Source organism: Simplicispira metamorpha, from assembly GCF_004341365.1.
GTDB classification, from domain to species: domain Bacteria; phylum Pseudomonadota; class Gammaproteobacteria; order Burkholderiales; family Burkholderiaceae_C; genus Simplicispira; species Simplicispira metamorpha.
Genome location: NZ_SLXH01000014.1, coordinates 57532 through 98928, shown reverse-complemented (window position 1 = coordinate 98928; position 41397 = coordinate 57532). Strand labels below are relative to the sequence as shown.

Annotated in this window: 39 protein-coding genes (1 of these 39 only partly in view); 11 read left to right on the top strand and 28 right to left on the bottom strand. The window is 65.1% G+C overall.

Annotation, left to right across the window (positions count from 1 at the left end; all coding sequences use genetic code 11):
* Positions 1 to 115: 115 nt before the first annotated feature.
* From gshB to EV674_RS09230, 13 genes are all read right to left on the bottom strand, one after another.
* Positions 116 to 1072, bottom strand: coding sequence for a glutathione synthase (gene gshB / locus EV674_RS09290; protein WP_119014523.1), 957 nt, complete (start codon positions 1070 to 1072; stop codon positions 116 to 118).
* Positions 1073 to 1213: 141 nt separating this feature from the next.
* Positions 1214 to 3049 carry a potassium transporter Kup gene (locus tag EV674_RS09285; protein ID WP_119014524.1) on the bottom strand — a complete coding sequence of 612 codons (1836 nt, stop codon included), beginning with the start codon at positions 3047 to 3049 and terminating at the stop codon, positions 1214 to 1216.
* Positions 3050 to 3244: 195 nt separating this feature from the next.
* Positions 3245 to 4540 carry a glutamate--cysteine ligase gene (gene gshA / locus EV674_RS09280; protein ID WP_119014525.1) on the bottom strand — a complete coding sequence of 432 codons (1296 nt, stop codon included), beginning with the start codon at positions 4538 to 4540 and terminating at the stop codon, positions 3245 to 3247.
* A gap of 43 nt (positions 4541 to 4583) precedes the next feature.
* Positions 4584 to 6050, bottom strand: a complete 1467-nt coding sequence (locus tag EV674_RS09275; protein ID WP_119014526.1) for a TrkH family potassium uptake protein — start codon at positions 6048 to 6050, stop codon at positions 4584 to 4586.
* A gap of 25 nt (positions 6051 to 6075) precedes the next feature.
* The gene (trkA, locus tag EV674_RS09270) at positions 6076 to 7536 is read right to left on the bottom strand and encodes a Trk system potassium transporter TrkA (protein ID WP_119014527.1); all 1461 of its coding nucleotides are present in this window, start codon (positions 7534 to 7536) and stop codon (positions 6076 to 6078) included.
* Positions 7537 to 7624: 88 nt separating this feature from the next.
* A complete protein-coding gene (locus EV674_RS09265; protein ID WP_119014528.1) occupies positions 7625 to 8962 on the bottom strand; it encodes a glutamate-5-semialdehyde dehydrogenase in 1338 nt (445 codons plus the stop codon).
* Positions 8963 to 8999: 37 nt separating this feature from the next.
* Positions 9000 to 10055 carry a DNA polymerase III subunit delta gene (gene holA, locus EV674_RS09260; RefSeq protein ID WP_119014529.1) on the bottom strand — a complete coding sequence of 352 codons (1056 nt, stop codon included), beginning with the start codon at positions 10053 to 10055 and terminating at the stop codon, positions 9000 to 9002.
* A 9-nt stretch (positions 10056 to 10064) separates the two neighbouring features.
* Entirely contained in the window at positions 10065 to 10571 is a 507-nt protein-coding gene (locus EV674_RS09255) for an LPS-assembly lipoprotein LptE (protein ID WP_119014548.1), read from the bottom strand.
* A gap of 149 nt (positions 10572 to 10720) precedes the next feature.
* Positions 10721 to 13414 (bottom strand): leucine--tRNA ligase, encoded by a 2694-nt coding sequence (gene leuS / locus EV674_RS09250; RefSeq protein WP_119014530.1) that lies wholly within the window; start codon positions 13412 to 13414, stop codon positions 10721 to 10723.
* Between the two features lie 83 nt (positions 13415 to 13497).
* Positions 13498 to 13938: an ExbD/TolR family protein gene (locus EV674_RS09245; protein ID WP_119014531.1), complete on the bottom strand. Its 441-nt coding sequence runs from the start codon at positions 13936 to 13938 to the stop codon at positions 13498 to 13500.
* Positions 13939 to 13953: 15 nt separating this feature from the next.
* On the bottom strand, positions 13954 to 14655 hold the full coding sequence (locus EV674_RS09240) for a MotA/TolQ/ExbB proton channel family protein (RefSeq protein ID WP_119014532.1): 702 nt from the start codon (positions 14653 to 14655) through the stop codon (positions 13954 to 13956).
* Between the two features lie 12 nt (positions 14656 to 14667).
* Positions 14668 to 15504, bottom strand: coding sequence for a 4-hydroxy-tetrahydrodipicolinate reductase (gene dapB / locus EV674_RS09235; RefSeq protein WP_119014533.1), 837 nt, complete (start codon positions 15502 to 15504; stop codon positions 14668 to 14670).
* A 56-nt stretch (positions 15505 to 15560) separates the two neighbouring features.
* Positions 15561 to 16124 carry an outer membrane protein assembly factor BamE gene (locus EV674_RS09230; protein ID WP_119014534.1) on the bottom strand — a complete coding sequence of 188 codons (564 nt, stop codon included), beginning with the start codon at positions 16122 to 16124 and terminating at the stop codon, positions 15561 to 15563.
* Between the two features lie 79 nt (positions 16125 to 16203).
* On the opposite strand from EV674_RS09230, the gene fur reads away from it, so the two are divergent.
* Positions 16204 to 16629 (top strand): ferric iron uptake transcriptional regulator, encoded by a 426-nt coding sequence (gene fur, locus EV674_RS09225; protein ID WP_119014535.1) that lies wholly within the window; start codon positions 16204 to 16206, stop codon positions 16627 to 16629.
* 14 nt (positions 16630 to 16643) lie between these two features.
* Here fur and hprK read toward each other — a convergent pair whose 3' ends face one another.
* From hprK to hpf, 3 genes are all read right to left on the bottom strand, one after another.
* Positions 16644 to 17594 (bottom strand): HPr(Ser) kinase/phosphatase, encoded by a 951-nt coding sequence (gene hprK / locus EV674_RS09220; protein WP_119014536.1) that lies wholly within the window; start codon positions 17592 to 17594, stop codon positions 16644 to 16646.
* 21 nt (positions 17595 to 17615) lie between these two features.
* Positions 17616 to 18083: a PTS sugar transporter subunit IIA gene (locus EV674_RS09215; protein WP_119014537.1), complete on the bottom strand. Its 468-nt coding sequence runs from the start codon at positions 18081 to 18083 to the stop codon at positions 17616 to 17618.
* 111 nt (positions 18084 to 18194) lie between these two features.
* The gene (gene hpf, locus EV674_RS09210; protein WP_119014538.1) at positions 18195 to 18527 is read right to left on the bottom strand and encodes a ribosome hibernation-promoting factor, HPF/YfiA family; all 333 of its coding nucleotides are present in this window, start codon (positions 18525 to 18527) and stop codon (positions 18195 to 18197) included.
* 290 nt (positions 18528 to 18817) lie between these two features.
* Between hpf and EV674_RS09205 the strand changes: the two genes are divergently transcribed.
* Positions 18818 to 19738 carry a phosphoribosylaminoimidazolesuccinocarboxamide synthase gene (locus tag EV674_RS09205; RefSeq protein ID WP_119014539.1) on the top strand — a complete coding sequence of 307 codons (921 nt, stop codon included), beginning with the start codon at positions 18818 to 18820 and terminating at the stop codon, positions 19736 to 19738.
* Between the two features lie 43 nt (positions 19739 to 19781).
* Here EV674_RS09205 and EV674_RS09200 read toward each other — a convergent pair whose 3' ends face one another.
* Positions 19782 to 21041, bottom strand: a complete 1260-nt coding sequence (locus EV674_RS09200; RefSeq protein ID WP_119014549.1) for an IS4 family transposase — start codon at positions 21039 to 21041, stop codon at positions 19782 to 19784.
* 181 nt (positions 21042 to 21222) lie between these two features.
* Positions 21223 to 22143, bottom strand: coding sequence for a tetratricopeptide repeat protein (locus EV674_RS09195; RefSeq protein WP_119014540.1), 921 nt, complete (start codon positions 22141 to 22143; stop codon positions 21223 to 21225).
* Positions 22144 to 22264: 121 nt separating this feature from the next.
* Here EV674_RS09195 and purE point away from each other — a divergent pair, with 121 nt between their 5' ends.
* From purE to EV674_RS09175, 4 genes are all read left to right on the top strand, one after another.
* The gene (gene purE / locus EV674_RS09190) at positions 22265 to 22759 is read left to right on the top strand and encodes a 5-(carboxyamino)imidazole ribonucleotide mutase (RefSeq protein ID WP_119014541.1); all 495 of its coding nucleotides are present in this window, start codon (positions 22265 to 22267) and stop codon (positions 22757 to 22759) included.
* 24 nt (positions 22760 to 22783) lie between these two features.
* Complete coding sequence (locus EV674_RS09185) at positions 22784 to 24022, top strand: 5-(carboxyamino)imidazole ribonucleotide synthase (protein WP_119014542.1); 1239 nt, start codon at positions 22784 to 22786, stop codon at positions 24020 to 24022.
* A 7-nt stretch (positions 24023 to 24029) separates the two neighbouring features.
* The gene (locus EV674_RS09180; RefSeq protein WP_119014543.1) at positions 24030 to 25037 is read left to right on the top strand and encodes an L-threonylcarbamoyladenylate synthase; all 1008 of its coding nucleotides are present in this window, start codon (positions 24030 to 24032) and stop codon (positions 25035 to 25037) included.
* A 65-nt stretch (positions 25038 to 25102) separates the two neighbouring features.
* On the top strand, positions 25103 to 26047 hold the full coding sequence (locus tag EV674_RS09175) for an SGNH/GDSL hydrolase family protein (RefSeq protein ID WP_119014544.1): 945 nt from the start codon (positions 25103 to 25105) through the stop codon (positions 26045 to 26047).
* Positions 26048 to 26128: 81 nt separating this feature from the next.
* Here the strand turns inward: EV674_RS09175 and EV674_RS09170 are convergent, their stop codons facing one another.
* Together EV674_RS09170 and dacB are read right to left on the bottom strand one after the other, a co-directional pair.
* Positions 26129 to 27286: an SGNH/GDSL hydrolase family protein gene (locus tag EV674_RS09170; RefSeq protein ID WP_119014545.1), complete on the bottom strand. Its 1158-nt coding sequence runs from the start codon at positions 27284 to 27286 to the stop codon at positions 26129 to 26131.
* 245 nt (positions 27287 to 27531) lie between these two features.
* The gene (gene dacB, locus EV674_RS09165) at positions 27532 to 29106 is read right to left on the bottom strand and encodes a D-alanyl-D-alanine carboxypeptidase/D-alanyl-D-alanine endopeptidase (protein WP_119014550.1); all 1575 of its coding nucleotides are present in this window, start codon (positions 29104 to 29106) and stop codon (positions 27532 to 27534) included.
* 78 nt (positions 29107 to 29184) lie between these two features.
* Here dacB and EV674_RS09160 point away from each other — a divergent pair, with 78 nt between their 5' ends.
* The 5 genes from EV674_RS09160 (at position 29185) to corA (ending at position 33492) form a co-directional block, all read left to right on the top strand.
* Positions 29185 to 30183, top strand: coding sequence for a DMT family transporter (locus tag EV674_RS09160; RefSeq protein WP_193552718.1), 999 nt, complete (start codon positions 29185 to 29187; stop codon positions 30181 to 30183).
* 15 nt (positions 30184 to 30198) lie between these two features.
* Complete coding sequence (gene tsaB, locus EV674_RS09155) at positions 30199 to 30942, top strand: tRNA (adenosine(37)-N6)-threonylcarbamoyltransferase complex dimerization subunit type 1 TsaB (protein WP_119014546.1); 744 nt, start codon at positions 30199 to 30201, stop codon at positions 30940 to 30942.
* Entirely contained in the window at positions 30939 to 31424 is a 486-nt protein-coding gene (rimI, locus tag EV674_RS09150) for a ribosomal protein S18-alanine N-acetyltransferase (RefSeq protein WP_119014547.1), read from the top strand. The genes tsaB and rimI overlap by 4 nt, the downstream gene beginning before the upstream one ends.
* Positions 31421 to 32308, top strand: a complete 888-nt coding sequence (locus EV674_RS09145; protein ID WP_132750408.1) for a uracil-DNA glycosylase family protein — start codon at positions 31421 to 31423, stop codon at positions 32306 to 32308. Before rimI ends, EV674_RS09145 begins: the two co-directional genes overlap by 4 nt.
* A 197-nt stretch (positions 32309 to 32505) precedes the next feature.
* Positions 32506 to 33492: a magnesium/cobalt transporter CorA gene (gene corA, locus EV674_RS09140; RefSeq protein WP_119013983.1), complete on the top strand. Its 987-nt coding sequence runs from the start codon at positions 32506 to 32508 to the stop codon at positions 33490 to 33492.
* 174 nt (positions 33493 to 33666) lie between these two features.
* On the opposite strand, the gene EV674_RS09135 is transcribed toward corA, so the two are convergent.
* The 8 genes from EV674_RS09135 to EV674_RS09100 all read right to left on the bottom strand — a co-directional run.
* On the bottom strand, positions 33667 to 34416 hold the full coding sequence (locus EV674_RS09135; RefSeq protein ID WP_119013982.1) for a 5'-methylthioadenosine/adenosylhomocysteine nucleosidase: 750 nt from the start codon (positions 34414 to 34416) through the stop codon (positions 33667 to 33669).
* A gap of 9 nt (positions 34417 to 34425) precedes the next feature.
* On the bottom strand, positions 34426 to 36105 hold the full coding sequence (locus tag EV674_RS09130; RefSeq protein ID WP_119013981.1) for a long-chain-fatty-acid--CoA ligase: 1680 nt from the start codon (positions 36103 to 36105) through the stop codon (positions 34426 to 34428).
* A 71-nt stretch (positions 36106 to 36176) separates the two neighbouring features.
* Positions 36177 to 37619 carry an NAD(P)(+) transhydrogenase (Re/Si-specific) subunit beta gene (locus EV674_RS09125; RefSeq protein WP_119013980.1) on the bottom strand — a complete coding sequence of 481 codons (1443 nt, stop codon included), beginning with the start codon at positions 37617 to 37619 and terminating at the stop codon, positions 36177 to 36179.
* Positions 37620 to 37652: 33 nt separating this feature from the next.
* Positions 37653 to 37970, bottom strand: a complete 318-nt coding sequence (locus EV674_RS09120) for an NAD(P) transhydrogenase subunit alpha part 2 (protein ID WP_119013979.1) — start codon at positions 37968 to 37970, stop codon at positions 37653 to 37655.
* Positions 37971 to 37982: 12 nt separating this feature from the next.
* Complete coding sequence (locus EV674_RS09115) at positions 37983 to 38708, bottom strand: hypothetical protein (RefSeq protein ID WP_119013978.1); 726 nt, start codon at positions 38706 to 38708, stop codon at positions 37983 to 37985.
* Entirely contained in the window at positions 38705 to 39820 is a 1116-nt protein-coding gene (locus EV674_RS09110; protein WP_119013977.1) for a Re/Si-specific NAD(P)(+) transhydrogenase subunit alpha, read from the bottom strand. The genes EV674_RS09115 and EV674_RS09110 overlap by 4 nt, the downstream gene beginning before the upstream one ends.
* A gap of 167 nt (positions 39821 to 39987) precedes the next feature.
* On the bottom strand, positions 39988 to 41052 hold the full coding sequence (gene fba, locus EV674_RS09105) for a class II fructose-bisphosphate aldolase (protein ID WP_119013976.1): 1065 nt from the start codon (positions 41050 to 41052) through the stop codon (positions 39988 to 39990).
* Positions 41053 to 41132: 80 nt separating this feature from the next.
* Positions 41133 to 41397: the 3' portion of a histidine kinase dimerization/phospho-acceptor domain-containing protein gene (locus tag EV674_RS09100; protein WP_119013975.1), read on the bottom strand. It continues 1136 nt past the right edge of the window; 265 of the gene's 1401 nt are visible here — the last part of the coding sequence; its start codon lies off the right edge, out of view; it ends in the stop codon at positions 41133 to 41135.

Here is a 41397-nt window from a genome sequence, read left to right as displayed (position 1 = left end):
AAAACCCAGAAAACTTTTTCAACCACCTTCGCCACCCAAACAACACCGGAAAAACCAAAGCACCGGGTAGCGAAGCCCTCTACTGTAACACAGAACTGAGGGCAAAAAGAGAAACTTATGCAGATTCCACTTCTGTAGCCAATTCCAGTGCGTCCATGAACAACGCAGCCACATCACAACCAGTCTGCTGCTGGATTTCCTGAAAACATGTAGGACTGGTGACATTGATCTCAGTGACGCAATCGCCAATCACATCGACCCCCGCCAGCAACAGCCCCCTGCTTTGCAGTACCGGCCCCAGGGCATGGGCGATTTCGAGGTCACGTGCATTCAGGGGACGCGCCACGCCTTTGCCGCCAGCGGCCAGGTTGCCTCGCACCTCACTGCCTTGTGGAATGCGCGCCAAACAATAGGGCACGGGCTTGCCGCCAATGATCAGCACACGCTTGTCGCCGTCAGCGATTTCCGGCAAAAACTTCTGCACCATCAGGCTTTGTGCGCCACCCCGGTTCAGCGTTTCCGTGATGCTGCCCAGGTTCAACCCATCAGGGCCGACGCGAAAGATGCCCATGCCCCCCATTCCATCCAGAGGCTTGAGGATGATGTCCTGGTGCTCGGCATGAAAGCGCTGGATGTCGCGGGCATCGCGCGTGACCAGTGTCGGGCCGATGAACTCGGGAAACTCCATGATGGCCAATTTTTCCGGATGGTCACGCAGCGCGCGGGGTTTGTTGAAAACCCGCGCGCCTTCGCGCTCGGCTTGTTCCAACAGGTGCGTGGCATAGAAATACTCGCTGTCAAACGGCGGGTCTTTGCGCATCAAGACCGCATCGAAAGTTGCCAATACAGCGGCGCGCGCGTTCTCGGCGCGAAACCACTCCTTCGGCTGCCCTGTCAGAACAATGTCGCGGACATGGGCGGTAACGCAGTGGCCACGCTCCCACATCACGTCCTGCGGCTGGCAAGCAGCGATGCTGTGCCCCCGGCGTTGGGCCTCGCGCATCATGGCAAAGGTGGTGTCTTTGTAGGTGGCAAAACCTTCCAGCGGATCGGCGATGAACAGCAGTTTCATGGTGTGTACGGTGTGAAATCAAACAAAAGACCAGGACATACCCCTGGCACAGGCCCACAATTGCTATTAATTTTATAGCTACTAGCGCTTTCTACACGTGGCCTAGAAGGCAAAAACACTGTATTTTTAAATCCACAAGCATCAAATCTCTATTTTTGAACCCAGCTCCACCACTGCGTTATTGGGCAGGTGCAAGAAGTCGGCGGCACCGCTGGCGTTGTGGTGCATCTGCGCGAACAGTTTTTCGCGCCAGGGCGCCATGCCCTTACCCACGGTGGGAATGACGGTGTCGCGCGACAAGAAATAACTGGTCGTCATGGGCTCGACTTCGCAACCACGCCCGCGCAGCAGAGACAGCGCACGCGGCACGTCGGGGTCGTTCATGAAGCCGTAGTGGATGACCACCTGCCAGCAATCATGGCCCAGCGCCAGCATCTCGATGCGCCGCTCCTCTTCGACCCAGGGCACCTCGTGGTTGCGCACCGTGACAAACAGGTTCTGTGCGTGCAGCACCTTGTTGTGCTTGAGGTTGTGCAGCAAGGCGTTGGGCACGGTGCCCGGCTCAGCGGTGAGAAATACCGCCGTACCCTCGACACGCACGGGCGGACTGACAAACACCGCCGCCAGAAAATCAGGCAATGCCAGTGCATCGCTGGTCAACACATCGCGCATCAGGCGGCGACCATCTTTCCAGGTTTTCATCAGAATGAAGATGGCACTGGCAATGACCAGCGGGAACCAGCCACCGTCAAACAACTTGAGCAGGTTGGAGGCCCAGAAGGCAAAGTCCACGGCAAAGAAAAAGGCGGTGGCGCCCAGGCTCAGCGCCAATGGCAGGCGCCAGGCATTGCGGATGACGAAGAAAGTCAGCACCGTGGTGATCAGCATGTCGGTGGTCACGGCGATGCCGTAAGCAGAGGCCAGCGCACTGGACGACTTGAACATGCCCACCGCCAGCACGATCATGGCGAACAGGCTCCAGTTGATGAACGGCAGGTAGATTTGACCGGTTTCCAAGGCACTGGTGTGCAGCACGCGCAGACGCGGCAGATAGCCCAGCTGGATCACCTGCTTGGTGACGCTGAAGGCGCCTGAGATCAGTGCCTGCGAGGCAATCACCGCCGCCATCGTGGCCAGCAGCACCATGGGCACCAGCGCCCAGTCGGGGGCCATCATGAAAAAAGGGTTCTTCACCGCCTCTGGGTGCTTGAGCAACAGTGCGCCTTGGCCAAAGTAGTTCAGCGTCAGCGCTGGCATGACGATGGTGAACCAAGTCACACGGATGGGGCGGCGCCCGAAGTGCCCCATGTCGGCGTACAGCGCCTCCGCCCCCGTTACGCAGAGCACGACCGCGCCGAGAATGATGAAGGTGATTCCGGGCTGCTCAAGTATGAAGGCCAGCGCATAGTGCGGACTGATGGCGCGCAAGATGCCGGGGTTGTCCGCAATGTTCAGCACCCCCAGGGCCGAGATGGCGGCAAACCAGGCCACCATGATGGGCCCAAAAAAACGCCCGATGCTGGCACTGCCGCGCTTTTGCACCATGAACAGCAGCAGCAGGATGACCAGAGTGAGGGGCACCACGTATTTCTTGAACGTGGGTGAGATGACCTCCAGCCCCTCGACAGCACCCAGCACCGTGATAGCAGGCGTAATGACGCCATCGCCATAAAACAGACAGGTGCCGAAGATGCCCACCAGCAGCAGCCATTTGCGCAGACGCGGCTGGTGCTTGACGGTCTGGGATGCCAGGGCCAGCATGGCCACCAGCCCGCCCTCGCCATGGTTGTCTGCTCGCAGCACCAGCGTGACGTACTTGAGCGACACGATGACCGTGAGCGTCCAGAAGAAGATGGAGAGGATGCCGTGAACGTTGTCCGGTGTGAACGGCACGTGGCCGGAGCCAAACACCTCCTTGACCGAATACAGCACGCTGGTGCCGATATCGCCATAAACGACACCGATAGCCCCCAGCATTAACACACCGAGGGAGGACTTGGGGGTTTCCGCTGCTACGGCCACAGTGCTTGGCCCGACCGCTCAACGGGCGGGGCTTGGTTGATTGAAGAACGCCATTGTGCGCTGCACCACAGGTGCGGTGCGCACCTGACTGCCAGGTTGTTGCAAGGCCGCCACTGCCAGCACCAGGCGCTGGCCGGTGGCGTGCCGGTATCAGTCGTACACCTCGGCGTCAGGGTCGGTGGCTTCCAGCTCGTAGCTGGCCGCCAGCATGGCCAAGCGAGCCACCACGCCATACATATAGAAGCGGTTGGGCGCACTGGCGCCAGGGCGGGCACCTGGCTGGGGCAGCTGGGTGCTGTGGTCAAAGGCCAGGGGCACAAAACCAGCACCCGGCGCATTGAGGTTCTCGTCCACGCCCCGGTCTGCATGGATGCGATAGAAACCGCCCACCACGTAGCGATCCATCATGTAAACCACTGGTTCGGCCACGGCTTCATGCACACGCTCCTGGGTGAGCACGCCTTCCTGGATGATGACGTCACGCACCGTCTGCCCGTCCTTGATGACAGCCATCTTGTTCTTGGTCTTGCGGTTGAGCGCCTGCAAGTCTTTGGCATCGCGCACCGTCATGATGCCCATGCCGTAGGTGCCGTTGTCGGCCTTGACGACCACAAACGGCTTTTCATTGATGCCGTACTCTTTGTATTTGCGCCGGATCTTTCCCAGCAGCGCATCGACCTGGGTTTGCAGGCTATCGAGGCTCGCATCAGCGGCAAAGTCCACGTCGGCGCATTTGCCGAACATCGGATTGATGAGCCACGGGTCTATGCCCAGCACTTTGCCAAACCGCTTGGCCACTTCTTCGTAGCTGCGAAAGTGGTTGCTCTTGCGGCGCACGCTCCAGCCAGCGTGCAGCGGCGGCAGCAGGTACTGCTCGTGGATATCTTCCAGAATGCCCGGCGCACCCGCCGACAGGTCGTTGTTGAGCAAGATGGTGCAGGGGTCAAAATTCTTCAGACCCAGTCGCCCCCGGGTACGCACCACGGGCTCCAGCGTGACGGTATCGCCGTTGGCCAGCTCGACAACGGTGGTCTTCTTGACCTCGGGGCTGATGGAGCCCACACGCACATTGAGCCCTGCCATGTTGAAGATGCGCTGCAACTGCACCACGTTGCTCAGGTAAAAACTGTTGCGCGTGTGGTTCTCGGGAATGATGAGCAGGTTGCGCGCCTCGGGGCAAATCTTTTCGATGGCCGCCATGGCCGCCTGCACTGCCAGCGGCAGCATCTCGGGGGTGAGGTTGTTCCAGCCACCTGGAAACAGGTTGGTATCCACGGGCGCGAGCTTGAAACCCGCGTTGCGGATGTCCACCGAGCTGTAAAACGGCGGTGTGTGCTCCATCCACTCCAGCCGGAACCAGCGCTCGGTGGCGGGCATGGAGTCGATGATGCGCTGTTCTAGCTCGTTGATGGGCCCGGTGAGGGCGGTGATGAGGTGCGGAACCATGGAGTGCCCTTGAAAGACGGTTGCGCGCCATTGTAGGAGTGCCTCAGCGGCGCCAGAAGGCCGGCGTCAACAATGCCATGAAGCTCAGAATTTCCAGGCGCCCCAGCAGCATGCCCAAAGTACACACCCAGAGCTGAAAATCGGTCAGCACCCCGTAATTGGAGGCTGGCCCCACGCTGCCCAGCCCTGGCCCCATGCAGTTGACACTGGCAATGACGGCACTGAACGCCGTCAGTGGCTCCATGTCAGTGAGCAGCAACAGCATGCTCAAAACAATCACCGTGCCGCCGTACACCAGCATGAAGGCCATCACCGAAAAGATCATGCGGTTTTCCACCACCGCGCCGCCCAGGCGCACGGGCTGCACCACGTTCGGGTGTACTAGCCGCGTCAGCTCGCGCCGCGCCTGCTTAACCAGAATCAGCATGCGCACCATCTTGATACCGCCCCCTGTGGAGCCAGCGCTGGTGGCCACCCCCGAGAGCATCAGCATCAGCACCGGGGCAAACACCGGCCAGGCCAGGTAGTCCACCGTAGCGTACCCCGTGGTGGTGGCCACCGAAACCATATGGAACACGCCGTGGCGCAGCGCTTGCAGCGGCTCGTAAATACCTTTGGCCCAGAGCAGCACGGCCACGCACAGCCCACCGCCCAGCAAGGCGACCAGGGTGGCACGCATCTCTGGGTCGCGCCAAAAACCCTGCCAATGGCCTTTGCGCATGGCCACGAAATAAAGGGCGAAATTGCAGCTCGCCAGCAGCATGAAAAACAATGCAATGCCCTCCAGCAGGGGCGACGCAAAGTAGCCAAAACTGGCATCGTGCGACGACAACCCGCCCAGGCTGACCGTAGAGAACATGTGCATCAGCGCGTCCAAGGGCGACATGCCGCCCAGCCAATAGGCCAAAGCGCAGCCTGCCGAAAACAGCGCGTAGACCCCCCACAAGCCCTTGGCCGTTTCGGTCATGCGCGGCGTCAGTTTGGTGTCCTTGACGGGGCCAGCGGCTTCGGCCTTGAAGAGCTGGCTGCCGCCCACGCCCAGCATGGGCAGCACCGCCACCGCCAAAATCAAAATCCCCATGCCGCCAATCCACTGCATGAAGGTGCGCCACACATTCACCGACACCGGCAGCGTGTCCAGGTTCGCCAACACCGTCGAGCCCGTGGTGGTCAGGCCCGAGACGGCTTCGAAATACGCGTGGGTGAACGACATTGGCCGCCCTACCTGGTAGCAGGCCAACATCAGCGGCAGCGTGGCAAACAGCGGCAGCAAAGCCCACACCAGCGACACCAGCATGACCCCGTGGCGCGGCTGCAACTCACGCCTGTAGTTGCGCAGCCCCAGCACCAAAGCAGCCCCCACCAGCAGCGTCACCGCCATCGACAACGGATACACCTGCCAGACGCCATCCTGGCTGTACCACGACACGGCCAGCGGCACGCCCATGGCCAGCGCAAACAGCATCACCAGCATGCCCAGCACGCGCAAAACGGGAAAAACGTCGGTCATGGAGGGGGGGCGCAGGCGCGCGGTATCAGAAGAACGTGGCGCTGACACGGAACAGCTTTTCCACGTCACGCACCAGGCGTTTGTTGGGCAGGAAAAACACCACATGGTCGTTGCTCTCGATCACCGTATCGCTGCGCGGAATGATGACCTGGGGCGGCAGTGCCTGCGCCGGTGCGGCCAGTGGCGCAGCACCCGGCTCGGGCAAGCCACGCACGATCAGGCCCATGTGGACGCTCTCGGGAAGGCGCAAATCGGTCACTTTGCGCCCAATCACGCGCGAGCTTTTGCGGTCGCCCCGGGCCACGATCTCCAGCGCCTCGGCCACGCCCCGGCGCAGGCTGTGCACGGCCTGCACATCGCCCTGGCGCACATGGGCCAGCAGCTCGCCCAGCATGGCCTGCGCGGGCGAGAGCGCAATGTCGATCTGCGTGCCATGCATCAGATCGGCGTAGCTGCGCCGGTTGATCAGTGCCAGCACGCGCCGCGCGCCCATGCGCTTGGCCAGCAGGCTGGACATGATGTTGTTCTCATCGTCATCGGTGAGGGCCAGAAAGAAGTCCACCTCCTCAATGCTCTCTCCCTCCAGCATGTTCTCGTCGGTGGCATCGCCTTGCAATACCAGCACATCGGCGGGCAGCGCCGATGCCAACACGATGCAGCGCGCCGGGTCATCCTCAATCAGTTTGACGTGAAAACGCCCGGGCTCACTGCCCAATTGCTTGGCCAAACGCAGACCAACATCGCCACCGCCGGCAATCATGATGCTGCGCACCGGGCGTGCGGGCTGGTCTGCGCGGCGGTGCAGGGCTGCCAGCAGCAGAGAAATGTTCTCGCGCGCGGCCAGTGTGAACACCTCATCGCCAGGCTCAATGCGCGTGGTGGCACTGCACGGTACAAAGCGGTCGGGCTCCTCGGGAAAACGCCGGTAAATGGCCACCAGGCGCAAGGCCACATCGGGCATGCTGACACGCACCTGGCCAATGGTCTGGCCCACCATGGGCGCTCCCACCATGGCGCGCGTGGACACCAGGCAGGCGCGCCCGCCCGCAAACTCGCGCACCTGCATGGCTTCGGGGTACTCGATGAGTTTGACGATGTAGCGCGTCAGCGAAGCTTCGGGACAGATGATGCTGACAGCAAACCCTTCCGGCCCAGCCAGCGCACTGCCTTGCTCAAAGCCCGACGAGCGCACCCGCGCAATGCGCGCCGGCACGTTGAACATGAGCTGCGCCACCTTGCAGCACACCAGGTTGGTTTCGTCCTGGGCGGCGCAGGCGATGAGCAAGTCGGTGTCCTGGGCGCCCGCCTCGGCCAGCACCGCCGGATCAATGCCGTTGCCCACCACACCGCGCAGGTCAAAGCGCGACTCCAGCTCGCGCAGGCGCTGCGCATCGGTGTCGATAACGGTGATGTCGTTGCGCTCCGACACCAGGCTGTCGGCCACGCTTTGGCCCACACGGCCCGCCCCAAGAATGATGATTTTCACGGCGCGATGATGGGCAGGCGCGCGCAGTGCGTCAAGGTGTTACAGCGCGACTGTGGCGGCAAACCCTCAGATGCGCGCCCGGGTGCGGCTAGCCGCGCACTTCGCCCTCGCCCAGCACCACGTACTTGAGCGAGGTCAGGCCCTCGATGCCCACCGGGCCGCGCGCATGGAACTTGTCGGTGCTGATGCCGATTTCCGCGCCCAGGCCGTACTCAAAGCCATCGGCAAAGCGCGTGCTGGTGTTGACCATGACGCTGCTGGAATCGACCTCGCGCAAAAAGCGCTGCGCGTGGACGTGGTGGGTGGTGAGGATGGCCTCGGTGTGGTGGCTCGAATAATGGTTGATGTGCGCAATCGCCTCATCCAGCCCGGCCACCACCTTGATGCTGATCACGGGCGCCAGGTACTCCTCCGACCAGTCGGATTCGGTGGCATTGACAATGCGCAGCGCCGCCACAATCGCTCCTGATTCGATAGCTACTGGCGCTTGACCAGCGGGCGTTAGAGGCTGATTTGACCGCAAAATCTGTGCCGCCTCGGCATCGCAGCGCATCTCCACGCCCTTGGCGGCAAAAATGGCGCCAATCTGCGGCAAAAATTCGGCAGCCACGCCGCGCGCCACCAGCAGGCTCTCGGTGGCGTTGCAGGGGCTGTACTTGCTGGTCTTGGCGTTGTCGGTCACGCGCACGGCCAGGGCGATGTCGCAGGGGTCGTCCACATAGGTGTGGCAGTTGCCGTCCAGGTGCTTGATGACGGGCACCTTGGCATCGCGGCTGATGCGCTCGATCAGGCCCTTGCCGCCGCGCGGAATGATCACATCGACAAACGCGGGCATGGCGATGAGCTGGCCCACGGCCTCGCGGTCGGTGGTCTGCACCAGTTGCACCGCCTCTTGCGGCAGGCCCGCTTCGGCCAGCGCCTGCTGCACCAGCTTGGCCAGCGCCTTGTTGGAGTCAATCGCCTCGGAGCCGCCACGCAAAATGCAGGCGTTGCCGCTCTTGATGCTCAAGGAGGCGGCCTCGATGGTGACGTTGGGGCGGCTCTCGTAAATCATGCCGAACACGCCAATCGGCACGCGCATCTGGCCCACGCGGATGCCGCTGGGCTGCTGTTTCATGCCGATGATTTCGCCAATCACGTCGGGCATGGCGGCCAGTTGCTCGCAGCCCTGGGCGCAGGTTTCCAGCACCTTGGGCGTCAGGCGCAGGCGATCCACCATGGGCGCTTCCAGCCCGGCAGCGATGGCGCGCTCCAGATCGCGGGCATTGTCGGTTTGCAGCGCATCGGTCTGCTCACGCAGCAGCCGGGCCAGCGCCTTCAATGCTTTGTTTTTGATAGCTGCTGGCGCACGCGCCATCAGGGCCGAAGCCATTTTTGCCTGCAAACCGAGGGTCTGCATGTAGTCGGTGACGTTGAGGGCGTTCATGGGCGCAATTCTGGCAGAACGGCGCAGGTTGGGCAGGTCAGCGCCCGGCCATGGCCACTTTGCCCAATTGCAGCGCCAGCCGTTGCAGTGCCTGCCAGGGCTCCTGGGGCCAATCGGGCACCTTCAGCCCTTTGACGATGCCGTCCACCAGGTGCGCCGATTGCAGCAGGCGTGCCAATTGGGCATCGCTGGCGCGGGGCAGGATGCGCTCGAACAAGCGCTCTTTGGCGCCCCAGACGCGGTTTTCGCGCAGGGCCATGGGCAGCGGTTTGCCCGCAACCATGGCGTCTTTCACGCGCTTCAAGGCGCGGATGTCTTCGGCCAGCGCCCAATGCACCAGCACGGCGGCCTCGCCCTCGGCCTGCAAGCCGTCGAGCATGCGCTGCACACGCAGCACCTGGCCCGCCAGCACCGCCTCGGACAGTTTGAACACGTCGTAGCGCGCCACGTTGAGCACCGCCGCCTCGACCTGCGCCCAGCCCAGTTCGCCCGGTGGGTAGAGCAGCGCCAGCTTTTGAATCTCTTGGTGCGCGGCCAGCAGGTTGCCTTCCACGCGGTCGGCAAAAAAGGTGAGTGTGCGCTGGCCTTCCTCGCCCGCCACCACGCGCTGGCCCTGCGCGGCCAGGCGCTGGGCAATCCAGGCCGGGAGCTGGGCGCGCTCGATGGGGTCGATCTGCACCGTGGCGCCGTTGTTTTCCAGTGCGGCAAACCAGGCGCCGGTTTTGGTGGCCTTGTCCAGGCGCGGCAGCAGCACCAGCGTGAGCGTGCTGTCGTTGCCCGCCGCCGCCTGCGCGATGTGCTGCAACGCAGCGCTGCCGTCTTTGCCCGGCTTGCCCGAGGGAACGCGGATTTCGACGATCTGCTTGTCGGCAAACAGGCTCAAGGAGCCCCCGGCGGCCAGCACCGCGCTCCAGTCAAAGTGCGCGCCCGCCACCACAAACGTGGTGCGCTCGGTATAGCCCTGGGCGCGGGCGGCGACGCGGATGGCATCGGCCGCCTCTTGCTGCAACAAAGGCTCGTCGCCGTGCAGGGTGTAGAGCGGGCGCAGGCCTTTGGCCAGGTGCGCGGTGAGCTGGTTCAGGGCGATGTGCATGGCGCAGGGCTAGGGCGCCGGGCGCACCGCCGCCAGGCGGCGCATGAGCTGCTGCACCAGGTCGGTCTGCATGCTGCGGTAAAGCAGCGCTTCTTCGGCCTCTTTGGCCAGGGCGATGGTTTCGCTGTAGCTGATGTCGCGCGTTTGCAGCAGCTCGGTTTCGGGCAACAACTCTTGGCCGTTGGGGCCGCGCAGCCGGAATTTGATGCGCAGGCGCAATTGCAATTCACGCACCTGGCCTGAGGCGTTCAGGCCGACCACGCTGCGCTCGTGCTGCTCGGCCAGCAAATCCAGCACCGCCTCGGCCTGGGGCAACTGGGCGGCATCGCGCAGCACCACCAGTTCGCCGCCAGAGCTCTCCAGGGTGCGTTGCAGCTCGCGTGCCAGCGGGGAGCCGCCCGCCGCTGCAATGTAGAGCGAGCGAAAAGCAAACTCCGGCGCCCCCCGCAGCCGAAAACCACAGCCTGCCAACACCAGCGGCGCTGGCCACAGTGCCAGCCAAGCGCGCCGGCGCAGGCCAGCGCCCGCACCTGCCGTGGCGACAGCCGCACCAGCGGTGGCCCCCACGTCCGCCGCGCCACGGCCCACCGGCGCGGGCACAGCAGAGGCTGCGGGGCCAGCGCTATCGCCAGCAGCAAAAAAGGTTGCGGGGCGGCGGGCCATGCTCAGACCACCACGTTGACGAGGCGGCCAGGCACCACGATCACCTTCTTGGGCGCGGCACCCGCAGCCTGCTTGGTGAAGGCTTCGCTGGCCAGCGCCAGCGCCTCGATCTGCGCCTTGTCGGCCTGGGCGGGCACCAGAATCGAGCCACGCAGCTTGCCGTTGACTTGCAGCATCAGCTCGATCTCGTCCTGCACCAGCGCCTGCGGATCGACCTGCGGCCAGGGCGCATCCAGCAAATCGCCCAGGTGCGTGGCGTAGCCCAACTGGCTCCAGAGTTGGTGCGTGATGTGCGGCGTGGCCGGGTACAGGCAGCGCAGCAAGATGCCAAAGCCTTCGATCAGTGCCACGGCGCCACCAGGGCAGTCCATGGCCTTGAAGTCTTCGAGGGCGTTGATCATCTTCATCGCACCCGACACCACGGTGTTGTACTGCATGCGCTGGTAGTCGTAATCCACCTGCTTGAGCACGGTGTGGATCTCCAGCCGCAGGGCCTTGGCCTCTTTGCCAAATTCAACGTCTTTCAGGCCGCTAGCGCCCGCCACACTTGCGCTGGCAGCTACGCTATCGATAGCAGACAGCTTGACGCCGAAGTTCCATACCCGGCGCAGAAAGCGGTAGCTGCCTTCGACGGCCGCGTCGTTCCACTCCAGCGTGGCCTCGGGCGGCGCGGTGAACATGGTGTACAGGCGCGCGGTGTCGGCGCCGTATTTTTCGATCAGCTCTTGCGGGTCGATGCCGTTGTTTTTCGACTTGGACATGGTGCCCACGCCCTCGTAGTCGATGGGCGTGCCCACGGGCAGCATCACACCACCGCTGTCCACGGCGTTTTTCAGCTTGGCACCGATGACTTTGCCCGCGTCGTCCAGCACGTGCTCCACGTCATGTGGCCAGAAATACTCTTTGCCGCCCTTGTCGGTGCGGCGCGAGTAGATGTGGTTGAGCACCATGCCTTGGGTGAGCAGCTTGGTGAAGGGCTCGTCCACCTTGACCAGGCCCAGGTCGCGCATCACCTTCGTCCAGAAACGCGCGTACAGCAAGTGCAGGATGGCGTGCTCGATACCGCCGATGTACTGGTCCATGGGCATCCAGTAGTCGGCGCCCGCGCCCACCATGGCCTCGGCGTTCTTCGGGTCGCAATAGCGCATGAAGTACCACGAGCTATCGACAAAGGTGTCCATGGTGTCGGTTTCGCGCCGGGCAGGCTTGCCGCACACCGGGCAGGTCACGCCCGCATGGAAGCCTTCGTGCTTGTGCAGCGGGTTGCCCGAGCCGTCGGGGATGCAGTCTTGCGGCAGCACCACGGGCAGGTCTTTTTCCGGCACAGGCACGGCGCCGTGTTCATCGCAGTGGATGATGGGGATGGGCGTGCCCCAGTAGCGCTGGCGCGAAACGCCCCAGTCGCGCAGGCGCCAGGTGGTCTTTTTCTCGCCCAGGCCGAGTTTTTCCAGGGCATGGGTGACGGCGTTGACGGCCTCTTGGTAGCCCAGGCCGCTGAAGCTGTCGGAGTTGATGGTGACGCCGTTTTCCTTGTCGGCGTACCAGTCCTGCCATTGCAGGTAGTCAAAGGTCTGGCCATCGACATGCACCACCTGTTTGATTTCCAGGCCGTATTGCAGGGCAAAGGCAAAGTCGCGCTCGTCGTGCGCGGGCACGCCCATGACGGCGCCGTCGCCGTAGCCCATCAGCACGTAGTTGCCCACCCACACTTCCACCGGGTCGCCGGTGATGGGGTGGTTGACGAACAGGTCGGCGGACATGCCTTTCTTTTCTTGCGTGGCCAGTTCGGCCTCGGTGGTGCCGCCGTGCTGGCACTCGGCAATGAACTCGGCCAGGCGGTGGTTGGTGCGCGCGGCGTGCGCGGCCAGCGGGTGCTCGGGGGCCACAGCGCAGAAGGTGGCGCCCATGAGGGTGTCGGCGCGGGTGGTGAACACGTACAGCTTGCCGCCGCCGATGAGCTGGCCATCATCGCCCAGGATGTCGTGCGGGAAAGCAAAGCGCACGCCCTCGCTCTTGCCGATCCAGTTTTCCTGCATCAACTTCACGCGCTCGGGCCAACCGGGCATTTTGTCGCCAGCAACGTTGGCCAGCAGCTCTTCGGCGTAGTCGGTGATCTTCAGGTAGTAGCCGGGGATTTCGCGCTTTTCCACGGTGGCGCCGGTACGCCAGCCCTTGCCGTCGATGACCTGCTCATTGGCCAGCACGGTTTGATCGACCGGGTCCCAGTTGACGGTCTGGGTCTTGCGGTAGGCGATGCCTTTTTCCAGCATCTTCAAAAACAGCCACTGGTTCCAGCGGTAGTAATCGGGGTCGCAGGTGGTGATCTCGCGGCTCCAGTCCACGGCCAGCCCCATCGCCTGCATCTGCTTTTTCATGTAGGCGATGTTGTCGTACGTCCACTGCGCGGGTGGCACGCCGTTTTTCATGGCGGCGTTTTCAGCGGGCAGGCCAAAGGCATCCCAGCCCATGGGCATGAGCACGTTGTAGCCGTTCATGCGCAGCTGGCGCGTGAGCATGTCGTTGATGGTGTAGTTGCGCACATGGCCCATGTGCAGCTTGCCGCTGGGGTAGGGCAGCATGGAGCAGGCGTAGAACTTCTTCTTGTTCTGGTCTTCCGTCACGCGGTAGGCGTCGTTGGCCGTCCAGTGGTCTTGCGCGGCGCGCTCGACCTCGGTGTGTTGGTATTTGTCTTGCATGGGAGCCCGGAGAAAAGGTGAGATGCAGCCGCAAACCGCTGCGCTGGCGGGGATTTTAGGCGCTGGCACCGCAGCGCCTGCGTTCAGGGCGCTGGCGAGCCGGTGGCTGGCGACGAGGGTTCGGCCACAAAGCCGATGCGCATCAGCCCGGCCTGGTGGGCAGCGCCCATGATCTCGACCACGCGGCCATACGGCACGGCAGCATCGGCGCGCAGTTGCACCTCGGTGCCAGGCTGTGCGGCAGCGATGCCTTGCAGGTGCTGGGCCAGGGCATCCTGCGTGAGCGGCACACCATCCACAAACACCTGTCCGGCCTTGTCCAGCACGACGGTGACGGACTGCGCCGCACTGCCCGGCGCGGCGCCTGCCGTGCGCGGCAGCTCCAGCCGGATGGCACTGGCCAGCAGCGGCGCGGTGAGAATGAAGATGACCACCAGCACCAACATCACATCAATGAGCGGCGTCATGTTGATGTCGCTCAGGGGCTGCGGCGCGGTGGTGCGCTCCAGGCGGCCAAAAGCCATGGCAGGTGTGCTCTCTCAGGGCGCAGACGCTGCTGCTGTTGCGGCGGCGTCCAGCACCAGTTCGCGCAGGTCACGGGCAAAGCCTTCGAGGTCGGCCTCGATGCGCCCGAGCAGGCGGCCAAATACGTTGTAGGCCAGCACCGCCGGAATGGCCACGGCCAGGCCGGCGGCGGTCATGATGAGGGCCTCGCCCACGGGGCCAGCCACTTTATCGATGGTGATCTGACCCGCACTGGCAATGGCCGTGAGCGCGTGGTAGATGCCCCACACGGTGCCCAGCAGCCCCACAAACGGCGCCGTGGAGCCCACGGTGGCCAGCATCACCTGGCCCCATTGCAGCTTGCCCAGCACCGCGTGCAGAGCATCGCGCAGCACCCGCGTGAGTTGCTGGCCAACGCTGCCCGCCTGCGCCAAGGTGGCCGTAGAGGGTGCCGATACCGCAGGGCCGGGCAGTGCCTGCGCTACCCCGTGGGCCGCTGCCACCAGCGGCAGCACCAGGGTTTCGCGGTCAAAAACGGCCACCTGCCGACGGGCCTCCTCCAGATGGGGCGCCTGCCAGAACGCCGCCATGCAGCGGGCCACGTCCGCGTGAGCGCGGCGCATGAGCAGCGCCTTCCAGGCAATCACCACCCAGCTGGCCACCGACATGGCCAGCAGCAACAGCGCCGTGGCCTGTGCCACCACATCGCCTTGGCGCAGCCAGTGCAGCAAGCCCATGGGGGTGCCAGATCAGTTCAGGCCGAGCACGTCGAACATGTCGAACATGCCGGTTTTCTGGGCGTGCAAAAAGCGCACGGCGCGCAGGCTGCCCTGGGCGTAGGTAGCGCGGCTGGAGGACTTGTGCGTGATCTCGATGCGCTCGCCGGTGCCGGCAAACAGCACGGTGTGGTCGCCCACGATATCGCCGCCGCGGACAGTGGCAAAACCGATGGTGGAAGGATCGCGCTCGCCCGTCACACCCTCGCGCCCGTACACGGCGCACTCTTTCAGGTCGCGCCCCAGGGCATCGGCAATGACTTCACCCATTTTCAGGGCGGTGCCCGAGGGGGCATCGACCTTGTGGCGGTGGTGCGCCTCGATGATTTCAATGTCGTAGCCGGTGGACAGCGCCTTGGCCGCCATCTCCAGCAGTTTCAGCGTGACGTTGACGCCCACGCTCATGTTGGGCGCCATGACCAAAGCGGTGCGCTGCGCCAGCGCAGTGATTTCGGTTTTTTGCGCTGGCGTAAATCCTGTCGTGCCGATGACGGCCTTGACGCCCAGCTCGGCACACACCTGCAAATGCGCCAGCGTGCCCTCGGGGCGGGTGAAGTCGATCAGCACATCGGCGTTGGCCAGGCCAGCGCGCAGGTCGCTGGTGATGGTGACGCCGCTGGTGTGGCCCAGAAAAGCCGTGGCATCGGTGCCGATGGCGGGGCTATCAGGGATGTCCAGCGCGCCGCTGAGCACACAATCGTCGCTGGCACGCAGTGCCTCAATGAGCATGCGGCCCATGCGACCGCTGGCACCGGCAACAGCCACACGGTAAGGTGCCACACAGGGGGCAGAAGAGGTCGTAGCGGTCATGTCGTTTTTGTACGGAAAAATGCGCCGCAGCAGTAGCGGCAGGAAAAAATCAGGACTCAGCGCCCTGGGGATTCCAGCGGTGGGTAGCTGGTAGCGGGCGCTGACTGGGGCAGCGCGGGCGCAGCTTCAGGCTTCGGGGACGGTGCAGGAAAGCGCGCCAGCTGGGCCTCGGTGGCCTCCAGCACGGGCACGGCACGCTGGGGTTTGTTTTTCTCCAGGGTGGCCACGAATTCGCTTTCAGAGGGCATTTCATCGCCCTCGAAGCGCTCGAACGTATCGCCCTGGAAGTACACCGTGAGCTTGCGTGTCTGCACTGGCGTGCCCGGGCGCTTAAGCGTAAAAACATACTCCCAGCGGTCGGCGTGGAACAAGCTGGTGATCAAGGGGGTGCCCAGAATGTCGCGCACTTGCTGGCGCCCCATGCCCGGTTGCAGCGCCTGCACTTGCTCGCGCGAGACAAAGTTGCCCTGCACCACGTCAATCTTGTAGGGCGTGACGACGCTAGCCAAGCGGTCTGTGGCGCCATCAAGGCTGCCACAGGCCGCCAAACTGGCACCCAACAACACGAAAAGCCCCAAACGGGCGCTGCAATGGACTTGGGCGAACATGGGCAAAGGCATAGGGCTATGATCGTTTCATTGTAGTAGCGGCTGACCCACAGGCCCCTGGCGCACTGGTTGACGCACGAAAAAACATGCCATGACGAACATTGATGAACTGAAGAACACCGGCCTGAAGGCCACGTTGCCACGCCTGAAGATTCTTGAAATTTTCCAGAAGGGCGGACAGCGCCACATGACGGCCGAAGATGTGTTCCGCGTGCTGCTGGAAGAGCGATCCGACGTCGGCCTGGCCACGGTGTACCGCGTACTGACGCAGTTTGAGCAGGCCGGCTTGCTGATGCGCAGCAATTTTGAAAGCGGCAAGGCGGTGTACGAGCTGGATCAGGGTAGCCACCACGACCACTTTGTCTGCACTTCTTGCGGCAAGGTCGAAGAGTTTTACGACGCCGAGATCGAAAAGCGCCAGCAGCTGGTGGCTAAAAACAAAGGCTGGGTCGTGCATGACCACGCCATGGCGCTGTATGGGCAGTGCGCTACCTGCGCTGCGCGCCCACCTCGCTAGGCGCTGCCAATGACTCAGCCGCTCTGCTCCATGGCACGGCGGTGGCGCTCGACAAACTCCTGGTAGGTATCAATACCGCGCAGTTGCAAAATGGTGTTGCGCACCGCCGCCTCGACCAACACAGCAATGTTGCGCCCTGCCACCACCTGGATCACCGCCTTCAGCACGGGTACGCCCAGTACATCCTGGGTGAGCGGCTCATAGGGCATGCGCTCGTACTCGCGCTCCATGGTTTCTTTGCGCACCAGGTGCACGATGAGCTTGAGGCGCATCTTGCGCCGCACGGCGGTCTCACCAAAAATGGCACGGATGTCCAGCAGGCCGATCCCGCGCACTTCAAGCAGGTTTTGCAACAAATCGGGGCATTTGCCCTCAATGGTGGTCTGGTTGATGCGGTACAAATCCACCGCATCATCGGCTACCAGTCCGTTGCCGCGCGAAATCAGCTCCAGCCCCAGCTCGCTCTTGCCCAGGCCCGACTCGCCAGTGATCAGCACGCCCAAGCCCAGAATGTCCATGAACACACCGTGCATGGTGGTGCGATCGGCAAAATGCTTGGACAGGTAAGCGCGCAGCACATCAATCACAAAAGCTGACGACTCGCGCGTGGCAAACATGGGGATTTGCGCGCGCTCGCACATTTGCAGCAACGCCTCGGGGGCGCCCTGGCCATCGGCCAGCACCAGCACCGGTGGCTCCAGCGTGACGATGCGCGCAATGCGGCGCTGGCAATCCTCAGTAGTAGCGTTGGTGAGGTAGGCCACCTCGCGCTCGCCCAGAATCTGGACGCGGTAGGGGTGGATGTAATTCAAATACCCGACCAGATCGGCCCCGGAGCGTGCAGAACGCACCGCGACCTCGTCAAAACGGCGCTCGGAAGCGCCCAGCCCTGCCACCCACTCCCATTTCAGGTGGATGCGAAACTCTTCAAACAGGGCATCGGCGCTGACAACGTTGGGTTTCACGGCGCTGCGATGGTCAAAGGGTCAGATGGTCTGGGTAGATTGCCAACGGGCAATCAGACCGTGCAACGCCACGGCGTCAGGGCAGGTCTTGATCGTTTCGCGCAGCACCGCATCACTGAGCAGCTCGGCGATTTCCGAGAGGATTTCCAGGTGTTTTTGCGTTGCGGCCTCGGGCACCAGCAAAAAGATCAGCAAACCCACGGGCTGCTCATCGGGTGCATCAAAGCCAATCGGGCGCTCCAGCTGGAACACCGCCGCCATGGGCGACTTGAGCCCCTTGATGCGGCCATGCGGAATGGCCACGCCATGGCCCAACCCGGTGGAGCCAAGGCGCTCGCGCGCAAAAAGGCTGTCGGTGATCAAGGCGCGCGACAAGCCATGCAGGCTCTCAAACAACAGCCCGGCCTCTTCAAAGGCGCGCTTTTTGCTGGTGGCGTCTACGCCCACGAGGACTTGCGCCGCAGGCAGGATGGAAGAAAGGCGATTCATGGTTTGGCGCTGATTATGCACCGCCTTGCCAAGGCTTTTTGCGCTGCGCGTGGCAGGAAAAAACCGCCCGTGGGCGGTTTGCTGGGATGGTGGATGAAGCACAAGGCACACTCAGTCATTGAGCCGACGGCGGGCCTCAGCGTGGTGGTCTTGCAAACGGTTCTTGTGGCGCACCACTTGCCGATCAAGTTTATCGACCAGCTCATCGACTGCGGCGTACAAATCCTCATGGGCCGACTCGGCAAACAGGTCACTTCCTTTGACGCGCACACTGCACTCGGCGTGCTGGCGCTTTTCCTTTTCTTTCTGGTTTTCAACCGACAACAACACCTTGACGCCCACCACCTGATCAAAGTGGCGGGTGATCCGATCGAGCTTGGTGGTGACGTAGTTGCGCAAGGCAGGCGTCACGTCCAGATGGTGGCCGCTGATCGTCAAATTCATAGGAAAGTCTCCTGTCGTTCACGGTGAGAAAAAAGCCGCCTTTACTTCTGAAGGCAACCCGCGAGAACCCGAAAAAAACGCGTTGACGCGCTTTCACTATGCGCCTGCCTGCGGCGAAAAGCAACGCCATAACGCCATGGCGCCACGGGGTAAAAATACCCCCTCGCGCGCACCTGAAAAAGTGCGCACAATGGCGGGCTTTGCCGTGCGGCGGCCCCGGCCTTCGTGCGCTTTGCACCTTCGTCCATTTCGCGCCCCCGGGCGCCACCTGATTTCCCACCTGCCAGACCATGACCCAGCCCAGCTCCCCTGCCCTGCACACCTCTGCCCTGACCTCGCTGCCGCTGCTGGCGCGCGGCAAGGTGCGCGACAACTACGCCGTGGGCACTGACCGCATCCTGATGGTGGCCAGCGACCGGCTCTCGGCGTTTGACGTGATCATGGGCGAGCCCATCCCCGGCAAGGGCGAGTTGCTGACGCAGATGGCGCTGTTCTGGTTCGACAAGCTGGGCCACATCTGCCCCAATCACCTCACCGGCGAGGCCCCCGAGAGCGTGGTCAGCCCCGCCGAGGCCGCGCAGGTGCGTGGCCGCTCCATGCTGGTGCAGCGCCTGCAACCCATTCCCGTCGAGGCGGTGGTGCGCGGCTACCTGGCAGGCAGCGGCTGGAAGGAGTACCAAGAATCGCGTGCGGTGTGCGGCGTACCCCTGCCCGAAGGGCTGACCAACGCGGCCAAGCTGCCCGAGCCCATCTACACCCCCGCCGCCAAGGCCGCTGCGGGCGAGCACGACGAGAACATCACCTTCGAGCGCACGGTCGAAATGATCGGCCTGGAACTGGCCACAAAGATCCGCGACCTGAGCATCGCCATCTACAAGGCCGCCGCTGAAATCGCCCTGACCAAGGGCATGATCATTGCCGACACCAAGTTCGAGTTCGGCCTGGCGCCTGATGGCACGCTGGTGCTGATGGATGAAGTGCTCACCCCCGACAGCTCGCGCTACTGGCCTGTGGAAGGCTACGCCGACGCCCTGGCCCAAGGCGAGAACCCGCCCAGCTACGACAAGCAGTTTGTGCGCGACTGGCTGGAGCAAGCCAAGGTGGGCGGCAAGCCCTGGGACAAAACCGCCCCCGCACCGCGCCTGCCGCAGGACGTGATCGAAAAGACCGCCGCCAAGTACCGCGAGGCGCTGGAACGGCTGACGGGCTGAACGCCACCCGCCCAAAGCAAAAGGCCCCTCGGGGCAATGCCAGTCAGTTAACCGCTGACTGGCATTTTTTCGGAGGGTACTTGCTGCGTGTGGATCGTTTGACCTCGCGCGGGAAGGAGCGCCCGGTTCGACGAGGCGGGAGCACGAAGTGCTGGGCCTGCGCAAGCAGTCGCAGCAGCAGCTCTGGCACAGCTCCCGCGCGCGCCAGATGCACCGTGTTGATCGCCCCCACGATGGCATGGCGCGCCGTGTGGAAGCTGATGCGGGCAGGCTCGACACCCGCGTGCTGGGCCATCAGGCGCATCCATCGGCGCAGCAGCGTGTAGGCGATAAGCACGCCCCAAACCTCTTGCTTGACCAACTCGGGCTGCTTGCTGCGCAGCACCGCTTGGCCTTGCTGCAATGACTGCTTGATATCCCGAAACCCCAGTTCAATCTCCCAGCGCTGGCGGTACAACTGCGCCAGCTCCATTGCGGCAAACCGGTGAGGCTCGAGCATCGAAGTGATGAAACGCCTGATCTTGCCGCCAGCGTGTACCTGAACCAGCCGGGCCTGCCAATGGCTGGACAGTTCGGGGCGCAGTTGCCGGGCACGGGGCGAGACGGGCATGCGGATCAGCCAATCGCCTTCCCCCAAGGTTTGCACGACCTCGTAGCGCAGCTTGTCCCTGGCGCGCATGAGCCAATGGCGCTGCTGACCAGCCTGCTGCCAGTCCAGCAGGAATGCAGCACTGAAGTAGGCGCGGTCGAACAAGGTGATCGAGTGATCCAGGCCTTGCAGGCCAGCGGCCAGCGTCAACTCGCCATGGCCGTAGTCCCCCAGTTGGGCGTCGAGCAACTCATGGCTATCGGTGTCGAGCAAGCACACGGCGCGCACCATGGGCCAAGGCTGGGGGCCGTATTGCGTCTGGCCGCTGCCCAGTTCCTGGCGGTTGTGCGTGCTATCGGGGGCCGACCACACCACGCCATCGACCGCCAGCACGCGCATTTGCCCTGCTTGCACCTCATGGGCACGGCCCCAGGCCTTGGTGAGCAAGGTAAACAAATGCGCCATGGACTCAGGCCCCAGCCGTTGGCGGGCCTGCACGCTGGCGCTGGGAGCGGGTATGTCCTTGCCGTCAAGCGTCAGTGCCATTTGCTGCACCACCTGCCACAGGGGCATGCGGCGAAACAGCGCCAGGCCAATCACCAGCCACACGGCATGCTCGGCAGGCAGCTTGCGTCGGCGTATGGAGGCCTTGCCCGTCGCCTCAAGGGCTTGCTCTATCCAGACCGGATCGAGTAGTGCGCTCAATTCGGCCATTCCGTTGGCAGGCAGCGCCTCCAACGTCTCATGCAAAGTGTTTTGTAGCAGGCTCGGCAAAACAAAAAAGGGAACGTATTGAACACGTTCCCTTTTTAGACCAACTCAGCTTCGACTTTGCTTAACTGACTGGCATTGCCCCTCGGGGCCTTTTTGCATGGACAAGCGGAAGGTGGCGCGGTCAGCTCAGCACCACGCTGGACAGGCGGCGGCGGTAGGTGGCCACCAGCGGGTCTTCGGGCGGGATCTGGCCGTCGGCCACTTTCACCTTGGGCGGCTCGATGATTTCGAGGATGGCCACGTACAGCTTGCGCGCGGCCTCGTCGCTCCAGGCTTTGTCGCGCATCAGGATTTCGAGCAGCTCGTCCATGGCGTCTTGCCAGCGCTGCTGGGCGATGAGCCAGCGGGCGCGGCCCAAGCGGGCGTCAAAATCGCGCTTGTTGGCGGCAATTTTGGCATCAAATTCGGCCCCAGCGCCCGCGCCACTTGCGCTATTAGCTACAAAATCAAGAGCATCCATCCACGCCTTCAGCGCGCCCAGCTTGCGCGAGGTGCCCGCCTTGGCAATCACCGGGGCAAAGGCGACTTTGGCGTCGTCTTCGCGGCCCAGTTGCAAGAGCAGCTTGACGTAATCGAAGCGGGCGTCGTCGTTGGCCGGGTCGGCGGCCACGGCGTGCTGGAGTTTTTCCAGGGCGGTGTCGGTGTCGCCCTCGGCCAGGGCGTCCAGGGCTTGTTCTTCTTCGACTTGCGCCTCGGCCTCGGCGGCGCTGGGCACATGTTTGTCAAGAAAGGCGCGCACCTCGGCCTCGGGCAGCGCGCCGGTAAAGCCATCGACCGGCTGGCCCTGGTGGAACAGCACGCACAGCGGGATGCTGCGCACGCCCAGCATTTGCGACAGCTGACCGGCAATTTGCGGCACCTGGTCGGCATCGAGCTTGGCCAGGATGAAGCGCCCGGCGTAGTCGGTTTCGAGCTTTTCCAGCACCGGCCCCAGTTGCTTGCAGGGGCCGCACCAGGGCGCCCAGATGTCCAGCAGCACCGGCGCCTGCATGGACGCTTGCAGCACTTCGGCTTCAAAATTTTCGAGGGTGATGTCAATCATGGCTCAAGCTTCCTGGCGATGGAGGGAATGGGAGGGAACGGGGGTGGGTGGCAAAAAGTAAAATCGCGGGTTCACACTTTGGCGGCCAGCGGCCAGCATGGCGCACCGCTCTCCACACACTATGAACCCCATCCAGATCGGTGTGGTCATGGGCTCCAGCAGCGACTGGGACACCATGCAGCACGCAGTGCAGATTCTCCAGCAATTCGACATCCCGCACGAGGCGCGGGTGGTTTCAGCGCACCGCATGCCTGACGACATGTTTGCCTATGCCGAAGCGGCTGCGGGCCGGGGCCTGAAAGCCATCATTGCCGGTGCGGGCGGCGCCGCCCACCTGCCGGGCATGATCGCCGCCAAGACCACGGTGCCGGTGCTGGGCGTGCCGGTGGCCAGCCGCCACCTGCAAGGCGTCGATTCGCTGCACAGCATCGTGCAAATGCCCAAGGGCATTCCGGTGGCCACGTTTGCGATTGGCACGGCGGGCGCGGCCAACGCGGCGCTGTTTGCCGTGGCCCTGCTGGCCAATGAGAACCCGGCGCTGCGCCAGCGGCTCGATGCCTTCCGCGCCGCGCAAACCGAGGTAGCGCGCAACATGGCCCTGCCGCCTGCGGCATAACGGGCACCACTGGACAGCAACGGCATGACCGATCACACCCCCTCTTTGCACCTTGTCCCGCCCACCGAAGGCGCTCCCGCCCCGGCCACCGGCAGTGCCCCGGCGCAGTCCGTATTGCTGCCCGGCGCCACGCTGGGCGTGCTGGGCGGCGGCCAGTTGGGCCGCATGTTTGCGCACGCGGCGCAGGCCATGGGTTACTTCACCGTGGTGCTCGACCCCGATCCGGTCAGCCCCGCCGGGCTGGTCAGCCACCACCACATCCAGACCGGCTACGAAGACCCCGACGGCCTGGCGCGCCTGGCCGCGCTGAGCGACGCCGTGACCACCGAGTTCGAGAACGTGCCCGCCGCCTCGCTGGCGGCGCTGGCCGGGCAGTGCCCCGTGGCCCCAGCGGCGCGCGCCGTGGCCGTGGCGCAAGACCGCGCCCAGGAAAAAGCCCACTTTGTGCGCTGCGGCGTGCCCTGCGCGCCGTATGCGGTGATCGAGACGGCCGCGCAACTGGCTGCCATCTCCGGCGATTTGCTGCCCGGCATCCTCAAAACCGCCCGCATGGGCTACGACGGCAAAGGCCAGGTGCGCGTGGCCACGCCCGCCGAGCTGGCCGCTGCCTGGGACTCGGTCGGCCAGGTGCCCTGCGTACTGGAAAAAATGCTGCCGCTGGCGCTGGAGTGCTCGGTCATCGTGGCGCGCGGCGCCGATGGCAGCGTGGTCAACCTGCCGGTGCAGCGCAATTTGCACCGCAACGGCATCCTGGCCGTGACCGAGGTGTATGAACAAAATCTGCCTCCAGCCCTTGCGCAGCAAGCGGTAGCAGCTGCCAAATCGATAGCAACCGGCCTGCACTACGTGGGCGTGCTGTGCGTGGAATTTTTTGTGCTGCAAGACGGCAGTCTGGTGGTCAACGAGATTGCACCGCGCCCGCACAACAGCGGCCACTACAGCCAGAACGCCTGCGACGTCTCGCAGTTCGAGCTGCAAGTGCGCGCCCTCGCGGGCCTGCCGCTGGTGCAGCCGCGCCAGCACAGTGCCGCCGTCATGCTCAACCTGCTGGGCGATTTGTGGTTTGCCCATGGCGATGTAGCGCACACGCCGCCCTGGGATCAGGTGCTGGCATTGCCCGGCACCCACCTGCACTTGTACGGCAAAACGCAGGCCAAGCACGGGCGCAAGATGGGCCACCTGAACATCACCGCCGCCACGGCAGAAGCCGCACGCGCCACCGCGCTGCAAGCGGCTGCGCTGCTGGGCATTGCGCCGTTCTGAGGCCGCCATGGTTGTTGACGGCACCCTGCCCGCTTCCATCACTGCGGCCGCCCGCGCCCTGCGCGCGGGTGCGCTGGTCGGCCTGCCCACCGAAACCGTGTATGGCCTGGCCGCCGACGCAGGCAACGACGCTGCCGTGGCGCAAATCTTTGCCGCCAAAGGCCGCCCCAGCGACCACCCGTTGATCGTGCATGTGGCCGACGCCAGCGGCATTGCCCACTTTGCCCGCGAGGTGCCCGCGTTTGCGCAGGCGCTGGTCGATGCCTTCTGGCCCGGCCCGCTCACGCTCATCCTGCCGCGCCTGGCGGGTGTGGCCACTGCGGCCACCGGCGGGCAGGGCAGCGTGGGCCTGCGCTGCCCGGCGCACCCGGTGGCCCAGGCCCTGCTGCGCGCCTGCGCCAGCAGCGACCCGGCCCTGGGCGGCGAGCCCGTGTGGGGCGTGGCCGCGCCCAGCGCCAACCGCTTTGGCCGCGTCAGCCCCACCACCGCCGCGCATGTGCAGGCCGAGCTGGGCGACGCGCTGCTGGTGCTCGATGGCGGCGCCTGCGCCGTGGGCATCGAATCGACCATCATCGACTGCACGCGCGGCGTGCCCGTGCTCTTGCGCCCTGGCGCCATCACGCGCGACCAGATCGCCGCCGCCTGCGGCCTGCGTCCACTATCAAAAGAGGAGCTACCAGCGCATACCCCGCGCGCCTCAGGCACACTTTTGACGCACTATGCACCCAGCGCCAAGGTGCGGCTGATGGATGCCAAGGCACTGCAAGCGGGGCTGGACGTGCTGGGCAGTGACGCCGCGCACCTGGCGGTGTATGCCCGCACCGGCCTGCACAGCGCCAGCAGCGGCGTGCTGCTGCGGCGCATGCCCGCCGATGCGGCCACCGCCGCCACCGAGCTGTTTGCCGCCCTGCGCAGCTTTGACGACGCGGGCGTGCGCCTGATCTGGATCGAGACCCCGCCCGACACCCCCGACTGGGAAGGCGTGCGCGACCGGCTGCAACGCGCCGCCGCCTGAGCAGCGCCCGCCATCGCCACACCCGCCTCGTTAAACTGACCCCCCACAACACCGGAGAACACAACATGGCAGCAAATTGGATGCGCCGCACCGCCCTGGTCGCCGCATGTGCGTCGGCCGCACTGCTGGCGGCCTGCGGCTCCAGCAGCATCGAGTCGGCCCTCAAGCCCGAGCAGCTGATCACCTTTGGCGATGGCTACAGCTTTGTGCGCGAGCAGCGCTACACCGTCAACAACGGCACTGTCAACAACTGGACGCTGCAGTTGCTGGACCACTACCAAAAAAGCGGCTCTGCCACCGGCGGCCTGGTCAGCTTTGCCGAGGGCAACACGCGCATTGCCCAGCACCCTGATGCTGCGGGCAATGCAACAACCCCCACCATCACCGAGCAGGTCGACCGGTTTCTGGCCATGGGCACGCCCAAGCCCAACGATCTGCTGCTGCTCAACGGCGGCATCAGCGACCTGATTGTCGGCATGGCTGCCGTGCGCGCTGGCACCCAGACGCCCGACCAGTTTGTGGCCAACGCCCGCCTGAACGGCCAGGCACTGGCCGCGCAGGTGCGCCGGCTGGTGGCGGCAGGTGCCTCGCACATCGCCGTCACGGGCACCTACGACCTGGGCAAAACGCCCTGGGCCAAGTCCATCGGCCAGGAGGCTTTGCTCAGCCAGGCCAGCAGCCGCTTCAATGAAGCCCTGCTGGTGGCCCTCAACGACCTGAGCCAGCATGTGCTGTACGTGGATGCGGCCTATTACGTGAACCTGTACGAGTCGACACCCTCGTCGTTCTCGTTCAACAACGCAACCACGCCGGTGTGTACCTCGGTGGACGCGGGCAACGGCATTGGCATCGGGCAGGGGCAGGTCAATTCGGCCCTGTGTACCTCGGCCACTTTGCTGCCAGGCGCCGACGCAGACCGCTACGTGTTTGCCGATGCGGTGTACCTGACGCCCTCGGCCCACCGCCAGCTGGGCACCTACGCCTACGACAAGCTGCGCGCACGCTGGTAAGCACGCGCGCCGCCCACAAAAAAGGACGTGTACCCCACGTCCTTTTTTGCGTTCAGCCGCCGGTCACGGCGGCGGTAAAGCTCAGAGCGCGCCTGCGCTGTCCAGGCGCTCGATCACGTAATCGGCAATCAGGCGGTTGCCCCGGGGGGTGGGGTGTACGTCATCGGCATACAGGTAGCCGTCGGTGTCGGCGGCGGTGGTGCTGCGCTGGGTGCAGGCCAAAGAGCTGCCGCCCAGCGGGTTGAGCGCCACGTCGGTGCTGCACGCCATGCCGGTGATGTTGGTCAGGCCAAAACGGGCGGGTGCAGCCACTTGCTCGCGGCCCCGGGCAAACACATCGGCCCAGACCACGGAGGCGCCTTGCAGCCCGGTCTGCAACTGGGTGTTGAAGGTGACGGCCAGGGTGGTGATGAGCTGGCGCGTGGCGGCATCGCGCTCCAGGGCCAGCGGTGTGTTGCCCACATCGGGTACGTTGGCCACCAGCACCTGACCGGCGCCCTTGGCCAGCACCTGCTGGCGCACCAGGGTGGCCAGGGCAGCGCCTGCCTGCGCCATGTTCTGCACGGCGGCAGCGGCGGCGGCATCCACGGCGCCCGCGCCCCCGGCGGCCACGGCGGTCTGGGCAGCCTCACTCCAACCGGCGGCCAGGGCGGCGCCCACGGCAGCGTTGCCACCTTGCGCGGCGGCTGCCACGGCATTGAGGTTCATGAACAAATCGTTGGCGCCCGCCATCACCGTGACCAGCTCAGTGCCGCTGAAGCTGCCGCCCGTGCGCGACAGGTGGGTGGTAATTTGCGTCTGCACTGGCGTGGCGGTCATGCCGATGGTGGCGCGAAAGAACGGTGCGTTCTGCAACGCCACGCTGTGCGGCCCCACCGGGCTGGTGACGCGGGCACCGCCCTGGGCGTAGTTCTGGCAACCACCCACGCTGGTGACGGGTGCGCCGACCAGGCCGGGCACGTTGGGCAGCAACCCGGTTTGCGCGGCACAAGGGGCGGCCACCTCCAGGCGCTGCGCCAAGTGCTCTGTCCAGTTCAGGCCGTTGGGGCCGTTGACGGTGAACTTGCCGCCCCCCAGCGCGGCCACGCTGCCAACGCGGTAGCTGCCCACATCGCTGAGGCTGTCGCCAAAGTTCACCATGCTGGTGTAGCGCGGCTCGTCGCTACCGCCGCAGGCGGCCAGGGCGGCAGCGGCCAGCACGGGCAAGGCCCAGCGTGCGAGGGGAAAGGGTTTGGTCATGGGATAAATCCTGGGTGTGGATGAAGAAAGTGCCGGACGGCACAGGGGCCAGAAAAAATCTTAACCGGCCCCGCCACCGCTGACCAGTGGGCAATGCCAGCGGTAGGCCAAGACCAGCCATGCGGCAAGGGCAGGCCGAACGAATACAAAATTGATAGCTGCTTGCGCACACCCAGCAAGGCTTGGAGGCCAATTTAACCCCATTATCAGCCACTGAAACGGGTGGGCACGGGGGGCGCTGTGCCTCACTGGTCGCGCGCGGCCCAGTCCACCAGGGCGTCCCAGGCGGGGCGGGCGGCCAGCGCATTGGCGTGGTTGGCCATGGCCACCAGCACGTAGCGGCGCCCGCTGGCGCCATGCACATAGCCCGCCAGCGCCGACACATCGCGCAGGCTGCCGGTTTTGAGGTGGGCGCTGCCTGCGGCGCGGCTCTGGCTGCGCCGCAGCGTGCCATCGACACCGGCAATGGGCAGCGATGCCAGCAGCTCGGGCATCACTGGCGCGGCCCAGGCCGCTTGCAGCATGCCCCCCAGGGACTGGGCGCTGATGCGGGCCTCGCGGCTCAGGCCCGCGCCGTTGTCGGCCACGGGCATATCGGCATCGCCAAAGCGCGTGCGCCACCACTGCTGCAACACCTGGCGCGCGCCCTCGGGTGTGGCGGTGCCGTGGGCGTTCAGCGCCAGTGTCAGAAACAGCTGCTGCGCCATGACGTTGTTGCTGTATTTGTTGATGTCGCGCACCACCTCGGCCAGCGGCGGCGAGGCCATGCTGAAGGCCGGTTGCAAGGCGGCGGGCACCGGCCCATAGCGCACGCTGCCGGTGAGCTTGCCGCCCAGCTCGCGCCACAGGCCCTCGATGGTGCGCGCCGCGTAGGCGCCGGGGTCGGCATAGGCCACGGCCCAGCTGCGTTCGCCACAGGAGGCCGGGTACGCGCCCAAAAAGGCCAGGCGCGCGGGGTCGGCCAGTTCGGCGCGCAGGCTGGCGCGCCAGTCACCGCAGGCCGTGCCCGGCGGCGCCAGCGGCACGCGCGTTTGCGTCTGCACCCCGGCCAGGGGCGGATCGAACTGCACGCGCGCCGTGCCCGCCTGGGCATCGGGCACAAAACCCATGGCCACGGCCTTGAAGTTCAGCAGCAGGGCATCGGGGGCGGCGTTGTAGGGGCGCAGGGGCTCGCCGTCGAACTGCGCCGGGTCGTGGGCGGGCAGGGCAAAGGCGCTGCGGTCGAGCACGATGTCGCCCACGATCACCTGGATGCCCTGGCCTTGCAGGCGCCGCAGCAGCAGCCACAGGCGCTCCATGACCAGCTTGGGGTCGCCCTGGCCGCGCACATACACGTTGCCGCGCAGGCTGCCGTCCTGCACGGTGCCGTCGATATAGACCGGCGTGTTCCAGACATAGGCGGGCCCCAGCACGTCCAGCGCGGCAAAGGTGGTGACCAGCTTCATCACCGAGGCCGGGTTCATGGGCACCTGGACGCGGTGGGCCAGGCGCGGGGCGGCGCCACCTTGGGCATCGACCACCAGCACCGACAGCGCATCCAGCGGCAACTGCGCCCGTGCCAGCGCGGCCTGCACGGCGGGGGGCAGCGCGCGCGTGGCGGCGCCTGAAGGCGTGGCTACGGGCGCAAGCGCCAGTGCAGAGGCCGGGGCCGACAAGGCCTTGGCAGCAGGCGATGCCGCCAGCGGCGCAGTGGCGGGCACGGTGGGCGAGCGCGGGGTTTGCGCCAGCGCAGCGGGCAGCGCGCACACAGCGGCAGCGCCCCACAGCAGGGCGCGCCAGCGGGGCAAGGCCGCTGGCAAAGAACACAAAGAAGAGCACATGGCGGCGAGTGTAGAGCGCGCCCGCCGCACAAACCCCGGCCCGCTGCAGTCTGGCAAGGCGCGCGGATAATCGCGGCCATGCGTTTTTCTCCCCGGGCCCAGGGCCTTGTTGCGGCCCTGGTCACCGTCACCATCTGGACTGCTTTTATCGTCATTGCCCGGGCATCGGCCCAGCGCACGCTGACGCCCTTCGATATCGCTTTTTTGCGCATCGTGGGTGCCAGCCTGGTGCTGCTGCCCTGGGGCTGGTGGATCGTGCGCCACCGCACCGCCGCACCGGCGGGCACGGTGGCCACATCCAGCCTGGCGGGGCTGTCGCCGCTGCCGCTGCGCACCACGGTGCAGCTGGGCCTGTTTGGCGGCGTGGTCTATGCCTTGCTGGCGTATTCGGGCTTTTTTTACGCCCCGGCCACCCACGCCTCGGTGCTGATGCCGGGCAGCCTGCCGCTGTGGACAGCGCTGCTGGCCGCCCTGCTGCTGGCCGAGCGCATCACGCCCGCGCGCGCCACCGGGCTGGCGCTGATCGTGGCGGGCGATGTGCTGGTGGGCGGGCGCAGCCTGCTGGCAGCGTTTGACGGCGGCGATGTCTGGAAGGGCGATCTGCTCTTCATGGGCGCGGCCAGCTGCTGGGCCACCTACAGCGTGCTGGCGCGGCGCCACGGCGTGGGTGCCGTGCATGCCACCATCGCCATCACCGCGCTGGCTTGCACGGTGTATGTGCCCATGTATGCGCTGCTGGCCGCGTTGCAGCTGGCGGGCAGCCAGCTCGCTCAGGCGCCCTGGAGCGAAATCTTGTTCCAGATGGTGTTCCAGGGCGTGGGCTCGGTGGTCATCTCGGGCATCACCTTCACGCGCATGATCCAGCACTATGGCCCCGTGCGCTCGACCATGATCACTGCGCTGGTGCCCGGCCTGTCGGCCATCGGCGCAGTGTGGCTGCTGGGCGAGCCGCTGCACTGGAATTTGGGCGCGGGCCTGCTGCTGGTGACCCTGGGCATCTTTTTTGGCGTGCTGGGCAGCCGCCGCAGCACCACGCCGCCCACGCCCACCGCCGCCAGCGGCCAGACCAACGCCTAAAGAGCGCACTGCACCATGAATTTGCTTGCTTTTGACACCAGTACCGACACCCTTTCGATCGCCGTAGCGCGTGGCGATGCCGACACCGTGTGGGCACACAGCGGCCCCGGCGGGGCGCAGGCCTCGGCCACGCTGATTCCGACCGCGCTGCGCCTGCTGGCCGAGGCGGGGCTGGACTTTGCCCAGCTCGATGCCATCGCCTTCGGACGCGGGCCGGGGTCGTTTACCGGATTGCGCACCGCCTGCGCGGTGGCCCAGGGCATGGCCTTTGGCGCCCACAGCGGGCGGGCCATTGCGGTGCTGCCCATCGACACCCTGGCCGCCGTGGCCGAAGAAGCGCGCCACCAGCACGGCTGCACCCAGGTGCTGGCCACGCTGGACGCGCGCATGGACGAGGTCTACAGCGCCCGCTACCAATGGCACGACGGCATCTGGCAAGGCGACGATGACTTTGGCCTGTGCGCCCCCGAGGCCGTACAGGTGCCTGCGGGCTGGGCCGTGGCGGGCAATGCCCACGCCGTGTACGGCCCACGGCTGGCACCAGGGGCGCTGCACCGGCACGCCCTGCCCACCGCCACGGCCCTGCTGCGGCTGGCACCGGGCCTGATCGCTGCCGGGCTGGCCGTGCCCGCCGCCGAGGCGCTGCCGCGCTACGTGCGCGACAAGGTCGCCAAAACCACCGCCGAGCGCGCTGCCGAACGGGCCGCGCACACCGCCCCGCCCCTGCCGCCCACAGCGGCGCAACCGCTGCACCCATGAGCGCCATCCCCACCCCCTGCCCCACCGCTGGCGCCCCTGAAGTGCGCCTGGAGCCGCTGACACTGGACCGGCTGGACGACCTGCTGGCCATAGAGCGGCGCGCCTACTCGCACCCCTGGACGCTGGGCAACTTCACGGACGCCCTGGCCAGCGGCTACCAAATCCAGTTGCTGCTGGGGGCCGAGCAATTGCTGGGCTACTTTGTCGCCATGCCCGGCGTGGACGAGGCACATTTGCTCAACCTCACCGTATCGCCTGATTTTCAGCAACAGGGCTGGGCACGGGTGCTGCTGGACGCGCTGGCGCTGTGGGCGCGCGGTTGTGGCGCGCAGTGGCTGTGGCTGGAAGTGCGTGTGAGCAACCTGCGCGCGCGCCATGTGTATGAGCAATACGGTTTCCGGCGCGTGGGCGAACGCAAGCGCTACTACCCCGGTGTGGGCAACGAGCGCGAGGACGCCATCGTCATGAGTGCCGCCCTATGAGCCTGCACCTGGACGCACGCCAGCGGGCGATGTTGCAAGAGATGGGCGTGCGCGTCTGGTGGCCGGACGAAGCCGTCGCAGCCCCTGCCGATGCCCCGCCCGCCCCCACCACCGAGCGCGTGGCAGGCACCGGCACAACACGCACTGCGCCGCACAGCGCGCCAAGCCACGCCCCCCAGGCCGCACCGGCACACCACGCACCAGCGGCACCGCCCGCCAACGCCCTGCCGCCGCCGCAGGCCAGCGCGGCCCCGGCAGCGCCAACCACACCCGCTGCCCCATCTGCCGCCGCCCCACCCCGCCCGGCCATCCCCGCTGCACCAGCGCCCACAGCAGCCCCACCCGGCGCCGCGCTGGTGCTGCACGCGCCGCAAGCCCTGTACGCCCCGGCCCACGGTGCCGATGCCGCCCACGCCAGCGCCGCCCCCACCCCGCCCGGGCCGGGGGCAGACGCCAGCACTTGGCTCATCGTCACCGAGGGCCAGGAGGGTGCCGACCCGCTGGCAGGCGATGCCGGTCTGCTGCTGCACAACATGCTGCGCGCCCTGCGACTGCACCAGCACCCGCGCGTTTTCCTCAGCACCGTGGCCCCCCAGGCACCGGACGCACCGGCGGCAGCGCCCAGCGCACAGGCCCTGAGCGCGGCCATTGCCCACGTGCAGCCCAGCGTGGTGCTGGTCATGGGGCGGCTGGCCGCGCGCGCCGCCCTGGGGCGCAGCGACCCGCTGGGGCGGCTGCGCGCCCAGCCCCACAGCGTGGCCGGGGTGCCCGCCATCGTCACCTACGACGCGCCCTACCTGCTGCGCGCACCGCAGGCCAAAGCCGCCGCCTGGGCCGACCTGTGCCGCGCCCGCGCCCTGGCGCAGGCCACGCCCACGCCCTGACCCCCCAAAAGCCCGGCAGCGCCACAGCCCTGTCACACGCGAATGCGATAATTCCGGGTTCACGTTTTGTGTGGAGACAAACCTTGGAAACCTACCCCAGTCGGTAGCTTTCAGCTCCCGAGCCAGTGCGCCAAGGGGGGCTGAAAGCGCCCCGTTTTACCCCCCCGCCACAGGCCGTCACATCAAGGGAGTGAGCCATGCTCAACATCTTCACGCTTGCCCATGGGCGACTCGTTCAGGAAGAAATCGAGTCGCTGGAAGAGCTGTCCAAATTCCAGCCCATCTGGGTCGATCTGGAATCGCCCACCATCGACGAAAAGCGCTGGGTCTCGCAGTACTACGGCCTGTCCATCCCCGAAGATGCGATGGACGAGGACATCGAAGAATCGGCCCGCTTTTACGAAGAAGACAACGGCGAGCTGCACATCCGCAGCGACTTCTTGATTGACGACCACGACAACCCGCGCTCGGTGCGGGTGGCCTTCATCCTCAACCTCATCAACCCGAGCCTGCGCAGCAAGGGCGTTTTGTTCTCCATCCACGACGAGGACATTCCGGTGTTTCGCCTGCTGCGGCTGCGCGCACGCCGGGCGCCGGGCCTGATCGAAGATGCGCGCGAGGTGCTGCTCAAGCTGTTTGACGCCGACGCCGAATACTCCGCCGACACGCTGGAGGGCATTTACGACGATCTGGAAAAAGTCAGCACCCAGGTGCTGGCCGGCGACGTGACCGATGCCCGCGCGGGCGAGGTGCTGGGCGCCATCGCCCGCCAGGAAGACTTGAATGGCCGCATCCGGCGCAACGTCATGGACACGCGCCGCGCCGTCAGTTTCATGATGCGCAGCAAGATGCTCAACGCCGAGCAGTTCGAGGAGGCGCGGCAAATTCTGCGCGACATCGAGTCGCTGGACAGCCACACGGCCTTTCTGTTCGACAAGATCAACTTCTTGATGGATGCCACCGTGGGCTTCATCAACATCAACCAGAACAAGATCATCAAGATTTTCTCGGTGGCCAGCGTGGCGCTGCTGCCGCCCACCTTGATTGCCAGCGTCTATGGCATGAACTTCCAGTACATGCCCGAGCTGGCGCAAAAATGGGGCTACCCCTATGCGCTGGCGCTGATGCTGGCCAGCGCGCTGGGGCCCATGTGGTACTTCCGCAAGCGCGGCTGGTTGAAATAGGCTCCCCCTGCGGCGCTGCACGCCTTCTCCCCAAAGGGGGACGCCACCGGTGGCCCGGCAAAGCGTGCTCCACGGTGGCTCTGGCGCTTACCGCGCGCCCATTGCGTTCCGCAGTCAAATCAGCCTCCAGCCCTTTGGTGGCAGGCGCTACCAGCTATCAAATAAAGAGCACTATCACAGCACCCGCAGCAGACCGCGCACGATGTGGTCGGCGTAGCGGCTGGCCACGCTCTGGATGAACCGATGGAAGTCCACATGCGCATCGTCGTCAGCGCGGTCAGAGATGGCGCGCACAGCGGCAAACGGCACGCCGTAGTCCACGCACACCTGGGCCACGGCGGCGCCTTCCATTTCCACGGCCAGCACGTCGTGGCCTGCGGCCAGCAGGTCGGCGCGCAGGGCGCCCGCTGCCTGGGCGCAACTGACAAACTGGTCGCCGCTGGCCACCAGGCCCTGGTGCAGGCGTGGCGGCTGCGCCAGAAGTTCAGAATCAAAATGACCTCCAGCGCTTTGCAGATAAGCGCTTACAGCTCCTGAAAGCATAGCAGTCAGGGTGGTGTCGCAGGGCAGGCGCACCGCGCTGTAGCCGGGCACCTGCCAGCGCGCGCACAGCGGCGTGGCGTCCATGTCGTGCTGCACGTAGTCTTGCGCCACCACCACGTCGCCCACCTGCACGCCCTCGCCCACGCCGCCCGCCACGCCGGTAAAGACGATGCGCGCAGCGCCAAAGCGCTCGATCAGCGCCGTGGCGGTGGTGGCTGCGGCCACCTTGCCCATGCCCGACAAGGCCAGCACCACGGGCTGGCCGTGCAGCGTGCCGAGCCAAAAGGCGCGCCCCGCGTGCGCCACGCGGCGGGCTTGCTCCAGGCTGCCGAGCAGGCCCGATTGCTCTTCGGGCAGGGCGCTGAGGATGGCGGTGGTCATGGGGGCGTCTTATTTCTTGTCGCGCAGTTCGCGGCGCAGGATTTTGCCCACAGGGGTTTTGGGCAGCTCGTCGCGGAACTCGATCACCTTGGGCTGCTTGTAGCCCGTGAGGTTGGCGCGGCAGAACTCGCGCACCTCGGCTTCCGTCAGGTGCAGGTCTTTCTTGACGATGACCAGCTTGACCGCCTCGCCGGTCTTGTCATCGGGCACGCCCACCACGGCACACTCAAGCACGCCAGGCATCTTGGCCACCACGTCTTCCACCTCGTTGGGATAGACGTTGAAGCCGCTGACCAGCACCATGTCTTTTTTGCGGTCAACGATTTTGAAATAACCGCGCTCATCCATCACACCGACATCGCCCGTCTTGAAGTAGCCGTCCTCGGTCATGATCTTGGCGGTTTCATCGGGGCGCTGCCAGTAGCCGGCCATGACCTGCGGGCCCTTGATGGCGATTTCGCCGGGCTTGCCCAGCTCCGTCACCGTGTTGCCCTCGTCGTCGATCAGCTTCATCCAGGTGCCGGGAATGGGCACGCCGATGGTGCCGGTGAACTCTTTGGCCGTCACGGGGTTGCAGCTGGCCGAGGGGCTGGTCTCCGAGAGGCCGTAGCCCTCGCAGATGGGGCAGCCGGTTTTCTCCAGCCACAGCTTGGCCACGGCGCCCTGCACGGCCATGCCGCCGCCCACCGACACCTTGAGGTTCTTCCAGTTGACGGTGTTGAAATCCGGGTGGTTGGCCAGGCCATTGAACAGCGTGTTGACCGCCGGAAAGCTGTGGAAGGTGTGCCGGGACAGCTCTTTGAGCACCGCTGGCAGGTCGCGCGGGTTGGGGATGAGGATGGTTTTGCCGCCGGTGCGCATGGACAGCATCATGTTCACCGTGAAGGCAAAGATGTGGTACAGCGGCAACGCGCACACGCTGGTGGGCTGCTCCTGCGCCGGGATTTTCTGCATCACGGGCGCGTTCCAGGCCTCGGACTGCAGCACGTTGGCAATCACGTTGCGGTGCAACAGCACAGCGCCCTTGCTCACGCCGGTGGTGCCGCCCGTGTATTGCAGCAACGCGATGTCATCGGGCCGGATGTCGGGCGCCTTGAAGCTGCTGCGCTCGCCCTGGGCGATGGCATCGTTGAAGCGCACCGGGTCAGGCAGGCTGTAGGCAGGCACCATTTTCTTGACGTTGCGCACCACGTAGTTGACCAGCGCGCCCTTGAGCCAACCAAGCTGGTCGCCCATGGCGCACAGCACCACATGCTTGACCGCCGTGTTGGCAATGCAGCTTTGCAGCGTGGAGGCAAAGTTCTCGATGATGACGATGGCCTTGGCACCGGCGTCCTTGAGCTGGTGCTCCAGCTCGCGCGGCGTGTACAGCGGGTTCACGTTGACCACGACAAAGCCCGCGCGCAAAACGGCGGCCACGGCCACCGGGTACTGCGGCACGTTGGGCATCATGATGGCGACCCGGTCGCCCTTGACCAGGCCCAGCCCTTGCAGGTAAGCGGCCAGGGCGCGGCTGAGCGCCTCGGTCTCTGCATAGGTCACATCCCGGCCCATGAAGCTGTAGGCGACGCGGTCGGCGTATTTGCCAAACGCCTCGTCCATCAAGGCCACCAGAGACGGGTACTGGGCGGGGTCGATATCGGCAGGCACACCCTGCGGGTACGCGGCCAGCCAAGGGCGGTCGGTCATTTTTTGTCTCTCCATTTTTTGTTGTAGTGCGGCGCGAAGGCGGTTCGCGCCGGGTGCTCAGAAGCGGTCTGTCACTCGATGGCCTTGACCATGTCTTCGACGACCTTTTTCGCGTCACCGAAGACCATCATGGTTTTGTCCATGTAGAACAGCTCGTTGTCCAGGCCCGCGTAGCCCGAGGCCATGGAACGCTTGTTCACAATCACGGTCTTGGCCTTGTAGGCTTCCAGGATGGGCATGCCGTAGATGGGGGTGCCCTTGACGTGGGCGGCGGGGTTGACCACATCGTTGGCGCCCAGAATGATGGCCACGTCCACCTGGCCGAACTCGCCGTTGATGTCTTCCATCTCGAACACCTGGTCGTAGGGCACTTCGGCCTCGGCCAGCAGCACGTTCATGTGGCCGGGCATGCGCCCTGCCACCGGGTGGATGGCGTATTTGACGGTGATGCCTTTGTCGGTGAGCTTGGCTGCCAGCTCTTTGACGGCATGCTGGGCGCGGGCCACCGCCAGGCCGTAGCCGGGCACGATGACCACGGTTTCCGCGTTGCCCAGCACGAAGGCGGCGTCGTCGGCACTGCCGCTTTTGACGTTGCGCTGCTGCTGCGCGCCACCGGCAGCAGCAGGGCCAGCGGCATCGCCACCAAAGCCGCCCAGAATCACGTTGAAGAACGAGCGGTTCATGGCCTTGCACATGATGTAGCTCAGGATGGCCCCGGAGCTGCCCACCAGCGAGCCAGCAATGATGAGCATGGCGTTGTTGAGCGAAAAACCAATGCCCGCCGCCGCCCAGCCCGAGTAGCTGTTGAGCATGGACACCACCACCGGCATGTCAGCCCCGCCAATGGGGATGATGATGAGCACGCCCAGCACAAACGACAGCGCCAGCATGAGGAAAAAGGCCGTCCAGTTCTCCGTGAACATGAACACCAACCCCAGCCCCACGGTGGCCAGGCCCAGCACCAGGTTCAGCATATGCTGGCCCGAAAACTGCACCGGCGTGCCCTGGAACAGGCGGAACTTGTACTTGCCCGAGAGCTTGCCAAACGCAATGACCGAGCCGCTGAAAGTGATAGCACCAATGGCCGCGCCCAGGAACAGCTCCAGCCGGTTGCCCAGCGGAATCGGTTGCCCCTTGGCCACAATCTGGAATGCCCAGGGCTCGGCCACGGCGGCCACGGCAATGAACACGGCAGCCAGGCCGATCATGCTGTGCATGAAGGCCACCAGCTCAGGCATCTTGGTCATCTCGACGCGCTGGGCCATCAGGGTGCCTGCGCTGGCACCCACCACCAGGGCCGCCACCACATAGACCAGCCCGGTGCCAAAGTCCACACCCAGGCTTTGCGCCTGGCTGTAGATCAGCCCCACGGTGGTGAGCACGGCGATGGCCATGCCGACCATGCCAAACAGGTTGCCCCGGATGGAGGTGGTGGGGTGCGACAGCCCTTTGAGGGCCTGAATAAAGCACACGCTGGCCACCAGATACAGCAGTACGACGAGGTTCATGCTCATATGAAATGCTCCTGTTTTTATAGCTGCTAGCGCTTATTTGGCGGTCGCCGCAGGCACTTTTCGTTCTTTTTTACGGAACATTTCGAGCATCCGGCGCGTGACCAGAAAGCCACCAAACACGTTGACCGCCGCCAGCGCCACGGCCAGCACGCCCATGGTTTTGCCCAGCGGGGTTTCGGTCAGGGCGGCGGCCAGCATGGCGCCCACGATGACGATGGCAGAAATCGCGTTGGTCACCGCCATCAGCGGTGTGTGCAGTGCAGGGGTCACTGTCCAGACAACGTGGTAGCCCACGTAAATGGCCAGCACAAAAATGATCAGGTTGATCAGCGTGGGGGACACAACATCCATGGCGACGGCTCCTTAGGGGGACACAGCAAGGGGAAAAGCAGGCACGGCCAGGTGGCCATCGAGCATGCCAACGCTTTGTTGGACGGCGGTGCGCAGTTGGCCCATCCAGTCCTGCGCTGGCTGGCCCGAACGCAGGAACTCATCGTTGCTGCGTGTTTTCGGGATGAGCAGTCGCTGGTCTACCAGCGCAGTCACTGCCACATACGCACCGCCTTCGGTGGCATAGCGGTAGCTGATGTACGACGCAGGCCGGGTCAGCTGCACTTGGTGCATGCCCAGCCACTGGGCCCAATCGGGATGGTTCTTGCCCAGCCAGTCATCGCGGTTGTTGGCCCAGCGCTTGAAGCGCAGGCAGTCAATGCGCACCGGGCTGGCCGCAGTGGCATCTTCCACCCAGACGCCTTGCTGCGCGGGGCAGGAGCCCGTCCAGAGGGTTGGGTTGTGCGGAGGAAAGTTGGTGCTGTTGGTCTGGATCCGCAGTACGGCCAGCCATTCCTGGCCAGGCCCGCGCAACCCGACAATGCGGGTCTGCAAAGGCACGGTGGCACCCAGTTCCGGCAGCAAAGGCAGGGATTCTTCGGAATGCCCCAAGTCCACCCATTGCCCCGGCGCCAGCACCAGGCGGGCCCGGCCCACGGGGTACTCGGGATGGGCGTTGCCCAGGGGGGCGCATGCCGCCACCAACGCCAGTACGCCAGTGGCCAGCAGCAGCCTGGCGCCGTGTACCACTGCGCTCATGACCGCCTCACCACGCCTTCATGGGCCACCAGACAAGCGGCCACGATGTCATCTTGCAGGTCTATTTGCAAGGTGGCCTCCTTGGTCAGCACCAGCTTGAGAAAGTCCAGCACGTTGCGCGCATACAGGGCCGAGGCGTCCGCCGCCACCAAGGCGGGGAGGTTGGTCTCGCCCACCAGCGTCACGCCGTGCTTAACGACCACGGCATTGGCTTCGGTCAGGGGGCAATTGCCGCCCTGCGCTGCCGCCAGATCCACGATGACGGAGCCCGGCTTCATGGCCTTGACCATGTCCTCGGTCACCAGCACGGGTGCGGCGCGCCCGGGAATCAAGGCGGTGGTGATAACAATATCGGCAGCGGCTACGCGCTTGGCCACTTCGGCCTTCTGGCGATCGAGCCAGCTTTGCGGCATGGGGCGGGCATAGCCCCCTACGCCTTCGGCGGCTTCTTTTTCTTCCTGGGTTTCGTAGGGCACGTCGATGAACTTGGCACCCAGCGACTCCACTTGCTCTTTCACACTGGGGCGCACGTCAGACGCCTCGATCACCGCGCCCAGCCGTTTGGCGGTGGCAATGGCCTGCAAGCCCGCCACGCCGACGCCCAAAATCACCACGCGGGCGGCTTTGACGGTGCCCGCAGCGGTCATCAGCATCGGGAAAATGCGCTGGTACTTGTCGGCGGCGATCATCACCGCCTTGTAACCGGCGATGTTGGCCTGCGAAGACAGCACATCCATGCTTTGCGCACGCGAGGTGCGCGGCGCGGCCTCCAGGGCAAAGGCCGTCAGGCCCGCCTGCGCCATGCGCTGCAAGCCGGCACCGTCAAAGGGGTTGAGCATGCCCACCACCACGGTGCCCGGACGCAGCAGCGCCATCTCGGACTCTTGGGGCGCGCGCACCTTGAGCACCATGTCGCAGCCCCAAGCGGCTGCGGCATCGGTGATGTCTGCGCCGACAGCTTCGTAGGCTGCATCAGGCATGCTGGCAGCGACACCGGCATGCGCCTGGATGCGTACGGTGTGTCCCTGGGCTTTGAGTTTTTTGACCGTCTCAGGGGTCGCGGCGACCCGGGTCTCTCCGGCCATGGTCTCGGCAGGTATGCCAATCAGCATGCGTCTGTCTCCTCGTTGTGTCGGTGGGCTGCATTCACTGACCACAAGCTTACATGAAGAAACTTTTGCGACTGGCGGTTTGCCTTGGTACAGGGGCAGCTCTCTAGGCGAGGGCTCCCCCTGCCGTCACTGGGGCGAACGCCACGCCCACAGTGCGGTGTATCAGGTCAGTTAACGACCTGGGCCAGCTCGCCCGCAGCGTAGCGGGAGGCCATCACTTGCAGGTTGTGGCCCTTGATCTTGGCGCCCTGGCCTTCGCAGCCGAACTCGATATAGCGCTGCTTGCAGATGGCCTTGGCCGCTTCGCGGGCGGGTTTGAGCCATTCGCGGGCGTCAAATTTGTCGGGGTTCTCGGCCAGGAACTTGCGCACCGCGCCAGTCATGGCCAGGCGGATATCGGTGTCGATGTTGATCTTGCGCACGCCAAACTGGATGGCCTTCTGGATCTCTTCGACCGGCACGCCATACGTCTCTTTCATCTTGCCACCGTACTGGTTGATGATGGCCAGCAGCTCTTGCGGTACGGACGAGGAACCGTGCATCACCAAATGGGTGTTGGGGATGCGGGCGTTGATAGCCTGTACGCGGCTGATGGCCAGAATGTCGCCCGTGGGCTTGCGCGTGAACTTGTAGGCGCCGTGGCTGGTGCCGATGGCAATGGCCAAGGCGTCAAGCTGCGTGGCCTTGACGAAAGCGGCGGCCTCTTCGGGGTCGGTCAGCATCTGGCTGTGGTCAAGCTTGCCCGCCGCGCCCACACCGTCTTCCTCACCGGCCTCACCCGTTTCCAGCGAACCCAGGCAGCCCAGTTCGCCCTCGACGGTTGCACCGATTTTGTGTGCCATTTCCACCACCTTGCGTGTCACTTCGACGTTGTAGTCGAACGAGGCCGGGGTTTTGCCGTCTTCGCGCAGTGAGCCATCCATCATCACCGAGCCAAAGCCCAGGTCCAGCGCGCCCTGGCAAATGGCGGGCGAGGTGCCGTGGTCTTGGTGCATGACCAGCGGAATGTGTGGGTACATCTCGGCAGCAGCCTGGATGAGGTGCTTGATGAAGGCTTCGCCCGCGTATTTGCGCGCACCAGCGCTGGCTTGCAAAATGACCGGCGCTCCTACCTCATCGGCAGCGGCCATCACGGCCTGCACTTGCTCCAGGTTGTTGACGTTGAAAGCGGGGATGCCGTAGCGGTTTTCAGCAGCATGGTCGAGCAGTTCGCGCATCGAGACGAGGGGCATGGTCGTAGTCCGTTCGGAGAAGAAAAGAGGGGCCGCAAGGGCCGGGCGCAGCGGCTGTAACCGCTTGGTAACTGCTGATTTTAGCGGGCCTGCGCCAGTGCCGATACCGGAAAATCCAGCCGGTAGCAGGTGGTAAACGGGGCTGCTGCGGGCACTGGCATAAATCGTCCTCCATGCACCTGCGCCACCCGGGCCACAATTTCGTGGCCCAGGTGCAGACTGTCGGCAGGTGACGCAGGTGTTGACGCCGCAGGGCCCAGAGCGCGAGCGCCATCATCACAGACTTGCAGCCAAGGCCCGCCGGGGGCTGTAGAAGACGGCGTGGTCACGTCCACCGCCCCACCG

Excerpts from the sequence above, each read along its gene's own strand:
- EV674_RS09275 (WP_119014526.1), bottom strand. The coding sequence starts at position 6,050 with ATGACCGACGTTTTTCCCGTTTTGCGCGTGCTGGGCATGCTGGTGATG.
- EV674_RS09145 (WP_132750408.1), top strand. The coding sequence starts at position 31,421 with ATGAGCCTGCACCTGGACGCACGCCAGCGGGCGATGTTGCAAGAGATG.
- EV674_RS09245 (WP_119014531.1), bottom strand. The coding sequence starts at position 13,938 with ATGGCTTTTGGCCGCCTGGAGCGCACCACCGCGCCGCAGCCCCTGAGC.
- holA (WP_119014529.1), bottom strand. The coding sequence starts at position 10,055 with ATGCACATCGCCCTGAACCAGCTCACCGCGCACCTGGCCAAAGGCCTG.
- EV674_RS09240 (WP_119014532.1), bottom strand. The coding sequence starts at position 14,655 with ATGGGCTTGCTGCACTGGCTGCGCCAAGGCGATGTGGTGGCACAGGCC.
- dapB (WP_119014533.1), bottom strand. The coding sequence starts at position 15,504 with ATGACCGCTACGACCTCTTCTGCCCCCTGTGTGGCACCTTACCGTGTG.
- EV674_RS09135 (WP_119013982.1), bottom strand. The coding sequence starts at position 34,416 with ATGACCACCGCCATCCTCAGCGCCCTGCCCGAAGAGCAATCGGGCCTG.
- EV674_RS09130 (WP_119013981.1), bottom strand. The coding sequence starts at position 36,105 with ATGACCGACCGCCCTTGGCTGGCCGCGTACCCGCAGGGTGTGCCTGCC.
- EV674_RS09185 (WP_119014542.1), top strand. The coding sequence starts at position 22,784 with ATGACCGATCACACCCCCTCTTTGCACCTTGTCCCGCCCACCGAAGGC.
- hpf (WP_119014538.1), bottom strand. The coding sequence starts at position 18,527 with ATGAATTTGACGATCAGCGGCCACCATCTGGACGTGACGCCTGCCTTG.
- EV674_RS09205 (WP_119014539.1), top strand. The coding sequence starts at position 18,818 with ATGACCCAGCCCAGCTCCCCTGCCCTGCACACCTCTGCCCTGACCTCG.
- EV674_RS09180 (WP_119014543.1), top strand. The coding sequence starts at position 24,030 with ATGGTTGTTGACGGCACCCTGCCCGCTTCCATCACTGCGGCCGCCCGC.
- EV674_RS09195 (WP_119014540.1), bottom strand. The coding sequence starts at position 22,143 with ATGATTGACATCACCCTCGAAAATTTTGAAGCCGAAGTGCTGCAAGCG.
- gshA (WP_119014525.1), bottom strand. The coding sequence starts at position 4,540 with ATGGTTCCGCACCTCATCACCGCCCTCACCGGGCCCATCAACGAGCTA.
- EV674_RS09115 (WP_119013978.1), bottom strand. The coding sequence starts at position 38,708 with ATGAGCGCAGTGGTACACGGCGCCAGGCTGCTGCTGGCCACTGGCGTA.
- EV674_RS09110 (WP_119013977.1), bottom strand. The coding sequence starts at position 39,820 with ATGCTGATTGGCATACCTGCCGAGACCATGGCCGGAGAGACCCGGGTC.
- leuS (WP_119014530.1), bottom strand. The coding sequence starts at position 13,414 with ATGCAAGACAAATACCAACACACCGAGGTCGAGCGCGCCGCGCAAGAC.
- EV674_RS09120 (WP_119013979.1), bottom strand. The coding sequence starts at position 37,970 with ATGGATGTTGTGTCCCCCACGCTGATCAACCTGATCATTTTTGTGCTG.
- EV674_RS09160 (WP_193552718.1), top strand. The coding sequence starts at position 29,185 with ATGCGTTTTTCTCCCCGGGCCCAGGGCCTTGTTGCGGCCCTGGTCACC.
- fur (WP_119014535.1), top strand. The coding sequence starts at position 16,204 with ATGACGAACATTGATGAACTGAAGAACACCGGCCTGAAGGCCACGTTG.
- fba (WP_119013976.1), bottom strand. The coding sequence starts at position 41,052 with ATGCCCCTCGTCTCGATGCGCGAACTGCTCGACCATGCTGCTGAAAAC.
- EV674_RS09125 (WP_119013980.1), bottom strand. The coding sequence starts at position 37,619 with ATGAGCATGAACCTCGTCGTACTGCTGTATCTGGTGGCCAGCGTGTGC.
- tsaB (WP_119014546.1), top strand. The coding sequence starts at position 30,199 with ATGAATTTGCTTGCTTTTGACACCAGTACCGACACCCTTTCGATCGCC.
- purE (WP_119014541.1), top strand. The coding sequence starts at position 22,265 with ATGAACCCCATCCAGATCGGTGTGGTCATGGGCTCCAGCAGCGACTGG.
- rimI (WP_119014547.1), top strand. The coding sequence starts at position 30,939 with ATGAGCGCCATCCCCACCCCCTGCCCCACCGCTGGCGCCCCTGAAGTG.
- EV674_RS09215 (WP_119014537.1), bottom strand. The coding sequence starts at position 18,083 with ATGAATCGCCTTTCTTCCATCCTGCCTGCGGCGCAAGTCCTCGTGGGC.
- corA (WP_119013983.1), top strand. The coding sequence starts at position 32,506 with ATGCTCAACATCTTCACGCTTGCCCATGGGCGACTCGTTCAGGAAGAA.
- gshB (WP_119014523.1), bottom strand. The coding sequence starts at position 1,072 with ATGAAACTGCTGTTCATCGCCGATCCGCTGGAAGGTTTTGCCACCTAC.
- EV674_RS09285 (WP_119014524.1), bottom strand. The coding sequence starts at position 3,049 with ATGCTGGGGGCTATCGGTGTCGTTTATGGCGATATCGGCACCAGCGTG.
- EV674_RS09200 (WP_119014549.1), bottom strand. The coding sequence starts at position 21,041 with ATGGCCGAATTGAGCGCACTACTCGATCCGGTCTGGATAGAGCAAGCC.
- dacB (WP_119014550.1), bottom strand. The coding sequence starts at position 29,106 with ATGTGCTCTTCTTTGTGTTCTTTGCCAGCGGCCTTGCCCCGCTGGCGC.
- EV674_RS09175 (WP_119014544.1), top strand. The coding sequence starts at position 25,103 with ATGGCAGCAAATTGGATGCGCCGCACCGCCCTGGTCGCCGCATGTGCG.
- EV674_RS09230 (WP_119014534.1), bottom strand. The coding sequence starts at position 16,124 with ATGCCTTTGCCCATGTTCGCCCAAGTCCATTGCAGCGCCCGTTTGGGG.
- EV674_RS09170 (WP_119014545.1), bottom strand. The coding sequence starts at position 27,286 with ATGACCAAACCCTTTCCCCTCGCACGCTGGGCCTTGCCCGTGCTGGCC.
- EV674_RS09265 (WP_119014528.1), bottom strand. The coding sequence starts at position 8,962 with ATGAACGCCCTCAACGTCACCGACTACATGCAGACCCTCGGTTTGCAG.